This is a genomic window from Pelosinus baikalensis, from assembly GCF_020819555.1.
Classification (GTDB): Bacteria; Bacillota; Negativicutes; order DSM-13327; family DSM-13327; genus Pelosinus; species Pelosinus baikalensis.
This window is the reverse complement of record NZ_JAJHJB010000027.1, coordinates 1-57671: the sequence shown is the minus strand read 5'-3', so window position 1 is coordinate 57671 and position 57671 is coordinate 1. Positions and strand designations below refer to the sequence as shown.

General features: G+C 39.1%; 65 protein-coding genes and 1 pseudogene (1 of these 66 running past the window's edge). 63 read left to right on the top strand and 3 right to left on the bottom strand.

The features are described from left to right. From rpoB to rpsI, 46 genes are all read left to right on the top strand, one after another. Positions 1–2920: the 3' portion of a DNA-directed RNA polymerase subunit beta gene (rpoB, locus tag LMF89_RS17255; RefSeq protein ID WP_229536155.1), read on the top strand. 878 nt of this gene lie to the left of the window's left edge; 2920 of the gene's 3798 nt are visible here — the last part of the coding sequence; the start codon falls outside the window, past its left edge; it ends in the stop codon at positions 2918–2920. A 23-nt stretch (positions 2921–2943) separates the two neighbouring features. Then, positions 2944–6894: a DNA-directed RNA polymerase subunit beta' gene (gene rpoC / locus LMF89_RS17250; protein ID WP_304622613.1), complete on the top strand. Its 3951-nt coding sequence runs from the start codon at positions 2944–2946 to the stop codon at positions 6892–6894. A gap of 422 nt (positions 6895–7316) precedes the next feature. Next, positions 7317–7595 carry a L7Ae/L30e/S12e/Gadd45 family ribosomal protein gene (locus LMF89_RS17245; protein ID WP_007955618.1) on the top strand — a complete coding sequence of 93 codons (279 nt, stop codon included), beginning with the start codon at positions 7317–7319 and terminating at the stop codon, positions 7593–7595. Between the two features lie 95 nt (positions 7596–7690). Further along, positions 7691–8065, top strand: a complete 375-nt coding sequence (gene rpsL, locus LMF89_RS17240; RefSeq protein ID WP_007937796.1) for a 30S ribosomal protein S12 — start codon at positions 7691–7693, stop codon at positions 8063–8065. A 37-nt stretch (positions 8066–8102) separates the two neighbouring features. Continuing rightward, positions 8103–8573 (top strand): 30S ribosomal protein S7, encoded by a 471-nt coding sequence (gene rpsG / locus LMF89_RS17235; RefSeq protein WP_007937795.1) that lies wholly within the window; start codon positions 8103–8105, stop codon positions 8571–8573. Positions 8574–8611: 38 nt separating this feature from the next. Further along, positions 8612–10696 carry an elongation factor G gene (gene fusA, locus LMF89_RS17230; protein ID WP_229536154.1) on the top strand — a complete coding sequence of 695 codons (2085 nt, stop codon included), beginning with the start codon at positions 8612–8614 and terminating at the stop codon, positions 10694–10696. Between the two features lie 15 nt (positions 10697–10711). After that, positions 10712–11914, top strand: a complete 1203-nt coding sequence (tuf, locus tag LMF89_RS17225; RefSeq protein ID WP_045820633.1) for an elongation factor Tu — start codon at positions 10712–10714, stop codon at positions 11912–11914. A 156-nt stretch (positions 11915–12070) separates the two neighbouring features. Further along, a complete protein-coding gene (rpsJ, locus tag LMF89_RS17220; RefSeq protein ID WP_007937730.1) occupies positions 12071–12382 on the top strand; it encodes a 30S ribosomal protein S10 in 312 nt (103 codons plus the stop codon). Between the two features lie 14 nt (positions 12383–12396). After that, complete coding sequence (gene rplC, locus LMF89_RS17215; protein ID WP_007961544.1) at positions 12397–13038, top strand: 50S ribosomal protein L3; 642 nt, start codon at positions 12397–12399, stop codon at positions 13036–13038. 78 nt (positions 13039–13116) lie between these two features. Beyond that, a complete protein-coding gene (rplD, locus tag LMF89_RS17210) occupies positions 13117–13746 on the top strand; it encodes a 50S ribosomal protein L4 (RefSeq protein WP_229536153.1) in 630 nt (209 codons plus the stop codon). After that, positions 13746–14033 carry a 50S ribosomal protein L23 gene (rplW, locus tag LMF89_RS17205; RefSeq protein WP_007937727.1) on the top strand — a complete coding sequence of 96 codons (288 nt, stop codon included), beginning with the start codon at positions 13746–13748 and terminating at the stop codon, positions 14031–14033. The genes rplD and rplW overlap by 1 nt, the downstream gene beginning before the upstream one ends. 30 nt (positions 14034–14063) lie before the next feature. After that, entirely contained in the window at positions 14064–14891 is an 828-nt protein-coding gene (gene rplB, locus LMF89_RS17200; protein ID WP_007961548.1) for a 50S ribosomal protein L2, read from the top strand. Between the two features lie 44 nt (positions 14892–14935). After that, positions 14936–15217: a 30S ribosomal protein S19 gene (rpsS, locus tag LMF89_RS17195; protein WP_007937725.1), complete on the top strand. Its 282-nt coding sequence runs from the start codon at positions 14936–14938 to the stop codon at positions 15215–15217. A gap of 32 nt (positions 15218–15249) precedes the next feature. Further along, positions 15250–15582, top strand: coding sequence for a 50S ribosomal protein L22 (rplV, locus tag LMF89_RS17190; protein ID WP_229536152.1), 333 nt, complete (start codon positions 15250–15252; stop codon positions 15580–15582). A gap of 22 nt (positions 15583–15604) precedes the next feature. Beyond that, positions 15605–16273, top strand: a complete 669-nt coding sequence (gene rpsC, locus LMF89_RS17185; protein ID WP_229536151.1) for a 30S ribosomal protein S3 — start codon at positions 15605–15607, stop codon at positions 16271–16273. Further along, positions 16273–16728: a 50S ribosomal protein L16 gene (gene rplP, locus LMF89_RS17180; protein ID WP_007937719.1), complete on the top strand. Its 456-nt coding sequence runs from the start codon at positions 16273–16275 to the stop codon at positions 16726–16728. Before rpsC ends, rplP begins: the two co-directional genes overlap by 1 nt. Continuing rightward, positions 16718–16915 (top strand): 50S ribosomal protein L29, encoded by a 198-nt coding sequence (gene rpmC / locus LMF89_RS17175; protein WP_007937717.1) that lies wholly within the window; start codon positions 16718–16720, stop codon positions 16913–16915. Before rplP ends, rpmC begins: the two co-directional genes overlap by 11 nt. Positions 16916–16986: 71 nt before the next feature. Continuing rightward, the gene (rpsQ, locus tag LMF89_RS17170; RefSeq protein WP_007937715.1) at positions 16987–17244 is read left to right on the top strand and encodes a 30S ribosomal protein S17; all 258 of its coding nucleotides are present in this window, start codon (positions 16987–16989) and stop codon (positions 17242–17244) included. Positions 17245–17312: 68 nt separating this feature from the next. Then, positions 17313–17681, top strand: a complete 369-nt coding sequence (gene rplN, locus LMF89_RS17165) for a 50S ribosomal protein L14 (protein WP_007937713.1) — start codon at positions 17313–17315, stop codon at positions 17679–17681. Positions 17682–17698: 17 nt separating this feature from the next. Further along, positions 17699–18031 (top strand): 50S ribosomal protein L24, encoded by a 333-nt coding sequence (gene rplX / locus LMF89_RS17160; protein WP_007937707.1) that lies wholly within the window; start codon positions 17699–17701, stop codon positions 18029–18031. A 25-nt stretch (positions 18032–18056) separates the two neighbouring features. Continuing rightward, a complete protein-coding gene (gene rplE, locus LMF89_RS17155) occupies positions 18057–18596 on the top strand; it encodes a 50S ribosomal protein L5 (RefSeq protein ID WP_007937705.1) in 540 nt (179 codons plus the stop codon). Positions 18597–18610: 14 nt separating this feature from the next. After that, complete coding sequence (locus LMF89_RS17150) at positions 18611–18796, top strand: type Z 30S ribosomal protein S14 (RefSeq protein ID WP_007937703.1); 186 nt, start codon at positions 18611–18613, stop codon at positions 18794–18796. 24 nt (positions 18797–18820) lie between these two features. Beyond that, positions 18821–19219, top strand: a complete 399-nt coding sequence (gene rpsH / locus LMF89_RS17145; RefSeq protein WP_007937701.1) for a 30S ribosomal protein S8 — start codon at positions 18821–18823, stop codon at positions 19217–19219. 25 nt (positions 19220–19244) lie between these two features. Further along, on the top strand, positions 19245–19796 hold the full coding sequence (gene rplF / locus LMF89_RS17140) for a 50S ribosomal protein L6 (protein WP_229536150.1): 552 nt from the start codon (positions 19245–19247) through the stop codon (positions 19794–19796). 26 nt (positions 19797–19822) lie between these two features. Beyond that, positions 19823–20185, top strand: a complete 363-nt coding sequence (rplR, locus tag LMF89_RS17135) for a 50S ribosomal protein L18 (RefSeq protein ID WP_007961556.1) — start codon at positions 19823–19825, stop codon at positions 20183–20185. Positions 20186–20203: 18 nt separating this feature from the next. Next, on the top strand, positions 20204–20704 hold the full coding sequence (rpsE, locus tag LMF89_RS17130) for a 30S ribosomal protein S5 (RefSeq protein ID WP_007937696.1): 501 nt from the start codon (positions 20204–20206) through the stop codon (positions 20702–20704). 13 nt (positions 20705–20717) lie between these two features. After that, positions 20718–20903: a 50S ribosomal protein L30 gene (gene rpmD, locus LMF89_RS17125; RefSeq protein ID WP_007937694.1), complete on the top strand. Its 186-nt coding sequence runs from the start codon at positions 20718–20720 to the stop codon at positions 20901–20903. A 19-nt stretch (positions 20904–20922) separates the two neighbouring features. After that, the gene (gene rplO, locus LMF89_RS17120) at positions 20923–21363 is read left to right on the top strand and encodes a 50S ribosomal protein L15 (protein ID WP_007961558.1); all 441 of its coding nucleotides are present in this window, start codon (positions 20923–20925) and stop codon (positions 21361–21363) included. After that, positions 21364–22620 carry a preprotein translocase subunit SecY gene (gene secY, locus LMF89_RS17115; RefSeq protein ID WP_007961559.1) on the top strand — a complete coding sequence of 419 codons (1257 nt, stop codon included), beginning with the start codon at positions 21364–21366 and terminating at the stop codon, positions 22618–22620. It begins immediately after the preceding gene. Between the two features lie 15 nt (positions 22621–22635). Then, a complete protein-coding gene (locus tag LMF89_RS17110; RefSeq protein ID WP_007961560.1) occupies positions 22636–23283 on the top strand; it encodes an adenylate kinase in 648 nt (215 codons plus the stop codon). Positions 23284–23285: 2 nt separating this feature from the next. After that, positions 23286–24032, top strand: coding sequence for a type I methionyl aminopeptidase (gene map / locus LMF89_RS17105; RefSeq protein ID WP_007961561.1), 747 nt, complete (start codon positions 23286–23288; stop codon positions 24030–24032). A gap of 12 nt (positions 24033–24044) precedes the next feature. Continuing rightward, positions 24045–24329: a KOW domain-containing RNA-binding protein gene (locus LMF89_RS17100; RefSeq protein ID WP_007961562.1), complete on the top strand. Its 285-nt coding sequence runs from the start codon at positions 24045–24047 to the stop codon at positions 24327–24329. 24 nt (positions 24330–24353) lie between these two features. Beyond that, positions 24354–24572 carry a translation initiation factor IF-1 gene (infA, locus tag LMF89_RS17095; RefSeq protein WP_007937682.1) on the top strand — a complete coding sequence of 73 codons (219 nt, stop codon included), beginning with the start codon at positions 24354–24356 and terminating at the stop codon, positions 24570–24572. Between the two features lie 78 nt (positions 24573–24650). Beyond that, positions 24651–24764 (top strand): 50S ribosomal protein L36, encoded by a 114-nt coding sequence (gene rpmJ / locus LMF89_RS17090; protein WP_007937679.1) that lies wholly within the window; start codon positions 24651–24653, stop codon positions 24762–24764. Positions 24765–24778: 14 nt separating this feature from the next. After that, complete coding sequence (rpsM, locus tag LMF89_RS17085) at positions 24779–25150, top strand: 30S ribosomal protein S13 (RefSeq protein ID WP_007937673.1); 372 nt, start codon at positions 24779–24781, stop codon at positions 25148–25150. 17 nt (positions 25151–25167) lie between these two features. Next, positions 25168–25560, top strand: coding sequence for a 30S ribosomal protein S11 (rpsK, locus tag LMF89_RS17080; RefSeq protein WP_007937671.1), 393 nt, complete (start codon positions 25168–25170; stop codon positions 25558–25560). Positions 25561–25586: 26 nt separating this feature from the next. Beyond that, on the top strand, positions 25587–26222 hold the full coding sequence (gene rpsD / locus LMF89_RS17075; RefSeq protein ID WP_007937669.1) for a 30S ribosomal protein S4: 636 nt from the start codon (positions 25587–25589) through the stop codon (positions 26220–26222). Positions 26223–26311: 89 nt separating this feature from the next. After that, complete coding sequence (locus tag LMF89_RS17070) at positions 26312–27271, top strand: DNA-directed RNA polymerase subunit alpha (RefSeq protein ID WP_007961563.1); 960 nt, start codon at positions 26312–26314, stop codon at positions 27269–27271. 14 nt (positions 27272–27285) lie between these two features. Beyond that, complete coding sequence (rplQ, locus tag LMF89_RS17065; protein WP_007937665.1) at positions 27286–27624, top strand: 50S ribosomal protein L17; 339 nt, start codon at positions 27286–27288, stop codon at positions 27622–27624. A gap of 275 nt (positions 27625–27899) precedes the next feature. Continuing rightward, a complete protein-coding gene (locus LMF89_RS17060) occupies positions 27900–28733 on the top strand; it encodes an energy-coupling factor transporter ATPase (protein ID WP_229536149.1) in 834 nt (277 codons plus the stop codon). Next, positions 28724–29581, top strand: coding sequence for an energy-coupling factor transporter ATPase (locus LMF89_RS17055; protein WP_229536148.1), 858 nt, complete (start codon positions 28724–28726; stop codon positions 29579–29581). The genes LMF89_RS17060 and LMF89_RS17055 overlap by 10 nt, the downstream gene beginning before the upstream one ends. 2 nt (positions 29582–29583) lie before the next feature. Further along, a complete protein-coding gene (locus tag LMF89_RS17050; protein WP_229536147.1) occupies positions 29584–30387 on the top strand; it encodes an energy-coupling factor transporter transmembrane component T family protein in 804 nt (267 codons plus the stop codon). A gap of 144 nt (positions 30388–30531) precedes the next feature. Continuing rightward, a complete protein-coding gene (locus tag LMF89_RS17045) occupies positions 30532–32748 on the top strand; it encodes a HelD family protein (protein WP_229536146.1) in 2217 nt (738 codons plus the stop codon). Between the two features lie 137 nt (positions 32749–32885). Then, a complete protein-coding gene (truA, locus tag LMF89_RS17040; protein WP_229536145.1) occupies positions 32886–33620 on the top strand; it encodes a tRNA pseudouridine(38-40) synthase TruA in 735 nt (244 codons plus the stop codon). Between the two features lie 180 nt (positions 33621–33800). Next, on the top strand, positions 33801–34238 hold the full coding sequence (gene rplM / locus LMF89_RS17035; protein ID WP_007961573.1) for a 50S ribosomal protein L13: 438 nt from the start codon (positions 33801–33803) through the stop codon (positions 34236–34238). Positions 34239–34259: 21 nt separating this feature from the next. Further along, positions 34260–34652, top strand: coding sequence for a 30S ribosomal protein S9 (rpsI, locus tag LMF89_RS17030; RefSeq protein WP_007937653.1), 393 nt, complete (start codon positions 34260–34262; stop codon positions 34650–34652). A 207-nt stretch (positions 34653–34859) separates the two neighbouring features. Here rpsI and LMF89_RS17025 read toward each other — a convergent pair whose 3' ends face one another. Together LMF89_RS17025 and LMF89_RS17020 are read right to left on the bottom strand one after the other, a co-directional pair. Continuing rightward, positions 34860–35003 carry a hypothetical protein gene (locus tag LMF89_RS17025; protein ID WP_229536144.1) on the bottom strand — a complete coding sequence of 48 codons (144 nt, stop codon included), beginning with the start codon at positions 35001–35003 and terminating at the stop codon, positions 34860–34862. A 753-nt stretch (positions 35004–35756) separates the two neighbouring features. Then, positions 35757–36002, bottom strand: a complete 246-nt coding sequence (locus LMF89_RS17020) for a hypothetical protein (protein ID WP_229536143.1) — start codon at positions 36000–36002, stop codon at positions 35757–35759. Positions 36003–37075: 1073 nt separating this feature from the next. Between LMF89_RS17020 and LMF89_RS17015 the strand changes: the two genes are divergently transcribed. Further along, positions 37076–37732, top strand: a complete 657-nt coding sequence (locus tag LMF89_RS17015; RefSeq protein ID WP_229536142.1) for a hypothetical protein — start codon at positions 37076–37078, stop codon at positions 37730–37732. Between the two features lie 96 nt (positions 37733–37828). Here the strand turns inward: LMF89_RS17015 and LMF89_RS17010 are convergent. Further along, positions 37829–37936: pseudogene (locus LMF89_RS17010) on the bottom strand (transglycosylase domain-containing protein); the annotation flags it as partial. Here LMF89_RS17010 and LMF89_RS17005 point away from each other — a divergent pair. From LMF89_RS17005 to LMF89_RS16930, 16 genes are all read left to right on the top strand, one after another. Further along, positions 37929–38237: a class III extradiol ring-cleavage dioxygenase family protein gene (locus LMF89_RS17005; RefSeq protein WP_229536141.1), complete on the top strand. Its 309-nt coding sequence runs from the start codon at positions 37929–37931 to the stop codon at positions 38235–38237. The pseudogene LMF89_RS17010 and the gene LMF89_RS17005 sit on opposite strands and share 8 nt — an antisense overlap. Before the next feature lie 131 nt (positions 38238–38368). Then, positions 38369–39043 (top strand): MBL fold metallo-hydrolase, encoded by a 675-nt coding sequence (locus LMF89_RS17000; RefSeq protein WP_229536140.1) that lies wholly within the window; start codon positions 38369–38371, stop codon positions 39041–39043. 84 nt (positions 39044–39127) lie between these two features. Continuing rightward, the gene (gene loaP / locus LMF89_RS16995; RefSeq protein WP_229536139.1) at positions 39128–39625 is read left to right on the top strand and encodes an antiterminator LoaP; all 498 of its coding nucleotides are present in this window, start codon (positions 39128–39130) and stop codon (positions 39623–39625) included. A 384-nt stretch (positions 39626–40009) separates the two neighbouring features. Next, entirely contained in the window at positions 40010–40963 is a 954-nt protein-coding gene (locus LMF89_RS16990; protein ID WP_229536138.1) for an acyltransferase domain-containing protein, read from the top strand. A gap of 34 nt (positions 40964–40997) precedes the next feature. Beyond that, positions 40998–41258: an acyltransferase domain-containing protein gene (locus tag LMF89_RS16985; protein ID WP_229536137.1), complete on the top strand. Its 261-nt coding sequence runs from the start codon at positions 40998–41000 to the stop codon at positions 41256–41258. A gap of 208 nt (positions 41259–41466) precedes the next feature. Continuing rightward, entirely contained in the window at positions 41467–41715 is a 249-nt protein-coding gene (locus tag LMF89_RS16980) for an acyl carrier protein (protein WP_229536136.1), read from the top strand. Then, on the top strand, positions 41684–42922 hold the full coding sequence (locus LMF89_RS16975) for a beta-ketoacyl synthase N-terminal-like domain-containing protein (protein WP_304622612.1): 1239 nt from the start codon (positions 41684–41686) through the stop codon (positions 42920–42922). Before LMF89_RS16980 ends, LMF89_RS16975 begins: the two co-directional genes overlap by 32 nt. A gap of 19 nt (positions 42923–42941) precedes the next feature. Beyond that, entirely contained in the window at positions 42942–44204 is a 1263-nt protein-coding gene (locus tag LMF89_RS16970; protein WP_229536135.1) for a hydroxymethylglutaryl-CoA synthase family protein, read from the top strand. Then, a complete protein-coding gene (locus LMF89_RS16965; RefSeq protein ID WP_229536134.1) occupies positions 44201–44965 on the top strand; it encodes an enoyl-CoA hydratase/isomerase in 765 nt (254 codons plus the stop codon). The genes LMF89_RS16970 and LMF89_RS16965 overlap by 4 nt, the downstream gene beginning before the upstream one ends. A gap of 73 nt (positions 44966–45038) precedes the next feature. Next, positions 45039–47363 carry an ACP S-malonyltransferase gene (fabD, locus tag LMF89_RS16960; protein ID WP_229536133.1) on the top strand — a complete coding sequence of 775 codons (2325 nt, stop codon included), beginning with the start codon at positions 45039–45041 and terminating at the stop codon, positions 47361–47363. A 123-nt stretch (positions 47364–47486) separates the two neighbouring features. Then, the gene (locus tag LMF89_RS16955) at positions 47487–48467 is read left to right on the top strand and encodes an LnmK family bifunctional acyltransferase/decarboxylase (RefSeq protein ID WP_229536132.1); all 981 of its coding nucleotides are present in this window, start codon (positions 47487–47489) and stop codon (positions 48465–48467) included. A gap of 41 nt (positions 48468–48508) precedes the next feature. After that, the gene (locus LMF89_RS16950) at positions 48509–48769 is read left to right on the top strand and encodes an acyl carrier protein (RefSeq protein ID WP_229536131.1); all 261 of its coding nucleotides are present in this window, start codon (positions 48509–48511) and stop codon (positions 48767–48769) included. A gap of 150 nt (positions 48770–48919) precedes the next feature. Beyond that, positions 48920–49150: an acyl carrier protein gene (locus LMF89_RS16945; protein ID WP_229536130.1), complete on the top strand. Its 231-nt coding sequence runs from the start codon at positions 48920–48922 to the stop codon at positions 49148–49150. Then, a complete protein-coding gene (locus LMF89_RS16940; RefSeq protein WP_229536129.1) occupies positions 49147–50505 on the top strand; it encodes an ANL family adenylate-forming protein in 1359 nt (452 codons plus the stop codon). The genes LMF89_RS16945 and LMF89_RS16940 overlap by 4 nt, the downstream gene beginning before the upstream one ends. Then, positions 50502–51239 (top strand): SDR family NAD(P)-dependent oxidoreductase, encoded by a 738-nt coding sequence (locus LMF89_RS16935; RefSeq protein WP_229536128.1) that lies wholly within the window; start codon positions 50502–50504, stop codon positions 51237–51239. The genes LMF89_RS16940 and LMF89_RS16935 overlap by 4 nt, the downstream gene beginning before the upstream one ends. Positions 51240–51295: 56 nt before the next feature. After that, positions 51296–57671, top strand: a 6376-nt coding sequence (locus LMF89_RS16930; RefSeq protein ID WP_229536127.1) for an SDR family NAD(P)-dependent oxidoreductase, incomplete at its 3' end; no start/stop codon positions are given.

Genomic DNA, 57671 nt, shown 5'->3' with positions numbered 1-57671 from the left:
AAATGCAGAAACAGGAGAAATTATTGTTCCTGCAGATACAATCGTGGACGAAAAAGTTCTTGATCAGATTGATCAAAGTGGTGTCTTTGCAAATGCAGCTTTGATTGAAGTAAAAGTCAAACTAAAAGATGGATCACCAGTTAAAATGCTATGCAATCCTGAATTACCTTACAATCATCGGACAATTACCAGAGAAGATATTTTAGCTTCTGTTAACTATCTTCTCAATTTGATGGATGGATTTGGTAATGTGGATGATATCGATCATTTAGGTAACCGCCGCCTGCGTTCAGTCGGTGAATTGCTACAAAATCAGTTCCGTATCGGTTTGTCTCGTATGGAACGGGTAGTGAAAGAACGTATGACCATTCAAGATGTTGATGTCATTACTCCCCAAGCATTGATTAACATCCGCCCTGTTGTGGCTGCTATCAAAGAATTCTTTGGCTCCAGTCAGTTGTCGCAGTTTATGGATCAGACAAATCCTTTGGCAGAACTTACTCATAAACGTCGTTTAAGTGCCTTGGGACCTGGTGGGCTAAGTCGTGAACGCGCCGGTTTTGAAGTGCGTGACGTACATCACTCTCACTATGGTCGTATGTGTCCAATTGAGACACCAGAAGGTCCGAATATTGGTCTTATTGGTTCATTGTCAACCTTTGGACGTATTAACGAGTTTGGTTTTATTGAAACCCCTTACCGTAAAATTGATAAGGAAAATCGTATCGTAACAGAAGATGTACGATATTTGACAGCTGATGAAGAGGATGAAGTAGTTTGTGCGCAAGCGAATGAACCGTTAAATGAAAATAGCTGGTTTGTTGAGCCGCGAGTTACCGTACGTCATAGACATGAAATTTTAGTTATTCCTGCTGAAAAAGTTGACTATATGGATGTATCGCCAAAGCAGGTTGTATCAATTGCTACGGCTATGATTCCATTCTTGGAAAACGATGATGCAAATCGTGCCTTGATGGGCGCGAATATGCAACGTCAGGCAGTACCTTTACTTAGAACACAGGCTCCGCTCATTGGAACTGGAATGGAATATAAAGCTGCCAGAGATTCTGGTGTTCTTATTCTAGCTAGAAATGCCGGTGTAGTTGAAAAAGTTACAGCTACTGAAATTAAAGTACGCACGGAACGTGGTACGTTAGATAACTATAAGCTGCTGAAATATTTGCGTTCTAATCAAGGAACTTGCATTAATCAGAAGCCGATTGTTTATAAAGGCGAGCAAGTAGAAAAAGGGCAGGTATTAGTTGATGGACCTGCTACCGATCAAGGTGAATTAGCACTAGGCTTTAATGTACTTGTAGCTTTCATGCCATGGGAAGGTTACAATTATGAAGATGCTATTTTACTAAGTGAAAAAATTGTAAAAGATGACATCTACACTTCCATACATATTGAAGAATATGAATGTGATGCCAGAGATACGAAGTTAGGACCGGAAGAAATTACTCGTGATATTCCGAATGTGGCTGAAGAGGTACTAAAAGATCTTGATGATCGCGGTATCATACGCATTGGCGCTGAAGTGCGACCAGGGGATATTCTAGTGGGTAAAGTGACTCCAAAAGGCGAAACAGAATTAACGGCAGAAGAACGTTTGCTTCGTGCTATCTTTGGTGAGAAAGCTCGTGAAGTTCGAGATACATCATTGAGAGTGCCACATGGCGAAGCTGGTAAAATTGTTGACGTAAAGGTATTCAGCCGGGAAAATGGTGATGAATTACCACCAGGTGTGAATTTCTTAGTACGTGTATATATTGCCCAAAAACGGAAGATTTCCGAAGGGGATAAGATGGCAGGGCGTCATGGTAATAAGGGTGTTGTTTCTCGCATTATGCGTGAGGAAGATATGCCGTTCTTGCCTGATGGCACGCCAGTACAGATTGTGTTAAATCCATTGGGTGTACCATCACGTATGAATATCGGACAGGTACTGGAGACCCATTTAGGAATGGCTGCTGCTGCTTTTGGTATGCAAATCAGAACAAATGCTCCTGGTGTTGCAGAACGACTGAAGGAAGTTGGCTATGACTCTGATAAAAATGGTCTTCCTAAACCGGGGATTGCTGGGATTAACTTAGCAACTCCAGTATTTGATGGGGCTCATGAAGAAGAGGTCTTTAAAACATTAAAAGCAGCTGGATTGCCGGAAGATGGTAAAACTGTCTTATATGATGGACGTACAGGGGAAGCTTTTGATAACCGCGTTACTGTAGGTTGGGTATACATGCTGAAATTGGCCCATTTGGTTGATGACAAAATTCATGCACGATCTACTGGTCCTTACTCTTTGGTTACACAACAGCCATTGGGTGGTAAAGCACAATTCGGTGGTCAGCGTTTTGGGGAAATGGAAGTTTGGGCATTAGAGGCATATGGCGCCGCTTATACCTTACAGGAACTCTTAACGGTAAAATCCGATGATGTAGTAGGGCGTGTAAAAACCTATGAAGCGATTGTGAAAGGTGAAAACATACCTGAACCTGGAGTGCCTGAATCCTTTAAGGTTTTAATTAAAGAGCTTCAAAGTATTGGGCTTGATGTTAAAATCTTAAATGAAGATGCACAAGAAATTATGATTGATGACACTGATGAAGATATTAATCAAGTGGCTAAAGAACTTGAACTTAATATTGGTGTTCCAGTGAATACTGCACCTGAAACTCATACTCGCACTGCTAGTGAGATTGAGCCAGACCTGGTGGATGATTTTGATAATCCTGATGAAATGGAACCATTAGAAGAAGAATTAGATATTATAGCGGAAATCGGTGAGATGGATGAAGATGTAGCAGAGGAAATCGAAATACCTGGACGAAAATCCGTCAAGAAAGTAAAAAGTAAAGATAAGAAACCAACACAACGTGATTTCTTGGAAGAGTTAGACGACGAGGAAATTGAGTAATGGGGTAAGGGAGTGATAACCCTTTGTTAGATGTAAACAATTTTGATTCTATGAGGATTGGATTGGCTTCTCCGGAGCAAATCCGCAAATGGTCATTTGGTGAGGTAAAAAAACCGGAGACAATCAATTACCGTACTCTAAAACCTGAGCGTGATGGTTTATTTTGTGAAAAAATATTTGGACCAACTCGTGACTGGGAGTGCCACTGCGGTAAATACAAACGTATTCGCTATAAAGGGATTGTTTGTGATCGTTGTGGCGTGGAAGTAACTCGCTCCAAAGTACGTCGAGATCGAATGGGGCATATACAATTAGCCGCACCTGTATCTCATATTTGGTATTTCAAAGGTATTCCAAGCCGTATGGGGCTGATATTAGATATATCGCCTCGCTCCTTGGAAAAAGTATTATACTTTGCTTCCTATATCGTACTGGATCCTGGTGAAACACCGCTGATGAAACGTCAATTGTTGACGGAAAATGAGTATCGGGATTATCGCGATAAATATGGCAGTTCCTTTAAAGTCGGCATGGGTGCAGAAGCTGTCAAAAAACTTTTGGAAGAGCTTGATTTAGAAAAAATATCTAAAGAACTAAAACAAGAGCTGAAGGAAGTTAGCGGTCAGCGTAAAATTAGAGCGATTCGCCGCTTAGAAGTAACAGAAGCTTTTCGTAAATCAGGTAATCGTCCTGACTGGATGATTATGGATGTTGTACCAGTTATTCCGCCTGAACTCAGGCCAATGGTACAACTTGATGGTGGTCGTTTTGCTACTTCTGATTTAAATGATTTGTATCGTAGAGTCATTAACCGTAATAATCGTTTGAAGCGATTGTTAGATCTTGGTGCTCCCGATATTATTGTGCGTAATGAAAAACGTATGCTACAAGAAGCTGTAGATGCTCTGATTGACAATGGTCGTCGTGGACGCCCGGTAACTGGTCCTGGTAACCGTCCTCTTAAATCATTAAGTGATATGCTCAAAGGTAAACAAGGTCGTTTCCGTCAGAATCTCTTAGGTAAGCGTGTCGATTACTCTGGACGTTCAGTTATCGTTGTTGGACCTGAACTGAAATTGCATCAATGCGGTTTGCCAAAAGAAATGGCATTAGAATTGTTTAAACCTTTTGTTATGAAAAAACTAGTGAATGCTGGTCATGCCCATAACATTAAGAGTGCTAAACGTATGGTCGAACGAGTGCGCCCGGAAGTTTGGGATGTATTGGAAGAAGTTATTAAAGAGCATCCAGTGCTTTTAAATCGTGCTCCTACCTTACATAGATTAGGTATTCAGGCTTTTGAACCAGTGCTGTCTGAAGGTCGCGCTATAAAACTTCATCCTCTAGTATGTACAGCATATAACGCGGATTTTGATGGTGACCAAATGGCTGTCCATGTGCCTTTATCGGCAGAAGCCCAGTCAGAAGCTCGTATGTTGATGTTAGCTGCTCATAATATCTTATCAACTAAAGACGGTAAACCGGTAGTAACACCGACCCAAGATATGGTTCTAGGAGCATATTATCTTACCATGGAAAAAGAGGGCGATATCGGTGAAGGTAAGATGATGTGTGACATTAACGAAGCATTACTTGCTTATCATCAAAAAGAGTTGTCCCTTCATGCCATAATTAAAGTACGTTTTCCAAAGTATGGTTTGGTAACTACTACCATGGGGCGTTTGATTTTCAACGAAAGCTTACCTGAAGAAATCCGCTATTTCTTCCAAAAAGATGGCGAATGGCATTTAGGTATTATGATGGATAAAAAAGAGCTTGGCAAATTGGTAGCTGAGACGTATCGCCAATTTGGTAACTCTAAAACGGCTGTAGTAATTGATAATGTTAAAAGATTAGGTTATGCTTTTGCTTGTCGTGCAGGTATGACTGTAGCCATTGCTGATATCAATATACCGCCTGAAAAGAAGGAAATCTTAGCGACTACTGAGGGCCGAGTTGATACTGTTGATAAACAATATCGCCGTGGTTTGATTACGGAAGATGAACGATATAAGAAAACCATTGAATTATGGACAAAAGCAACAGATGATGTTACTTTAGCCATGATGAATAATCTGGATCGCTTTAACCCGATTTATATGATGGCTAACTCTGGTGCTCGTGGTAACATCCAACAGATTCGTCAGTTGGCAGGTATGCGTGGGCTCATGGCTGATCCATCAGGCCGGATTATTGACCGTCCGATTAAGGCAAACTTCCGTGAAGGTTTGACGGTTCTTGAGTATTTTATTTCTACTCATGGTGCTCGTAAAGGTTTGGCCGATACTGCACTTAGAACTGCCGATTCTGGATATTTGACACGTCGTTTGGTTGACGTATCTCAAGATGTTATTGTTCGTGAAGAGGACTGTGATGTTGTAGGAATTAACCTGATCCGTGAACGGGCGCGATTGGCGAAATCCAGTACAGGTGCAATTGAGGTGCTTAGAGATACACTGTTAGGAAGAGTCTTAGCCGAAGATGTTCTTGATCCGAAAACAACAGACATCTTGATTCCTCGTTCTACAGTTCTTGCTGATGATAACTTGCGTATTATTGGTGAACATGGAGTACCGGAAATTATGGTGCGCGGTGTATCAACAACTACGGAAGAAGATATTAATGCTTCTGCATCCAATGAGACTATTGTATTAGGTGCACCGGAAGAAAAAATGCGCGAACTTCTGAAAAATGCTATGGTACGTGAAATGTTGGGTAAAAACACTACCAATGCTATTAAAGACAGCCAAGGCGTAGAAATTGTTGCTGCCGAGACACCTCTTACCGAAGAAGCGATTGAAGCTGTTTTAGTAAGTGATGTGCGGGAAGTAAAAGTACGCAACAACAGTATTAAGGGCATTGAGGTTGAGGCGATTACAGAAGGAACTGGCGTGATTGAATCGCTGAAAGATCGTATTGTAGGTCGTTTTGTTGCCGAAGATATTGTTGATCCTAAGACTGGCGAAGTCATTGTAAAAATCAATGATACGATTAGTGAACTACTGGCAGATCGCATTGTAGCCATCCGTGAGAAAGTATCGATTCGTTCTGTACTTACATGTAAATCACAATATGGTGTATGTATTAAATGTTACGGCCGGAATCTAGCATCTGGTCATGCTGTAGATGTAGGGGAAGCTGTAGGTATCATTGCAGCTCAATCCATCGGAGAACCTGGGACACAGCTTACTATGCGTACTTTCCATACGGGCGGTGTTGCCGGCGATGATATTACACAAGGTTTGCCAAGGGTTGAAGAGCTGTTTGAAGCTCGTAAGCCAAAACGTCAAGCCATTATTACAGAAATCGATGGTGTAGCTACTGTTGACACAAAAGAAGTAAAAGGTATGCGTAAGATTACAGTAGTACCTGCCGCAGGTGAGGAGCGTATATATCCTATTCCTTATGGTGCACGTATTATTGTTCGTGATGGACAGCAAATTATTGCAGGTGACCGTCTAACAGAAGGTTCTGTAAATCCACATGATATTTTACGTGTATGCGGTATTCAAGCTACGCAACGATATTTAGTATATGAAGTGCAAAAAGTATACAAATCTCAGGGTGTTGAAATTAATGATAAACACATCGAAGTAATTGTAAGGCAGATGCTCCATAAAGTGAAAACGGAGGAATCTGGTGATACTGAACTTTTACCGGGTGAATATATTGATACTAATACCTTTGAAGAAGAAAATGCCAAGGCAATTGAAGCAGGCGGTGAGCCATCTGTGGCACGTCCTATCCTACTTGGTATTACAAAAGCATCATTGGCGACAGACTCCTTCTTATCAGCAGCATCCTTCCAGGAAACAACTCGTGTACTTACCGAGGCTGCGATTAAAGGTAAAATTGATCCGTTGCTGGGTCTTAAAGAAAATGTTATTATCGGTAAGCTAATACCAGCAGGTACTGGTATGAGTCGTTATCGAAACATTAAGCTGACTTATACAAAAAGTGTAAAAGTAGAGTAATGAAAAGAGGAACTTGGTACTTAATCAAGTTCCTCTTTTTTACGTAGGTCATAAAAAGAATCCTTGAACCACAAAAGCACAATGCCGCTGCAGCGGCACACAATATAAATAAAACCCCTTTGTGTCCTTTGCGCCTTTGTGGTTCAATTTTTTTTGTATGTTTTAAAGAATACGTAAGAATTTTCATAAATTTAGGTTATGAAAATTCTTTGACAAAAGTTTGGAAAGTGATATAATTACCTTCGGCTAGCAGTAAATTTAATATTTTTATCTAAAAAAATTACAGAATACGGAAAAAATGATACACCTGGTAGCGTGGTCATAAAAAAAGCCTGCAAATATAGAGAAAATATGAATTTATTGAGATATGTTTGTTGACATTGCCTTTGGGTAATGATAATATATTAGAGGGCCAGTGAGAAATGACTGGTTTGCTAAGTAAGGGAGTGAACAGTATGTCGCTCGAGAAGCTGAAGATTGCTAAAAAAATAGTTGGTGTCAAGCAAGTCACCAAAGCGGTTGAAAAAGAGCTGGTGCAAGTTGTATATATTGCTCAAGATGCTGAACAACGATTTGTAGAAACTCTGCGAACGTTGTGTGAACGCAAAAATGTGGCAGTAGAAGTGACGCTTACTATGGCGGAATTAGGAAGTGCTTGTGGCATTGAAGTTGGTGCAGCAGCAGTAGCGGTTTTGAAATAAACGCAACCATGTTAAATGTTTTGCCTTAAACTCATAAATTTGAGGTGAAATTTTTATATAATCATTCTAAGATAATTTGGAAGGGGGTGTATTGAATGCCAACAATTAATCAATTAGTACGTAAAGGTAGAGAGTCGCTTATAGAAAAATCTACTGCGCCTGCTTTGAAGGAATCTCCGCAAAAGCGTGGTGTGTGTACGAGAGTATATACAACTACTCCTAAAAAACCAAACTCTGCACTTCGTAAAGTAGCGAGGGTACGTTTAACAAATGGTATTGAAGTTACTGCCTATATCCCTGGTATCGGTCATAACTTGCAAGAACATAGTGTTGTGCTTATCAGAGGTGGTAGAATCAAGGATTTACCGGGCGTACGTTATCACATTGTTCGTGGTGCATTAGACACTGCTGGTGTGCAAAAACGTAGTCAAGGTAGATCGAAATATGGTACTAAACGTGCGAAAAAGTAAAAATTAATTAGATAACCCTGGAAAAGGAGGGGACAATATGCCAAGAAAAGGACCTGTTACAAAACGCGACGTATTGCAAGATCCGGTATACAATTCTAAAATTGTTACTCGATTTGTAAATAAAGTAATGCTAGATGGCAAGAAAAGTGTTGCTGAAAATATTGTATATGATGCATTTGATATTATCCGGGCTAAAACCGGCAAAGATCCGTTAGAGGTTTTTGAAACAGCAATGAAGAATGTTATGCCAGTTTTGGAAGTACGTGCTCGCCGTGTTGGTGGTGCAAACTATCAAGTGCCGATTGAAGTACGTGCGGATCGTCGTTTGTCACTTGGAATTCGCTGGTTGGTGAATTACTCAAGACTACGCGGTGAAAAAACCATGCGTGAGAGATTGGCAGCTGAATTAATTGATGCATCCAATAATACTGGCGCAACAATTAAGAAAAAAGAAGATACACATAAAATGGCTGAAGCTAATAAAGCTTTTGCACATTATCGTTGGTAAGATTTTAAGGTTTTCTTAAACAGTAAGGAGTGATGATAGTGGCCAGAAAATTCTCGCTTAATAATACTAGAAATATCGGTATTATGGCACATATTGACGCTGGCAAAACCACTACGACTGAACGTATACTGTTTTATACTGGCAAGGTACACAAGATTGGGGAAGTGCATGAAGGCGCTGCGACAATGGACTGGATGGTACAAGAACAAGAGCGGGGTATTACAATTACTTCTGCAGCTACAACTTGTGAATGGTCTGGACATCGTATTAATATCATTGACACACCAGGACACGTGGACTTTACCGTAGAGGTAGAACGCTCGCTCAGAGTGTTAGACGGAGCTGTAGCTGTATTTTGCGCTAAAGGTGGCGTAGAACCGCAATCAGAAACTGTTTGGCGTCAAGCTGATAAATATGGTGTGCCTCGTATGGCATACGTTAATAAAATGGATATTCTTGGTGCTGACTTTTACCGAGTTGTCGATATGATAAAAAGTCGTTTAGGTGCAAATGCAGTGCCTGTTCAACTGCCAATTGGATTGGAAAGTGGATTCAAAGGGTATGTAGACTTGGTGCAAATGAAAGCCGTCGTTTACACCGATGACCTTGGTAAATTTAGTGAAGCTGCTGAGATTCCAGAAGATATGCAAGAACATGTTGCTGAATACCGTCAAGGTCTTTTAGATGCTGTGGCAGAAAGCGACGATGAACTCATGATGAAATATCTTGAGGGTGAAGAATTTACGTTAGAAGAAATTGTAGCTGGGATTCGTAAAGCAACGATTGCTTGCAAAATGACTCCAGTATTGTGTGGTTCTTCTTACAAAAACAAAGGTGTGCAGCCTTTATTGGATGCAGTTGTTGCATATATGCCGGCACCTATTGATGTTCCAGCGATTAAAGGTATCAACCCTGATACAGAGGTAGAAGACGAACGTGCAGCAGATGATAGCTTGCCGTTTTCAGCTTTAGCTTTCAAGATTATGGCTGATCCTTATGTTGGTAAACTAGCATTCTTCCGGGTATACTCTGGGGAACTTTCTTCCGGGTCTTATGTATATAATTCGACCAAAGGTAAGAAAGAACGTATTGGACGTATCCTGCAAATGCATGCTAATCACCGTGAGGAAATTGAAAGAGTATACTCAGGTGATATTGCTGCTGCTGTTGGATTGAAAGATACAACAACTGGTGATACTCTCTGTGATGATAAAAATCAAATTATTCTTGAATCCATGGTTTTCCCTGAACCTGTTATTCACGTAGCGGTAGAACCGAAAACCAAAGCTGACCAAGAAAAAATGGGTATTGCACTGCAGCGCTTGGCGGAAGAAGATCCTACGTTCAGTGTGAGCACGAATCAGGAATCAGGTCAAACTATTATTGGTGGCGTTGGTGAATTACATTTAGAGATTATCGTTGACCGGATGCTCAGAGAATTCAAAGTGGATTGCAGCGTAGGTAAGCCGCAAGTTGCATATCGTGAAACCATCCGCAAAAAAGTAAAATCTGAAGGTAAATTTGTTCGTCAGTCAGGTGGTCGTGGTCAATACGGTCATTGCTGGCTGGAAATCGAACCTCTTGAACCTGGTCAAGGCTTTATTTTCGAAAGTAAAGTTGTTGGTGGTTCCATTCCGAGAGAATACATTGCGCCAATCGGTGCAGGTTGTAAAGAAGCTATGGATAACGGCGTTTTAGCTGGTTACCCTATGGTAGATGTAAAAGTAACCGTTATTGAAGGTTCCTACCATGATGTTGACTCTTCTGAAATGGCGTTTAAAATAGCTGGCTCAATGGGCTTTAAAGCTGGTTGTGCGAAAGCGGGTGCTGTAATCTTGGAACCTTACATGAAGGTAGAAGTTACTGTACCAGAAGAATATATGGGTGACGTAATTGGTGATTTGAACTCACGTCGTGGACGTATTGAAGGTATGGAAGCCAATAATGGTTCCCAATCCATTAAATCCTTTGTACCACTGGCTGAAATGTTCGGTTATGTAACTGATTTACGTTCAAAAACCCAAGGACGCGGTAACTACACAATGAGTTTTGCTCATTATGATGAAGTACCAAAAAGTATTGCGGATGCGATTATCGCCAAAGTAAAAGGCGTAGAGAAATAAGGAGGCAAAAATACAATGGCAAAGAAAAAGTTTGAAAGAAATAAACCACATATTAACATTGGGACAATTGGTCACGTGGATCATGGTAAGACTTCCTTAACAGCTGCAATTACCATGACTCTTTCGAAACATGGTGGCGGAGAATTCATGGCATATGACATGATCGATAAAGCTCCAGAAGAAAGAGAACGTGGTATTACGATTAATACAGCTCACGTAGAGTATGAGACTGAAAAACGTCACTATGCTCACGTTGACTGCCCAGGCCATGCTGACTATGTAAAAAACATGATCACTGGTGCTGCACAAATGGATGGGGCGATTCTAGTAGTAAGTGCTGCAGATGGTCCTATGCCACAAACTCGTGAACACATTCTATTGTCTCGTCAAGTAGGCGTACCTTCCATGGTAGTGTTCTTGAACAAAGCTGACTTGGTTGATGATGATGAATTAATCGAATTGGTTGAAATGGAAGTTCGTGAACTTCTTTCCAGCTATGAATTCCCTGGTGATGATATTCCTGTAGTGTGTGGTTCCGCTGTACAAGCGCTTAACTGCGGTTGCGCAAGTCGCGAATGCAAATGGTGCGGAAAAATATTTGATCTGATGGATAAAGTAGATGAGTACATTCCAACTCCAGTACGTGCAACAGACAAACCTTTCTTAATGCCTGTTGAAGACGTATTCACCATTACTGGTCGTGGGACAGTTGCTACTGGCCGTGTAGAACGTGGTGAAATCAAAGTTGGCGACAACATTGAAATCGTTGGTATGACTGAAAAACCTAGAACTGTAGTAGTAACCGGGGTAGAAATGTTCCGTAAACTTTTGGATTCTGCAGTAGCAGGAGATAACATTGGTGCACTTCTTCGTGGTGTTGAACGTAAAGATATCGAGCGCGGTCAAGTATTGGCTAAACCTGGTTCTATCATCCAACACACGAAGTACAAAGCAGAAGTATATGTACTGTCTAAAGAAGAAGGCGGTCGTCATACTCCGTTCTTTACCAACTATCGTCCACAATTCTACTTCCGTACAACAGACGTTACTGGTGTAGTAAATCTGCCAGAAGGTGTAGAAATGGTTATGCCTGGTGACAACATTCAAATGTCGATTGAGCTTATCACTCCAATTGCACTTGAAGAAGGTTTACGTTTCGCGATTCGCGAAGGTGGCCGTACTGTTGGCGCTGGCGTAGTTACTGCGATTGAAGCGTAAGAAAATGATTGGGGCGGCTGACAGTAGTCGCCCCAATCAAAATGGTTTAGATTTTTTTACAAACATGCGATGACGTGAAAGGTTGCCTGCAAGGTGCGGGGGGAATTTTCACGGAGAATGTCCGTTCTAGAAACTGGGCGATAAGGAGGAAATACAATGGCTAAACAACAAAAAATCAGAATTCGTCTTAAAGCATATGATCATAAAGCACTGGATCAAAGTGCGGTTAAAATAGTGGACACTGCAAAAAGAACAGGTGCAATGGTTTCCGGGCCAATTCCACTTCCTACGGAGAAAAATATTTTCACTGTCCTGCGTTCACCACATGTCAATAAAGATTCCCGGGAACAATTTGAAATGCGTACCCACAAACGTCTGATTGACATTCTTGAGCCGACTTCCAAGACCGTTGATGCGTTAATGCGTCTGGATCTTCCGGCTGGTGTCGACATTGAAATCAAGCTGTAGGAGGAGGTGTAATAATGGCTAAAGGAATTTTAGGTAAAAAACTTGGTATGACACAAATTTTTACGCAAGATGGTAAATTGGTTCCTGTTACTGTAATTGAAGCAGGCAATAGTGTTGTACTACAAAATAAAACAGTTGAAAATGATGGCTACAATGCGGTGCAATTGGGTTTTGGCACTGTTAAAGATAAAAGAGTTACTAGCCCAATGAAAGGTCATTTTGCCAAAGCGGGTGTAAAACCTGTTAAACTGATCAAAGAAATTCGATTGACTGAAGCATCTGAATATACGATTGGTCAAGAAATTGGCGTGGATATATTCACTGAAGGTGAAATCGTTGATGTTACTGGTACTGCAAAAGGTAAAGGTTTTGCTGGTGTTATCAAACGCTGGAACTTTAGACGTGGACCGATGGCCCATGGTTCTAAATCCCATCGTGAGCCAGGTTCCATGGGACCTCGGATGAGCGGCGGCGGCGGTAAAGTATTTAAAGGTAAAAAACTACCTGGCCGTATGGGTAATCAAAAAGTTACTGTGCAGCGCTTGACTGTTGTAAGAGTCGATGCTGAACGGAATTTAATTTTAATAAAAGGCGGTATTCCTGGTCCTAAAGGAAGCTTTATGATGATTAAGAATACAGTAAAGCCTAAGAAATAATCTCGTTGGTTCTAGGTTTGGTGTTAGTGTAACTTACTTCAAATCTTGAACCTCGACCACGAAAGGAGGATGTGCTATATGCCGAAAGTAGCAGTATATGATATCACTGGAGCAAAAACCGGTGAATTAGAATTAAATGATAGCGTTTTTGGTGTGGAAGTAAATGAAGCGGTACTGCATCAAGCTGTAGTAATGCAACTTGCTAGTCAACGCTTAGGAACAGCTTCAACTAAAACAAGAGGTCTAGTACGTGGTGGCGGTAGAAAGCCTTGGAAACAAAAGGGCACAGGTCGTGCGCGCGCTGGTAGTACCCGTTCCCCAATTTGGGTAGGTGGTGGTACTACATTTGGTCCGCAACCACGTTCTTATGCATTCAGAATGCCACGGAAACAACGTCGTTTGGCAATTAAATCTGCTTTAACTGCAAAACTTCAAGATGGAGAATTGGTAGTAGTAGATAGCATTGCTTTTGATGCACCAAAAACTAAAAATGTAATCAATATGTTGAGTGGTTTTGATGCAGCAAACAAAAAGAGTTTAATTATTACTGGTGAAGTTGTAGAAAATGTTGAAAAGTCAGCTCGTAACATTCCTGGCGTTAAAGCAATTCCGGCTTCCAGCAGTTTAAATGTATACGATCTTTTGTATCATGACAAAGTGTTTGTTACAAAAGAAGCAATCACCCGTATTGAGGAGGTGCTGGCCTAATGCAAAATTTGCGCGATGTACTGATTCGTCCGCTTGTTACGGAGAAAACTGCTGCTATGATGGAAGAAAATAAGTATACATTTGTTGTACCTTTGAAAGTTAACAAAGTAGAAATTCGTCAAGCTGTAGAGCAAATTTTCAAAGTAAAAGTACTAGCTGTGCACACCATCCGCGTTATGGGTAAAACCAAACGTATGGGTAAAACAGAAGGTAAGCGTCCGGATTACAAAAAAGCAATTGTAAAACTGGCTCCTGGTCAGAATATAGAATTCTTTGAAGGCGTATAGCCTGAAATTTATTGAAAAGGAGGGGCAATAATGGCAGTAAAAAGCTTTAAACCTTATACACCAAGTCGAAGATTTATGACTGGGTCTAATTTTGAAGAAATTACTACGGATCGACCAGAACGTTCACTAGTTGAAACTCTTCAACAACGTGCTGGCCGTAACAACCAAGGTCGCATGACTGTTAGACATCAAGGCGGCGGTCATAAACGTCAGTATAGAATCATTGACTTCAAACGTAATAAAGACGGAATCATAGCAAAAGTAGCTACAATTGAGTATGATCCTAATCGTTCAGCTCGTATTGCACTATTACACTATGCAGACGGAGAAAAACGTTATATTTTAGCTCCTAATGGTCTAAAAGTTGATGATAAAATTATGAGTGGTCCTGAGGCAGATATTAAAGTAGGTAATGCGTTACCAATTAAAAATATCCCTGTAGGTACTCAACTTCATAACATTGAACTTAAAATCGGCAAAGGCGGACAAATGGTTCGTTCCGCTGGTGCATCTGCACAACTTATGGCAAAAGAAGGCGAGCATGCGCTTTTAAGATTGCCTTCTGGCGAACAACGTAAAGTGCATATTAATTGTAAAGCTACCATTGGTCAAGTGGGTAACTTGGAACATGAAAACATTACAATTGGTAAAGCTGGCCGTTCTCGTTGGCTTGGTATTCGTCCTGCTAACCGTGGTGTTGCGATGAATCCTATCGATCATCCACATGGTGGTGGTGAAGGTCATTCACCTGTAGGTCGTAAACATCCTGTTACACCTTGGGGCAAACATGCTTATGGTGTTAAGACTCGTCGTAATAAAACATCTAACAAGATGATTGTAAAAAGACGTACGAAGTAGTTAAAGCCTAAGGGCTAACTGGATAGAGAAGGGAGGCTAATCAAGTGTCCAGATCAATTAAAAAGGGACCTTATGTTCATCCAAGCGTGATGAAAAAAATTGACGCAATGAACGCAGCTGGCGACAAAAAGGTTATTAAGACCTGGTCGCGTAGTTCTACCATTCTTCCTAATTTCGTTGGACATACTGTTGCGGTACATGATGGACGTAAACACGTACCTGTCTACATTACTGAAGATATGGTAGGTCACAAACTAGGTGAGTTTGCACCTACTCGGACATATAAAGGTCATTCTGGTTCAGAAAGATCTACATCATTACGGTAATTTCGTGATAGTTACTGGAAGGGGGTTAGTGTATGGAAGCTAAAGCAATTGCTAGACACATTCGCATTGCGCCACGTAAAATTCGTGTTGTTATCGACTTGATTCGTGGTAAAAACGTTGGTGAAGCATATGCAATTTTGAAAAATACGCCGAAAATTGGATCTGAAGTGCTGTTAAAAGTACTCCAATCGGCGATTGCAAACGCAGAACACAATAACGATTTAAATTCAGATAAACTCTATGTTTCCGCAGCTTATGTTGACCAAGGACCTACCTTGAAACGTATTCATCCGCGGTCACGTGGGCAAGCTTTTAAAATTTTAAAACGCAGCAGTCATGTGACAGTTGTTGTAAACGAAAGATAACGAGTGAAGGAGGGAAAACAAAGTGGGTCAGAAAATTCATCCTCATGGTTTACGCCTTGGAATTATTAAAACTTGGGATGCTAAGTGGTATGCTGGTAAAGACTTTGCAAATAATTTACACGAAGATTTAAAAATTCGTAAATTTATCAAAACAAAGGCTTTCACTGCGGGTGTATCCAAAGTTGTGATCGAAAGAGCGGCTAACCGTGTTAAAGTTGTAATTCATACAGCAAAACCTGGTATGATCATTGGTCGTGGTGGCGCTGGTATTGAAGAATTGAAAAAGAATTTAAAAACGCTTACTGGTAAGCAAGTTGATATAAACATTGCTGAAATTAGACAGCCTGACGTTGATGCTCAATTGGTTGCGGAAAATATTGCGGCTCAATTAGAAAGACGTATCGCTTTCCGTCGTGCTATGAAGCAATCCATCCAACGCACTATGCGTATGGGCGCAAAAGGTATTAAAGTAATGTGTGGCGGTCGTTTAGGCGGCGCTGAGATTGCTCGAAGTGAAGCTGCCCGTGAAGGTAGTATTCCTCTTCACACTCTTAGAGCTGATATTGACTATGGTACAGCTGAAGCACATACTACTTACGGCTTAATTGGCGTAAAAGTATGGATCTATAAAGGTGAAATTTTGCCAGAAGCTAAAAAAGCCGCTGCCGCTGTTGAAGGGAGCGAAAAATAATGCTACTGCCAAAAAGAGTGAAACATCGTAAACAATTCCGTGGTCGTATGAAAGGTAAAGCAACTAGAGGCAATACCGTAAGTCATGGCGAGTTCGGATTGGCAGCGTTAGAACCAGCATGGATTACTAACCGTCAAATCGAAGCAGCTCGTATTGCGATGACTCGTTACATTAAACGTGGTGGTAAAGTCTGGATTAAAATATTCCCAGATAAACCAATTACTGCGAAACCTGCTGAAACTCGTATGGGTAGCGGTAAAGGTTCAACCGAATACTGGGTAGCAGTAGTAAAGCCAGGTCGTGTAATGTTTGAAATGGATGGCGTTAGCGAAGAAGTGGCTAAAGAAGCTATGCGCTTGGCTGCTCATAAACTTCCTATCAAAACAAAGTTTGTGAAACGGGAAGCTGTTGCTGAACCGCAAGAAGAAGTGGGTGGTGAAGTACATGAAGGTTAAAGACTTCCGTGAAATGAACGCAACTGAACTTAACCAAAAAATAGCTGTACTCAAAGAAGAATTATTTAACCTCAGATTCCAACTTGCTACTGGTCAATTGGAAAATCCTATGCGGATTAAAGAAGTTAAAAAGAGTATTGCCAGAGTTAAGACCATTCAACGTGAGCAAGAAATTAAGCAAGCGTAGCGTTCTGATAAACGTTCTTAAAGTAATAGTGCCGTTAAGTGTAAGTTAGAACGGAAGGAGGCTAATTGGACGTGAGTGAAAGAAATGATCGTAAAGTTAAATTTGGTAAAGTAATAAGTGATAAAATGGATAAAACCATTGTTGTAGCAATAGAGCGTTTAGTGCAACATCCTCTTTACAAGAAATCCATTAAAAAGACTGTGAAATTTAAAGCCCATGATGAAAACAATGAAAGCCATATTGGCGATATTGTCGAAGTTATGGAAACTCGTCCGCTGTCTAAGGATAAGCGCTGGAGAGTTACAAAAATTATTGAAAGAGCTAAATAAGTGAGGTTTGGAGTTCGCAGTTCGTAAAATTGAACCTCGACCTCTAACCTTCAAAAGGAGGGAACAGGATGATTCAACAACAAACGATTCTTAATGTTGGCGATAACAGCGGTGCGAAACAAATCATGTGCATCAGAGCATTAGGCGGTTCTTATCGTAGATATGCAAACATTGGTGATGTTATTGTTGCGGCAGTAAAATCTGCTTCTCCTGGCGGGATGGTTAAAAAAGGTGACGTAGTGAAAGCCGTAGTAGTACGTTCGAAAAAAGGCTTACGTCGCCCTGATGGATCTTATATCCGCTTCGATGAGAATGCCGCAGTTATAATTAAGGAAGATAAAAGCCCTAGAGGAACTCGTATATTTGGGCCAGTAGCGAGAGAACTGCGTGAGAAAGACTTTATGAAGATTATCTCGCTGGCGCCGGAAGTAATCTAAGTTAGGAGGTATCCGGGATGTCAGAAGCGAAAAAACTACACGTCAAAAAAGGCGATAAGATCGTAGTTTTGTCTGGTAAAGATAAAGGTAAAACCGGCAAAATCATTCAAGCACTACCTAAGAAGAGCAAAGTTGTAGTTGAAGGACTAAATACAGTAAAACGTCATACTAAACCTTCGCAAAACTTACCTCAAGGTGGTATTATTGTAAAAGAAGCTCCGCTACATTCAGCAAAAGTAATGCTGGTGTGCCCAGCTTGCGATCAAGCAACACGTATTAAGAAAACATCTCTTGCAAGCGGAGCATCAGTTCGTACTTGTAAAAAATGTGGCGAAATAATCGATAAATAATCACGCAGAAAGGAGGTAACGACACTTGTCCAGAATGAAAGAAAAATATAGTGATGAAGTAGCTAAAGGTCTGATGGAGAAATTTGGCTATAAAAACATTATGGAAATCCCTAAAATTGAAAAAGTGGTTCTAAATATGGGCGTAGGTGAAGCAGTAAGCAATCCTAAAGTCCTAGATGTTGCCATTAATGATATGACGATTATTGCCGGTCAAAAACCAGTAGTAACCCGTGCGAAAAAATCAATTGCAGCATTTAAAATCCGTGAAGGTATGCCGATTGGCGCTAAAGTTACCCTGCGTGGACAACGTATGTATGAGTTTTTAGATAAATTACTAAACATTGCATTACCACGTGTTCGCGATTTCCGCGGTGTTAGCCCAAAATCCTTTGATGGTCGCGGCAACTATACCATGGGTATTAAAGAACAATTGATTTTCCCTGAAATTGAGTATGAAAAGGTTGATAAAGTTCGTGGTATGGATATTATTATCGTAACCACAGCGAAAACGGATGAAGAGGCACGCGAACTGTTAAAGCTTATGGGCATGCCGTTCAGTGCGTAAAAGGAGGGACACTCGTGGCCAAGAAAGCATTAATTGAAAAATGGAAACTTGAACCTAAATTTAGCGTACGTAAGTACAATAGATGTAAAGTTTGCGGTCGTCCACATGGTTATTTACGTAAATTTGAAATGTGCCGTATTTGTTTTAGGGAATTGAGCTATAAAGGTGTCATTCCTGGGATAACTAAGGCTAGCTGGTAGATTACAGGAAGGAGGTAATGTTAAATGGTAATGACCGATCCAATTGCAGATATGCTTACTCGTATTCGTAATGCAAACTCGGTTTATCATGACAAAGTAGAAATTCCTGCCTCAAAAATTAAGCAAGCAATTGCGCAGCTTTTGAAAGCAGAAGGATTTATTAAGGATTTCGAAATTGTTAAAGATGATAAACAAGGTGTATTAAGAGCAAGTTTAAAATATGGACCTAATCGTGAAAAAGTAATTACTGGCATTAAGCGTATTTCTAAACCAGGATTACGTGTTTATGCAAGAAAAGATCAAATGCCCCGCGTGTTGGGTGGCCTTGGTGTTGCAATTATTTCAACTTCCAAGGGGATTATGACTGATAAGCAAGCTCGTCGCGAAGGACTTGGCGGCGAAGTATTAGCTTTCGTCTGGTAATTTTTGTAGTTAAGGAGGTGCACATATGTCAAGAATCGGTAGAATGCCGATTGCTATCCCTGCCGGCGTAACAATTACGATTGGCGATGGTAATCAGGTATCGGTAAAAGGCCCTAAAGGCGAATTGACTCGTGCCATTCATAAAGATATGATATTGGAACTTGAAGACAATACCCTTGTTGTAAAACGGCCTTCAGATGAAAAACAGCATAGATCATTACATGGTTTGACTCGTACATTGCTGTCAAATATGGTAATTGGTGTTACCCAAGGTTTCACCAAAACTCTTGAAATTGTCGGTGTTGGTTACAGAGCAGCTAAAGCTGGTAAAAATGTAGCTTTAACATTAGGTTTTTCTCATCCCTTAGAAGTTGCGGCTCCTGAAGGAATGACCCTTGATGTTCCGGCTCCCAATAAAATTATTGTTTCTGGCATCAACAAAGAAGACGTTGGCGCATTAGCAGCTAAAATCCGTAAATATAGAGAACCTGAACCTTACAAAGGTAAAGGCGTTCGTTATGAAGGTGAAGTTGTTCGCCGTAAAGTAGGTAAAGCAGGCGGTAAAGGTAAGAAGTAAGATTTTAAGTGAAAGGAGTGACCACTTTGCTTCGTAAAGGGATTAAAAATAAAGCTAGGCAAAAACGTCATTTACGTGTACGTAAGCTTGTTTCAGGTACTGCAGCAAGACCACGTTTAAACGTATTTCGTAGCCTAAGTCATATGTATGCTCAAGTTATTGATGATGTTACTGGTACTACATTAGTTGCCGCTAGCACTATGGATAAAGATCTTGGCGTAACCTATGGCGGTAATATAGAAGCAGCTAAGGCTGTAGGTGCAGCAGTTGCATCACGTGCTTTGGCAAAAGGAATTAACAAAGTGGTATTTGACCGTGGTGGTTACATTTATCATGGTAGAGTAGCAGCTTTGGCCCAGGCAGCGCGTGAAGCAGGGCTGGAATTTTAAGCAAAAGGAGGTAAATGAATGTCCAGAATTGATTACACAACTCTCGATCTGAAAGAGAAAGTTGTATTCATAAACAGGGTTGCTAAAGTAGTAAAAGGCGGTCGCCGTTTTTCCTTTAGTGCACTAGTTGTTGTTGGTGACGAAAATGGTCACGTTGGTGCTGGTTTGGGTAAAGCTGGCGAAGTACCGGAAGCAATCAGAAAAGGTGTGGAAGATGCTAAAAAGAACTTAATTAATGTTCCTTTGGTAGGCACTACCATTCCTCATCAAATTCTCGGCGTATTTGGCGCTGGTAAAGTATTTATGAAGCCTGCATCAGAAGGTACCGGTGTTATTGCTGGTGGTCCAGCACGTGCCGTACTTGAACTTGCCGGGATTCATGATATCTTAACGAAATCCCTTGGTTCTTCTAATGCTAATAACATGGTACGTGCTACTTTAACAGGTTTGAAGCAATTGAAACGTGCTGAAGAAGTAGCCGCACTTCGCGGTAAAACCGTTCAGGAACTTTTGGGTTAAGGAGGAATTTACAATGTCAAAACTCAAAATCACTCTTACCAGAAGCCTGATCGGCAGACCAGAAGATCAACGAGCTACTGTAAAGGCTCTGGGGCTTAAGAAAACAAATACTTTTGTAACGCAAGATGATACTCCAGTTATTCGCGGCATGGTTCGTAAAGTGGAGCACCTTGTAACAGTTGAAGAAATACAAGACTAATTGAGAGGAGGCGCTAATAATGAAATTACATGAATTAGCTCCTGCGCCTGGTTCAAAGAAAGTCCGCACTCGTGTAGGTCGTGGCTTAGGTTCAGGTCTTGGTAAAACAGCAGGTAAAGGTCATAAAGGTCAAAATTCTCGTGCTGGCGGCGGTGTTCGTCCTGGTTTCGAGGGTGGTCAAATGCCTCTTTACCGTAGATTGCCAAAACGTGGTTTTTACAATAAATTTGGAAAAGACTATGCAGAAGTAAATATTTCTGACTTGAATCGTTTTGAAGACGGTGCAGTGGTTGACCCTGTAGCTTTAATCGAAAGTGGTATTTTAAAAAATGTTCGTGACGGCGTACGTATTTTGGGCAATGGCGAACTGACTAAATCACTTACTGTAATTGCTAATGGCTTTACCAAGTCAGCTGAAGAAAAAATTCAAGCAGCTGGCGGAAAAGTTGAGGTGGTCTAAGTGCTTTCTGCTCTGTCCAACATACTAAAGATCACTGAGCTTAGACAAAAGGTAGTTTTTACCCTAGCCATGTTTTTAGTATTCAGAGCTGGTACGCATATTCCAGTTCCTGGAGTCGATGTTTCTGTTATTGAACAAATGTTTACCAGCGGTAACTTATTTGGCTTGTTAGATTTGTTTTCTGGTGGAGCATTGAGTAAGTTTTCCATCTTTGCAATGAGTATCACACCCTACATTAATGCTTCGATTATTATGCAGCTGATTACTATTGTTGTTCCAACTTTTGAACAATGGTCTAAAGAAGGCGAAGAAGGTCGTAAGAAGCTAACGCAAATTACTCGCTACGGCACTGTTCTTCTCGGATTTATTCAAGCAATTGGTATGGCGATTGGACTAAAAGCAGCAATTATTAATCCAGGCATTGCTTCTACGTTATTGATTGCATTGACACTTACGGCAGGAACTACTTTCCTAATGTGGCTTGGAGAGCAAATTACTGAGAAAGGTATTGGTAACGGCATTTCGCTGATTATCTTTGCCGGGATTGTATCCAGATTGCCTGATGGTTTGTATATGTTGTATGAATATCTTACCGCAGGTACCATTAATATCTTCAATGTATTGTTATTCGCAATTATTGCCTTGGCCATGATTGTTTTGGTAATTGCCATTACACAAGGTCAAAGAAGAATTCCGGTGCAATATGCAAAACGAGTAGTTGGCCGTAAAACCTACGGTGGTCACTCTACTCATATCCCACTGAAAGTAAATCAGGCGGGAGTTATACCAATAATCTTTGCGTCATCCGTGCTGATGTTTCCAGTAACTATTGCCCAGTTTGTTGATATTGCCTGGGTAAAAACTGTGGCAGGATATTTTGCGTGGGGTACGCCGCTGCAGACAGCATTGTATGCGTTGCTTATTATTTTCTTCACGTATTTCTATACTGCGGTTACTTTGAACATATCGGATATGGCAGAGAACATGAAAAAATACGGTGGTTTTATTCCAGGACTGCGCCCGGGTAAACCGACTGCTGATTATTTGGATCGAGTTATGACCAGAATCACCCTTGCAGGTTCCATTTTTCTTGCAGGTATTGCCATACTGCCGAACTTTATTGCAGCTGTGACAAATATTCCAGGGTTAAATTTTGGCGGTACCGCCCTTTTAATTGTGGTAGGCGTGGCACTTGACACTATGAAGCAAATAGAGGCGATTGTTTTAATGCGTCACTATCAAGGCTTTATGAAGTAGGGAGGTCGCTTCGCAATGTATATCCTGTTAATGGGACCGCCTGGAGCTGGTAAAGGTACACAGGCGGCAGAATTAGTTGCAGAATTTCAAATTCCCCACATTTCTACTGGCGACATGTTTCGTGCAGCAGTAAAAGAAGGAACTGAACTTGGCAAGCAAGCGAAAGCTTGCATGGATGCTGGGCAACTAGTACCTGATAGTGTAACTATTGGGATAGTGAAAGAAAGATTGGCTAAACCTGATTGTCATAAAGGTTTTATTCTCGATGGTTTCCCCAGGACGATTGAACAAGCAGATGCTTTAGATAGTACCTTGGTGGAACTGGGAATAAAATTAAATCGCGTTATTAATATTAATGTTCCTGTAGAAGATTTAATTAGTCGCATGACGGGGCGTCGTATCTGCAAAGGTTGTGGCGCTACCTTCCATGTACTATTTAACCCTTCCACAAAGGACGGTAAATGTGATAAATGCGATGGTGAAATCTATCAGCGTGCTGATGATACGGAAGAAACGGTTACGAAACGCTTATCAGTGTATAGCAGCCAGACGAAGCCTTTAATTGAATTCTATCAAGACAAAGGTCTTTATAGTGAAATTGATGGCCGTCAGCCGATTGATAAAGTATTTGCTGATATAGTTCACAGTCTGAGGGGCGAGTAGGTATGATCATCCTTAAATCAGAGCGAGAAATTAATTACTTGCGTGATGCAGGTAAAATAGTGGCAGAAACGTTGGTTGAGGTTAAAAAAGCCGCTAAACCCGGGGTCACTACGCTAGATCTGGACAGAATAGCCGAAGAATATATTAAAGGTCGTGGTGCGATTCCTGCTTTTAAGGGATACCATGGCTTTACAGGAAATATTTGTTCTTCAATAAATGAAGAAGTCGTACATGGCATTCCAGGATTAAGAAAGTTAAAATCTGGAGATAATGTTAGTATTGATATTGGAGCGGTAATAAATGGATACAATGGCGATGCCGCGATTACAGTAGCTGTTGGTGAAGTTGATGCCGAAGTACAAAAACTTTTGGATGTTACCGAAGAGTCTTTGTATAAAGGCATTGAGCAAGCAATTCTAGGTAATCGTCTAAGTGATATTTCTCATGCCGTCCAGGTTCACGCAGAACAACATGGTTTTGGTGTGGTGCGTGATTATGTTGGGCATGGGATTGGCCGGAGTATGCATGAAGATCCACAGGTCCCCAATTATGGCGATCCTGGCCGTGGGCCACGATTAAAAGCTGGTATGACGTTGGCCATTGAGCCAATGGTCAATCTGGGCACTTATGAAGTAAAGACACTTGACGATGGTTGGACGGTTGTAACTCTTGACGGCAAGCGCTCAGCGCATTTTGAACATTCGATTGCCATCACTGACGGTAAGCCGGAGATTCTAACTAAGTTATAGGAGGCAGCTCTGGTGTCAGTCGTGAATATATCAATGGGTCAACTTGTTACTAGTATTGCCGGAAGAGATGAGATGCAGATGTATCTTGTGGTTGGGATGCAAAATAATAAAAATCTCCTGCTTGTCAACGGCAGAGATCGAAAAATAGTGAATCCTAAACGCAAAAATATCCGGCATGTTAATGTTCTTAATTCTATTGCCAAAAGTGTGGCGGAAAAGATTCAATCTGGTATAAAAGTTACGGATGAGGAAGTTCGCCACGCCATTCAGGTTTTATACAAGCCAGAGAATCTGTGATAAGCGGACTAGGAGGGATATCTCGTGTCCAAGCAAGATGTAATTGAGGTTGAAGGTACGGTTGTCGAAGCCTTGCCTAATGCTATGTTCCAGGTTAAACTGGAGAATGAGCATGTCGTATTGGCGCATGTCTCAGGTAAAATCCGCATGAACTTTATCCGGATTTTACCTGGGGATAGAGTAACTGTAGAGCTTACGCCTTATGACTTAAAGCGTGGCCGTATTACCTACCGTTTCAAATAGCGGATTCGTAAGGTAAGATGCTTTCGGTAGCAATCGAAGAGCGCGAGTTCGTGAATATATGAAAAGGAGGACTGGCAAATGAAAGTGAGACCGTCGGTCAAACCCATTTGTGAAAAATGCAAGGTAATTAAACGTAATGGACATGTAATGGTGATTTGTGAAAATCCTAAACATAAACAAAAGCAAGGATAGGAGGTGTACTATAGATGGCACGTATTGCCGGAATAGATTTACCGCGTGATAAAAGAATTGAGATCTCTTTAACATACATTTTTGGTATTGGTCTTACAACTTCCAAGGAAATCTTGGCAGCTACTGGGATTAATCCTGATACACGTACACGCGATTTAACAGAAGAAGAAGTTGTGAAATTGCGTGAAGCGATTGATAAGAATCATAGAGTAGAAGGCGACTTACGCCGTGAACAAGCACTCAATATTAAACGTCTGATTGAAATTGGATGTTATCGTGGTAAACGTCACCGTATGGGTCTTCCTGTACGTGGTCAACGTACTAAGACGAATGCCCGCACCCGCAAAGGTCCAAAACGGACTGTTGGAGCGAAAAAGAAAAAGTAGTAGAGGAGGGATAAAGATTGGTTGCTAAGAAAGCTATTAGACCAAAAAGAAAAGAACGTAAGAATATTGAGCATGGTCAAGCACATATTCGTTCTACTTTTAATAATACGATTGTGACTATTTCCGATACAAAGGGTAATGTTTTGTCTTGGGCTAGTGCGGGTGGACTTGGATTTAGAGGTTCTCGTAAGAGCACTCCATTTGCTGCGCAAATGGCAGCAGAAACAGCTGCTAAAGCGGCAATGGAACATGGATTAAAACAGGTTGAAGTTTTTGTAAAAGGACCTGGCTCAGGTCGGGAAGCAGCCATTAGATCACTACAGGCATCTGGATTAGAAGTAAGTTCTATTAAAGATTGCACGCCTGTACCTCATAATGGATGCCGTCCACCTAAGCGTAGAAGAGTATAAGAAGTTTCGGGAGGTGTTAAATATACATGGCTAGATATACAGGACCTGTTTGTAGACAATGCCGTCGTGAAGGCACAAAATTATATCTTAAAGGCGAAAGATGCTATACGGACAAATGTTCAGTAGGTAAACGTGCGTATGCACCTGGTCAACATGGCCAAGGCCAAACTCGTAAGAAAGTTTCCGAGTATGGTGTTCAACTACGAGAAAAACAAAAAGCACGTCGCGTTTATGGAATTTTGGAAACTCAATTCCGTTCCTATTTTGACAAAGCAGATCGTCAAAAAGGCATTACTGGTGAAAACTTGCTGGTATTGCTGGAAAGACGTCTGGATAATGTAGTATACCGTCTTGGTTTTGCGGCAAGCCGTACGCAAGCTAGACAATTGGTTACTCACAGACATTTCACTGTTAATGGAAAAAGAGTAGACATTCCATCTTATTTAATTAAACCTGGTGATGTTATTGCGGTTCATGAATCCAGTAAAGAATCACCATTAATTAAAGAAATTACAGAATCTCTTGCTCACAAAACAGTGGCACCTTGGTTGGAAAGACCAACTCAAGAGGTAATGAATGGTACAGTATTGCGTTACCCCACTCGTGAGGAAATTGACACACCAGTTCAAGAGCATCTGATTGTCGAATTATACTCCAGATAATCAAAATGTTTTTGAAGATAATCCGCATTTTGCCCTCAACCGTGGGTATGGCGTAACTTAATCGTACGCAAAGAGGAGGGTTTTTCCAGATGATCGAAATCGAAAAACCGAAGATTGAAATTGTAGAACTGAGTGAAGACAATCGTTATGGCAAGTTTGTATGTGAACCACTAGAACGTGGTTATGGTACTACCCTTGGCAACAGTTTACGCCGTATATTGCTGTCCTCCCTGCAGGGGGCCGCAATTACAGCGGTTAAAATTGAAGGCGTTCTTCATGAGTTTTCTACCATTCCAGGTGTTCGGGAAGACGTTACCGACATTATCCTGAATTTAAAAACATTGCGTCTAAAAATGCACAATGATGAACCAAAGACTTTGAGAATTGAACGATTGACTGAAGGGGAAGTTACAGCAGGAGATATTCTTGTTGACCCGGATATTGAGGTTCTAAATCCCGAATTACATTTGGCGACAGTTGATGCTAGTGGATCGCTAAAAATGGAAATCACCGTAGAACGTGGTCGGGGTTATGTTCCTGGCGACAAGAACAAAAAACCTGAACATGTGATCGGTATTATTCCGATTGACTCCATTTTTTCACCCATTCAGAGAGTTAACTATCAGATCACTGATACTCGTGTCGGGAACGTTACTGATTACGATAAATTAACTCTGGAAGTATGGACGGATGGAAGTATCAGACCAGAAGAAGCTGTAAGCAAATCTGCTAGTATTATGGTCGCTCATTTGAAGCTATTCCAGAATTTAGCAGGCATAATTCCTGAAGAAGATAGTATCGATGGTACTTTTACCGAAGTGGTAGAAGAAGGAAATTCAAAAATCATGGATATGACGATTGAAGATTTGGATCTGTCTGTACGTTCTTATAACTGCTTGAAGCGGGCAGGAATTAATACAGTGGCGGACTTGGTACAAAAATCCGAAGATGATATGATGAAGGTGCGTAACCTTGGTCGTAAATCAATGGAAGAAGTGAAGAAAAAATTAATCGAACTAGGTCTTGGACTTAGTGAAGAGGAAGAATAAAGGGAGGGAAGAAAATGGGCTATAGAAAGTTAGGACGAGACTCTAGCGCACGTAAAGCGCTGTTTCGCAGCATCTTGACTTCCTTCTTTGCATACGAGCGTATTGAAACAACAGAAGCTAAAGCGAAAGAAATTAATGGTCTTGCTGAAAAGATGATTACTTTGGCTAAGCGCGGTGACTTACATGCTCGCCGTCAAGTGTTATCAAGCCTCATGGATGAAGAAGTAGTTACAAAATTGTTTGACGTGATTGCCCCTAAATATGCTACTCGTCAAGGCGGTTATACTCGTATTATGAAATTGGGACCGCGTCGTGGCGATGCTGCACCAATGGTAATATTGGAATTGGTCTAACGTTTGCAATTGGGCCAGGTGACAAAGGCATATACTTGGCCTCGTCGCCTGGTTATTGTGGTTTATAGGGAAGGCGGCCTTTTAGGCCGTCTTTATTTCTATATGATTGAAATAATTTAATAAAAAAATTGAACCACAAAGGCACAATACCGCTATCACGGTACACAAAGGGTACACGAAAAAATGAAAGATAACCCCTGGTGTAAAAACTTTGTGCTCTTTGCGCTTCTGTGGTTCAAAAATGATATTTTTTACATATAAAGGGGTAACGCGATATGGGAGAGTTTATAACAGTGAAAGATATGTGCCATACGTATCTTGCCCATGAGGGCGAAGAGGTACAGGCACTTGATCATATAAATATAGCCATAGGAAAAGGCGAGTTTGTCGCTATTATTGGCACCAATGGATCAGGCAAATCTACATTGGCAAAGCATCTGAATGCACTACTGATCCCTTCAAGCGGTCAGTGTCTCATCGATGGGATGGATACGAAAGATCAAGAAAATCTTTGGGAAATTAGACAGTCTGTTGGTATGGTATTTCAAAACCCAGACAATCAAATTGTTGCCACCTTAGTAGAAGAAGATGTTGCTTTTGGTCCGGAAAACTTAGGGGTGCCGCCAAAAGAAATTAGAAATCGAGTAACGGAAGCATTGAAAGATGTAGGTATGGAAGACTATCGGCAGCATAGCCCTCACTTATTATCAGGTGGACAAAAACAGCGAGTGGCGATTGCTGGAGTATTAGCCATGCGTTCTAATTGCTTAGTGCTAGATGAACCGACAGCAATGCTTGATCCTCAGGGGAGACAAGAAGTCTTATCGACTGTACTCAGACTGCATCGTGAACAGAATATAACAGTCGTATATATTACGCATTTTATGGAAGAAGCGGTAGCTGCGGATCGTGTCATTGTTATGGAGCAAGGCAAGGTCGTTTTGGAAGGCGTGCCTAAGATGGTCTTTAGTCAAGTGAATCGTTTAAAAGAATTAGGCCTTGACGTTCCTGTAGCGGCAGAATTTGCATATCGTTTACGGCAGCTTAATATGAAAATACCAGAAGACATTATTACAGATACAGAATTGGTGGTGGCTGTATGTCCATAAGATTACAAGATGTTACTTACATTTACATGTCTAAAACCCCATATGAAAAGGCGGCAATAAAAAAGATTAATCTTGAAATAAAACAGGGTGAATTTGTTGGAATTATTGGACATACCGGCTCTGGCAAATCAACATTGGTGCAGCATCTAAATGGTCTATTAAAACCTTCATCAGGTATGGTTCACATAGATGGACAGAATATACATGAAAAGGGAGAAACTGCAAGGAATGCCAAACGAAGTGTAGGTATGGTGTTTCAATATCCAGAACATCAACTATTTGAAGAAAGTGTATATGAAGATATTGCCTTTGGTCCACGCAATCTGGGCGTAAAGGAAGAGGAAATTGAGACCAGAGTAAAAAAGGCACTTGACTTCGTTGGTCTTGATTTTGAAAAATTTGCAAAACGTACGCCATTTCAGCTGAGTGGAGGGCAAATGAGGCGAGTTGCCATTGCAGGTGTGGTAGCCTTAGATCCGAAATATTTAGTTCTAGATGAGCCTTCTGCTGGACTTGATCCGCGAGGCCGGGATGAAATTTTTGGGCAAATCATGAATTTACATCAGGCTACAGGGATTACCGTCGTCTTGGTTTCGCACAATATGGAAGATGTTGCGCGTATGGCGAATCGATTGATTGTTATGAATAAAGGTGAAATTCTCTTAGATGGAAAACCAAAGGATATTTTCTGTAATCATCAGGCCCAGTTAAAAGAAGCAGGTGTGGATGTACCTCCCCTTACTTTATTGATGAATCAATTTAAACAACGGGGTTTAGAAATTGATAGCGCAGTAATCGATATTGCAACTGCTGCTCAAAACGTATATAAAGCCGTAAGGAGGGGTTAACTTTGCTAACGGATATTATGCTGGGACAATATTTTCCCGGCAATTCCTTACTTCATTTACTAGATCCGCGTACGAAGATTATTAGTACGATATTATTTATCAGCAGCATTTTTTTAGCAGATACCTATCAGGCTTATATCATATTAGCCGCTTTTATTGTATTCATCATTGCCTTAGCGGCAATACCTCCTACTATGATTTTACGCTCCTTAAAGCCATTGTGGATCATTATTGTATTGACCTTACTTATTCATATTTTTACTACACCGGGGAGCATTATCTATAAGATTGGTCCATTGGCGGCGACCCAGGAAGGTGTCCGTCAAGGGCTTTTTATGACAATCAGACTTGTCTTTTTAATTGTTGTATCTTCTTTATTGACATTTACCACTTCCCCCATCGCTTTGACCGATGGGATTGAACGTTTACTTAACCCTTTTAAGAAAATAGGTCTGCCTGCACATGAGTTGGCTATGATGATGACAATTGCCCTTCGTTTTATTCCAACGTTGCTGGAAGAAACAGATAAAATCATGAAAGCGCAAATGGCAAGAGGAGCGGATTTTACATCAGGAAATATATTGCGCCGTGCACGTAATATGATTCCTTTACTCGTCCCGCTGTTTATTAGTGCATTTCGCCGTGCGGATGAATTGGCTACTGCTATGGAGGCCAGATGCTACCGAGGCGGGCATCAAAGAACCCGCATGAAAGAACTCCAAATTACAACGAGAGATTGGCTGGCATATGGAGTACTAGGCATTATCATTGGAGTGCTAGTTGCAGTGAGGATATATAGTAAGTAGCAGGTAGAAGAAAAAATAAGAAAAGCATGTTTGAAACGCGAAGGCGGGGCGCACAACCCTTTGTGTCCTTCGTGTCTTTGTGGTTCGATAGGTTTTTATAGTAAACTTATAAACTTTCGTATTAAAGGGAAGACAGGAGGTTATATGGTTAAGGATCATCCGGATTATGCTTTAGAAAAACAGCACTTGGATTATACGTTGGAAGAGATGAATCAAATCATTACATCTTTGGAAGACGATATTGATAAGCGTACTGCGCAAATGCGTGTGTCATTGGAGCATAAAGATCAAATTAGTACCTATGTTCATTCCATGATGAAACATGATCATGCTGAAAAGATTTATGATATGAAAGAGGCTCTAGGGAGTCCTTATTTTGGTCGTGTGGATTTTAAAGATGATGATGCGGTGGACTATGAGAGCTTTTATATAGGGCGAGTTAAAATCAGCCGCTTGGACATTCTTACCGTAAAAGATATTTTAGTATTTGACTGGCGCGACCCTGTAGCAACTATTTTCTATGAATGCCAAGATGGACGTGCTAGTTACGATGTTCTAGGAAAATACCATTATAGCGGTGACGTGAACTTAAAGAGACAATACAAAATAGTCGAAGGTAATTTGCAAAAAATATCCGACGATTATATTTTTGATCAATTGGCCGATCCTAAAAAGGAGGCCTTACTTGCTGACCCCTTTTTAACGGAAAGGCTGCTGCAAGGTACTAGTAATAAGCTAAAAGATATTGTAACTTCCATTCGAGCGGAACAAAACAAAATTATTCGTGAAACATTACATCAAGTTATTGTTATTCAAGGCGTAGCAGGGTCAGGGAAAAGTACCATTGGTCTGCATCGATTATCTTATTTGCTTTATAATGAAAAATTAGATCCACAGAAAATGATGGTCATTGCACCCAACAAATTATTCTTAGATTATATTTGTGAATTGCTGCCAGAGATCGATGCAGATGATGTGAGGCAGCAGACATTTATTGATGTAGTACATGAAATAACCCAGACGACATTCTCCTTGCACCAAGATGAGAAAGCCCAGCTGTTTTTAGAAAATAAGATAAAAGATAGCCGTCGCGATCAATTAGAGGCAGTTGCCCGATTAAAGGGATCTTTGGAATTTGTGAAAGTATTAGATGCTTGGATGGATAAGAAAATTGAGAAATTCTGCCTAAAGTTAAAAGATATCCTGCTGTTTGATCAGAAATTATTGATTACAAAAGAGCAGCAAATTGAAAACTTTATGCAAGGAAGTATGCTCAATACTCCCTATAATGAACGTGTAAAAACGTTAACTGGTTATATTAAATTTAGGGTCCGAAATTTCTTGGAAGTGTTAGAGATGGAGCAGAGGCGCAAAATTGGCAGTACAGATAAAACCTATGAGCAATATTCACAGCAAGGGACACAATTTCTGGCAAGTCATTTTTTAAAATGGTCTTGCGATGATATTAGGACTTGTTACAAGGAAGTCTTTAGCAATAAAAGTATATTTAAAATTTTAAAGAATAAAAAATTGGATATTGCTTTTATCATAGAATACTCTAGCAGCATATTACAAGAGGGAAAAGTAGAGAGAGAAGACTTGGCACCCATTTGCTATCTTTCTTACCTCATAAATGATTTGAATCATATTGTGAAATTTGAACATATTGTAGTGGATGAAGCCCAAGACTTAAATGCTTTGGAGTTTATGATTCTTAAAATGTTATCAAAAAATAGCTCCTTTACCATTATGGGAGATCTATCCCAAGGAATTACCGCTTATCGCAGTATCGATAGCTGGCAGGTAGTCATGAAAGAGGTATTTTCTGATGTAAAATCCATCTATCGTGAAGTTAATTACAGCTATCGTTCTGCACGGGAAATTATCGAATGTTTTAACAAGGTAATGCCTAGAGGACACTCTGCTGCCATTCCCGTATATGAGATTGGTCAAGATCCCGTATATCAGCAGGTCAGCACAGAAAACGAAGCGTTACTGGCGATTGGCGATGCTATTCAAAAGTTTAAAGAGCAAGATTGTAAATCCATTGGAATTATTACAAAAATGGAAAGAGACAGTGTTTTTTTATATCATGCTCTGCAGCAAGAAGACGATAATAAGGAGCTGCATGTGATTACCAGTGACACTCTCTCCTACCAAGGCGGTATTTCCATTCTTCCAGTGGGCTTGGCAAAAGGACTAGAATTTGATGGTGTGATTATGTGGAATGCTTCGGATAAAGAATTCAAAAACAATAGCTTCGATGCAAAATTGCTCTATGTGGCATTATCTCGGCCGTTGTATTATTTACATATTCTATATCGTGGTAATCTTACACCCTTGTTAGTGGGGAAAAATTAAGAGCAACGATTAAACACAGAGAACACAGAAATGCACAGAGGGCACAGAGAGAGGTAGCCCTTTATGTTCCCCTCTGTGTTTCAAATATTTTTTTCGCTATATATGTGTATGTATAGTGAGCGGCGGGGTGTATAAACATGCGTAATATTAAATTAACATTGGCTTATGACGGCACGGCGTATCATGGTTTTCAGCGCCAGATTAACGCGATCGGGATACAACAAGTACTAGAAGACAAATTGGCAAGGATTGTCGGTCATACATTCAGGATTCATATGGCTGGCAGAACTGATTCTGGGGTTCATGCTTATGGACAAGTCGTCAATTTTAAAACCACTAGCAGAATACCCGTAGATCGTATTGCAATAGCCTCTAGGAGTTTACTGCCGTACGATATTGTAGTCCTTGATGCCCAAGAGGTTCCAGATAGCTTTGATGCTCAATATAGTGCGCAAAGTAAAATATATGTGTATAAGATTTATCAGCATACCGTACCAAATCCCTTTCTTCGGAATCTGGTATGGACTATTCCACAAACATTAAATGTGCCAGCAATGAAAGAAGCAGCACAAACAATCATCGGAACCCATGATTTTTCAGCTTTTCGAGCCTCGGGAGGAGCAAGTGTTAGTCCTATTCGCACAATTATGGCAGTTGAATGTCAACTTCAGGATCGGATATTAGAGCTTTCTTTTTGGGGAAATGGTTTCTTATATCATATGGTGCGTAATTTAACTGGTACATTAGTGAATGTGGGGTTAGGAAAGACTTCTTTAGAGAAGTTTAAGACCATCTTTGAGGGACGAGATCGAAAGAAGGCAGGTGCTACAGCACCTGCTCATGGACTATACTTAAAAGAAGTTCGATATTAAACCTAACAAACTGTGGATAACTCAAAAAAAAGTGAATTTACATGCCGATATTCCTTGACATTGTCCAGGTAATTTAATACAATGTTTTTATGAGATTTATGCCATGACTTCCGTTAGCCCCGGAGCTCAAGGAAACAAAATCAATTTTTTTTGTAATGTTGTGACAAGGAGGTATATCGCATGAAAACATTTATGGCAAATGCTGCCACCATAGAACGTAAGTGGTATGTTGTAGATGCAGAAGGTAAAACTTTAGGTAGATTAGCTGCCGAAGTAGCAAAAGTTCTTCGCGGCAAACATAAACCAACATTTACTCCGCATGTTGATACCGGTGACCATGTTATCGTCATCAACGCTGATAAAGTAGCATTAACTGGTAAGAAGTTAGTACAAAAAACATATTTCCGTCATTCTGGTTATGTAGGTGGAACTACATTCGTGACTGCTGGTAAAATGCTTGCAGACAAACCAGAAAGAGTGCTTGAGCTGGCTATTAGGGGTATGTTACCTAAGAACCGCCTTGGCCGTCAGATGTATCGTAAATTGCAAGTATATCGTGGTGCTGAGCATCCGCATGCTGCGCAATTACCAGAAGTATTAGAAATTAACGTAAGATAATCCGGAAAGGAGGAACATATTATGGCATTGGTTACTTACTACGGCACAGGTCGCAGAAAAACCTCGGTTGCCAGAGTTCGTCTGGTTCCGGGTGAAGGCAATATTCTAGTTAACGACCGTACTATTGCAGAATATTTTGGTCGCAAAACGTTAGAACTTATTGTAAAACAACCCCTTAATTTGACAGAAACTCTTGGCAAATACAATGTGTTAATTAAAGTGGAGGGCGGCGGTCCTTCAGGACAAGCTGGCGCGGTTCGTCACGGTATTTCTCGTGCATTACTTAAAGTTGATGCTGAGTACCGTCCATCTTTGAAAAAAGCTGGATTCCTTACTCGTGATCCACGTGAAAAAGAGCGTCGTAAATATGGTTTGAAGAAAGCGCGTAAAGCGTCTCAGTTCTCCAAACGCTAAAACTAGCAAAAATAAAACCCCTGCAAATATTGAATTTGCAGGGGTTTTTTTCTTTTATAGAATCAGAATTTTAACCCTAATTATCTTTTCTCAGTGTTCTCTGTGCCTCCTTTTTACTTTATGAATTATTAAGGACCATTAGAGCAAGGTAAGCCTAATATAAAAAAACAGCAAGCAAAGATATTCTGCTCGCTGAAAGCAAACGTATTATTTCACAGGTTTGCTTGATTTCATTACAACTGACAAAGCCATCGTTGCTACCATTTCAGCATCGTTAGACTTTGCTCCATACTTTTTAGCTATACTTTTAATTTCATTTCTAAATTTTCGTTCGTCGAAGTCAATAATCATACAATCACCTCCCTTCGAGGTGAAATATTAATGAAGTGCAAATTACGTAGACTCCACATTATAGTGTATGTATTCTAAAAAAATATTGGTACTGTTTATTATGTAAAAAGCCGATTAGGTTCTTTTTTTGATGATGATGTGAATCAATTCCAGGGGAACGTTGACATCTATGCAGCTAACTGGCTGCTTATGTTGTGCAGGACTTAAGTTTTAAATATTTTTCAGGAGCTACCTCATTTTTGATGAGTTGCAAAAGTAAAACCCTAATCAATATTTGGTGTTTTTACAAATTACTTACTAATTTGTAAAAATTTTTATATATTTGAAGGATAATATTATTTTTTATTGAATAATATAAAGATATATTCGTAATTATCAGAAATTATAAAGGAGGTAATTGTCATAAGTCATGATAGTAATGGTCTTACTGCCCCAATATTTAGTAGAGACAAAACTGCAGCAATTATTGTATCTGATAGTGGATTCTTTTTCTTAAACTTAAAAACAAAGCAAGGTAAAATTATTGGAACAACACGAGCTGAAGCAATACAACATTTAAAAGATATGGATAAGATTGATGATTTTCCAGAATTATAATGTAAAACTAAGCGTCCTGTAGGGCGTTTTTGTTTTTTAGAGGATAAGAATGTCCCTCCGCAATAAGGAACGTATCCTTTGGATATGTTCCTTATTGCGGAGGGATATTCGCTGGGTCGATACTATAGAAATAGTGTATTAGTGTGCGTTGCTTTTCTATTGAATGATCTTTATACTGCTATTTAAACCAGCAATGCTATTGGAGAGTGCAATAATATTAGTCAAATTGTCGATTGGATTAGCAGACTGTTGTTTAAGGATTTCTTTTAACACGAGCATTGTAAACAATGCAATCGCATTACCAGTAGTTGTAGCTAATCTAGGAAATTCAATTGCTTTACAAGCCTTTTTTTCTAATTCCTCAAGATTTGGAATTCCATTAGGGATTATATTGCAATTCATTGGCTTTCCCTCCTAATCCTTCAGTGTTAATACTCCTAATATATTCAGGAGTATTCATTTTGTACCGATTCGTTATATTCCATAATTATCTATCATATAAAACAGGGTGAAATTATGTGAAACAAAAAAAACGCTTATGGGGCGGCCCTTTTTATAAGCATAGAAAGTATAAGTTTTTAGGTGCGAAAAAGGTCAGATATTATGAACCACAAAGGAATGCAAAAAAATAAATAAAACCCCTTTGTGTCCTTTGCGTCTTTGTGGTTCCAATTGCTTTATACGGCTCTTCGCTAGGAGATAATGTTATCTTTTTGCGAAGTTGTTGAGTATGCCTTTAAAGGATTATCTAATCTCCCTCTTATCTTTTGAGTGAGGCGTTGCTTTTTTATTTGAAGATTACGTTATAAAAAACGATAAATAAAGTATGTTATAAGAAGGGTATTCAAATAATGGAGGGGAGAGAATGTGGCTGGATGTGCCTGATGCGCTTGAAGTAGGACTTATTATCATTGTAGTAACTGCTTTGTGTATCTATTGGCTAACTCATTCGGATCGCGTTTAAAGACAGTATTCGCTCTTATTATTAAAATTCGCCTTGCTTTTAAATGAAGTAAGGCGGTTATTTTTTTATTTTATAGAAGGGGACACTGCATAATAAAAGAAAAAAGCCGTTGGAAAATCCAACCAGCTTTTGGTATAATACCTTTTGGGAGAGGTCATAACTCTCCCAAAACTGAATAGGGGGGTGAAATCTATGTGGGTTTCTCCACGAGTGATCGTCTGGCTGATTATTGTACTAGCAATAATCATGCTTAAGCCAGAACATATCACTATCTGGTTCAAGTAACCTCCGCTATCCATAGCAACCGTTCCTGTTGACGCAGGGGAGGTTGCTTATTTGTAGTATAGTCTTATTATACCCATATTTATGCTGATTGTAAAATTAAATATAGAAAAAGTTGAAGAGTTACATCATCGAGATGCAGGAGTGTTTTTCTTCTGTGTAGCAGGAAATATGGCAGGTAAGGTATAATAATAAAGAGTAATGATATAAGAATGGAAGGGGTTAGTTTATGAGAAAAATCATAGTAATGCTAGTTTTTTCAATGTTGTTGATGCTTTCTAGCGTAGCTTTTGCTAGCTTGGATGACAACAGGGTTTCGATTCAACAACAATATGGAGATTATCGCTTGGTGATTGATTCTGACAATCAGTTGTGGACAAGAGCCGATTGGGAAGAAAAAGGTTTTAAAAAAGCAAAAGCTGCATCTTATCGTTATTCTTTTAGCCGCCATGGAATAGGTATACAGATGGAAGTCATGTATGCAAATAATAAACCTGATGCAGTAGTGGCAGCGCAGCGGTTTACCCCAGATATGCCAATTACAATTAAAGAGTTTAAATTATACTTTCCAGAAGTATATGCTTTGACAAAAGCACCAAAAGCTAATTTTTTTGCAACTCACAACTCAATAAGCCGAAATTTCCAAGAAGGGGAGTCCCCTGTAGGTATGGGCATACTCATTAGAGAATTGTCAGGCGGTAAATATTATACATTGGTTGCCTTCAACATCCAAGATGAAGGTCGTCTGATTAAAGATATTGAGAATATTGATGAAGATACATATATTAGGGAATTTATCATTGAACGCGCTTCACGCACGACAGTACATGACAATATGGATACAAGCAACCCAGAATGGAAACCTATTAAAAATTATTTTAACTAAAAAAGAGGCCGTTGGCCTCTTTTTTTTTAGACCACTTTGTGTCCTTTGCGTCTTTGTGGTTCCTTTCGATTCGTTTAATATATTTTAGTTTTTTTATTTTGCTGCATTCCCTATGCCATAGGCACCAGATCCAAAGTAAATGGTATTCAAATACATTTCTAAGATTTCTTCCTTTGAATACCGCAGTTCCATATTCATGGCGAGCGTCCATCCAAGGCTTAAAGGAAACGTTGGTTCCTTTGGTGCTCCTCAGGCTTCTTTAGGATTTGAGACAGATGGCTTACTAGTGAGACATATTTTAAAGAATGCCGGCCGTTTGGGAGTGAATGTAGTAGAGCTGACAGATGATAAGGCCAAAAACAATTACCTGCATTTAGAGCTGGACCATGGAGCACTGGTTCCGCTTTACTATCTGAAATGGGAACTGCAACACATTTTCCGACATGTAAAAAACGTATTTGGCAAAATATGGACTATTCTGGTAATATACAAAAAAACCCATTGAAAATAATGGGAAAAGATGGTATGATAAAAATACAAAAATTGTAAAGTCATAAAATTCGTGTTGAGTCATCTAATTCATTTGAAGCTTGATATTGATTATGTTTACTCGGCATGATTTTACAAAGGTGAATTATGAATAACTTTCAAATATATCAATTACACCTTAAATCAACTTTCTTTAAAAATTATTGTTATATTATTTTTGATAAAACAACAAATCTAACAGCTATTATTGATCCTGCTTGGGAATTAGAAACTATCGAAATATTTTTAAAGAAGATAAATGCAAACTTGGCTACGATTTTGTTAACCCATTCACACGTCGATCACGTCAATTTAGTCAATCCGCTATTGAAAAAATATAATCCTCAAGTAGTAATGTCAGTTAAAGAGATAAATTATTACAATTTTACATGTAATAATTTAAATCCAATAGAAAATGGTGATTCTATTAAACTCGGTAATACTGATATTAAATGCCTTTTAACTCCTGGTCATACAGTGGGAAGTACATGTTTTCTTTTGCCGGATAGTATATTTACAGGGGATACCATATTTACTGAGGGTTGTGGGGGTTGTAGTGCAGATGGTGGAAATCCGGAAGAAATGTATTATAGCATTCAAATGATTAAAAATACTATCTCTCCTAAAGTATCCGTATACCCTGCCCATTCATTTGGTAAGAAACCAGGATATCCTCTAAAATATCTTTTCGAGGAAAATATATATTTTCAAATTAACAAACTAGAACATTTTATAGCCTTTAGAATGCGCAAGGAACAAAAAAATATATTTACCTTTTATTGATATTTTTTCAGAATTTGCAAAACATGTTTTTTCTCAGTTGGAAAATTGGCAATGACTCAAACAAAATGTAGAAAGGGTAATTTTATGGATTGGTATGTGCTATTTGTAAATACAGGAAAGGAAGATTTGGTACAAGAATGGCTTCGTATTCATTTCAATGAATCAGTTTTAGTTTCCGTTATTCCCCGAAGAAAGATTATGGAGAGAAACGGCGGAAGCATAAAACATGTTCTAAAAAAGATGTTTCCTGGTTATATTTTTATTTGCACCAATATGAATATAGAAACTTACTATAAACTAAAAAGTATTCCAGGCATTATCCGAATATTAAAAACTGGAGATTACTATACAAGAATAGTTGATGATGAAATGTTTTATATTCTGAAACTTTTAGATAATGATGGGGTCGTAGATTATTCTAAGATTTATATACATAATTCAAAAATTATTGTTAAAAGTGGTCCCCTTAAAGGGATGGAAGGGCTAATGGTAGAGGTAGATAAACGTAAAAATAGAGTTAAAATAATTCTGAATTTTATGGGTGTGCCAAAAAAAATAGATTTAGGAATTGAAGTAATTTGATCATAAGGACTGAAAAAAATCAGAGGGATACCTGTTTGGTGTTTCGGCCCATATAGGTGACTAATGAGGTTATAGATGTGGTATATAAAGGTAGTGTAGGCTTTTTTACATGAAAGGTAAAACTATGCTTTTAACATGGAGTATTTGTTTACTTAAGTATTAACCATAAATTTCATCAAACCGATGTTTTTGATGTCAATATAAATGATTGAAGAATAAATTAAATTGATAGCATTCAGCAAGTCAAACTTGATTTGCTGAATTTTTTCATCCTAGAAGAAAGTGTAATCCTTCCTTTTAGGATAATAACAGATCGAATTTGGATGTCACATAAGACTCAGTACGAGTCGGGTTGCTAATTATAAACTAAAGGATGAAGAGTAAATGAAAAAAAATATTGTATTTATGTTTTCGGGCCAAGGATCTCAATATTACCATATGGGGAAAGAACTATACTGTAAAAATGCGGTATTCAGGCGATGGATGTCAACATTAGATGACATAGTATATAAAAATGTTGGTCTTTCAATTACTGATGAAATATACAATAAAACAAAAAGTAAGGCTGATAACTTTGATCATCTTTTATATACTCATCCAGCTATTTTCATGGTGGAATATTCATTAGCACGCGTATTAATAGAAAGTGGAATTGAGCCTGATTATGTTTTAGGAGCAAGTTTAGGAGAATTTACTTCAGCAGCAGTTGCCGGTATTATTTCGGTGGAAGAAACGATAGAATGCCTTCTGAAGCAGGCAAAGTTAATTGAGAGCTGTTGTGAATTAGGGAGTATGATAGCAATAATTCACAATCCAGAACTATATTATCAAGTTCAGGAAATTTCACTTAATTCAGATTTAGCAGCAATTAATTACTTTTCTCATTTTGTTATTTCTGGCAATAGTAAAAAGTTATTAAAAATTGAAGAATATTTAATAAATAGAAATATTACTTTTCAAACAATTCCCGTGAGATATGGTTTTCATTCTTCGAACATTGACTCAATAGAAAATGAGTATATAAAAAAAATACACAAAATTTTTTTTAAAAAACCAGGAATACCGATTATATCTTCTTTACTAAGTGGTAATGCTATCGAGTTTTCTCCAAAGTATTTTTGGGATATTGCAAGGCAACCGATTTATTTTGAAAAAACAATATTAAAATTTGAAAAAATTGGTCAGTTTAACTATATTGATTTGGGACCATCTGGAACATTGGCTAATTTTGTGAAGAAAATTTTGAATAAAGATTCTTTATCACAAATTTATGATGTGTTAACTCCTTTTGGTCAGGACATTAAGAAATTCGAAAAAATAAAAGAAAGGATGTTTTAATTAGAAATTTATTATAAAAGGAGATAAGAAAGAAATGATTACATTTATTTTTCCTGGACAAGGTTCTCAGACTAAGGGAATGGGTGGAACACTTTTTGATAAATTTAAGGAATTAACGGCAGAGGCGGACGAGATCTTAGGATATTCAATTAAGGAACTTTGTGTGGAAGATCCAAACTTAAAATTAAGCCAAACTCAATATACTCAACCTGCTTTATATGTTGTCAATGCATTGTGTTATCTCACGGACAGGGAGTATTCAATATTTAATAGGGCGTGGCGAAATGCAATTTGAAGAAATCGGAGTAGGTAAAGTTTTAAACGGATTAGTTAGAATCAAACAAGAGGCGGAGCCATTGGTTGGCTAAATTGATGCAATGTTTTGCATGGGGCCTTGTCTCCTTTTTGCGATGTGTTTTGTGAAAAGCATTGTTACCAGGAAGGATGGCAGGTTCCCATTTATATTTAACTTTACAAAACAATTTATTTAAAAGGAGAAGAAAATGAATAAAACAGATATTTTTGAGATTATTGTACGCCATACTTACGAGGTAATTCCAGAATTAGAAAGTGAGCTAATTAAGCCTAGCGATCAACTGGCACAACTGGGGGCAAACTCGGTGGATCGCGCTGAAATTGTAGCGATGACAATGGAATCTTTATCCTTGGAAATTCCTCGAGTGGAGTTGTTTGGGGCAAAAAACATAGGAGAATTAGTCGATGTGTTATATGAAAAATCAAAATCAGTCTGATATTTTTATTACAGGCATAGGAATTACCTCGGCTATTGGGAAGGGAAAAACTGCTTTTACCTCAGCGTTAATGCAAGGGCAACATGCATTTGATGTGATGCAGCGTCCAGGACGACAAAAAAAGACCTCATTTATAGGTGCTGAGATACCTTTGTTTCCTTTTCCAGAGCATTTTTCAAAACGAGTGCTGCGGACAGCATCCTTTTCAGGGCAAGTAGCCATGATTACCCTTCAGGAAGCTTGGGACGAGGCGAAACTAGATGCCATAGATCCTAGTCGTGTTGGCTTGGTAATTGGCGGATCTAATCTACAACAACGGGAACTGGTGCAAATGTATGAAACGTATCAAGATCGCGCCCGTCTTGTGCGTCCAACCTATGGAATATCCTTTATGGATAGTGATTTGTGTGGACTTTGTACAGAACAATTTGGGATTAAAGGATTTGCTTATACGGTGGGAGGGGCTTCCGCAAGTGGTCAACTGGCAATTATTCAGGCAATTCATGCGGTTCAAACGGGGCAGGTTGACATATGTATTGCTATGGGAGCGTTAATGGATATTACGTACTGGGAGTGCCAAGCATTGCGATCTTTAGGTGCTATGGGAACTGATCGGTATGCAAAGGAACCTGCAATGGCTTGTCGTCCTTTTGATAAAAATCGGGATGGGTTTATTTATGGAGAATCCTGTGGTGTAGTTGTGATAGAGCGCGCTGATTTTGCCATGAGGCGTCAGGCAAAACCTTATGCTAGAATTTCAGGCTGGGCTATAGGAATGGATGCTAATCGCAATCCGAATCCCTCCTGCGAGGGAGAGGTTGGGGTGATAAAAAAGGCCTTAGAGTATGCGAAGATATCTGCTCAAGAAATTGATTATATTAATCCTCATGGAACTGGTTCCATAATTGGAGATGAAATAGAAATAAAAGCAATTCGGGACTGTCAATTATCTCATGCCTATATCAATGCGACTAAATCCATTACTGGTCATGGGTTGAGTGCAGCTGGCACTGTAGAAGTTATTGCAACTCTTTTGCAAATGAAAGAGTCTAGACTCCATCCTACGAGAAATTTGGAAGATCCTATAGAATCATCCTTTAATTGGGTTGGTGCTGAATCTGTAGAGCATGATATTGGACATGCTCTAAGTTTAAGTATGGGGTTCGGTGGAATTAATACTGCAATTTGTTTAGAAAATACAAAGTAGTTATGTGAGGAGAGAGAATATGGTTTCTGTTGGAATTGAAGCGATAAATGTTTTTGGAGGGACAGCGTATTTAGATGTGGGGCAATTAGCACAGCATCGTCAATTGGATACCACAAGATTTGAAAATTTATTGATGAAAGAAAAGGCCGTAGCCCTGCCGTATGAAGATCCGGTCACATATGGGGTTAATGCGGCCAAGCCAATAGTGGACTCCCTTTCTGAAAAAGAAAAAGATCGGATTGAGCTACTCATTACATGCACGGAATCTGGCATTGATTTTGGAAAGTCTATGAGTACCTATATACATCACTATTTGGGGCTGAATCGGAATTGTCGTTTGTTTGAACTCAAACAAGCCTGCTATTCTGGTACTGCTGGATTTCAAATGGCAATCAACTTTATTTTGTCCCAGTCCTCGCCTGGTGCTAAAGCTCTGGTGATTGCAACGGATATTTCTCGATTTATGGTAGCTGATGCGGGAGAGGCCTTGAGCGTGGATTGGTCTTTTGCTGAACCAAGTGGAGGCGCAGGAGCTGTGGCCATTTTAGTCAGTGAAAGTCCTTATGTATTTCAAGTAGATGTGGGAGCCAATGGATACTATGGTTATGAGGTAATGGATACGTGTCGTCCCATTCCGGATAGCGAAGCTGGGGATTCGGATTTATCCTTATCATCTTATTTAGATTGTTGCGAGCAGGCCTTTTTAGAATATCAAAAACGAGTAACTGGTGTAGATTATGAAAAAACATTTCAGTATCTTGCCTTTCATACCCCGTTTGGCGGAATGGTAAAAGGGGCGCATCGGAGCATGATGCGCAAGATGCTCAAAGCCAAACCACCTCAGATAGAAGAGGATTTTGAGCAGCGTGTTATGCCAGGAATGAAATATTGTCAACGTGTCGGAAATATTATGGGAGCCACCATATTCCTGTCTTTGGCGAGTACGATTGATCAAGGGCGGTTTGATTCTCCTAAACGAATTGGCTGTTTTTCTTATGGATCGGGTTGTTGTTCTGAGTTTTATAGTGGGGTTGTCACAGCACAAGGGCAAGAATATCAGCGCCGTTTTAGGCTGGAGGATCAATTAAATGAGCGCTTTCAATTATCTATGGATGAATATGAAGCCTTATTGAGAGGCAGTGGTGCAGTGAAATTCGGGACCCGTAACGTTAAGTTAGATTTTCAATTTATTCCGGGAGCGTTGGTCTCGTGTAAAGGAAAAGAACGATTATATTTAAGAGAGATCCGAGAATTTCATCGTGAATATGAGTGGATTTCATGAATTATCAAACGATTCAAGTTCGTTTTCAAGATCCGGTTTGTTTCATACAGTTTTATCGTCCAGAATTCAATAACACCATTAATGAACGTTTGATTGAAGAATGTAATCAAGTGTTAGAATTGTGTCGAGAAACGGTTACTATCGTGGTGTTGGAAGGTTTGCCTGAAGTTTTTTGCTTTGGGGCTGATTTTAAAGGTATGTACGAAAAAATAGCAAGTGGAAAACAATGTGAACAAAATCCTGAACCTCTATACGATTTATGGTTCAAATTAGCAACCGGACCATTTATAACAATTTCTCATGTTCAAGGAAAGGTGAATGCAGGAGGGGTAGGATTCGTTGCAGCCAGTGATATTGTGCTTGCTGGTCAGACCGCACAATTTAGTTTATCTGAACTGTTATTTGGGCTTTTGCCAGCTTGTGTTCTGCCGTTTTTAATTCGTCGAGTCGGATTTCAAAAAGCCCACTATTTAACCTTGACAACTCAAGGGATATCTGCACAACAAGCATATACATGGGGCTTGGTAGATGCCTGTGATGTTCAGAGCGAAGTTCTGCTTCGTAAGCATTTACTTCGTCTTAGACATTTGTCTAAAACAGGGATTTCACGTTATAAACGCTATATGACCGGGTTATATGACTCGCTCCTTCAATCCAAATCATTGGCGTTAGCGGCAAATCAGGAGGTATTTTCTGATCCGCGCAATATGGAGGGAATTTTTCGGTATGTAGAAAAGGGGCAGTTGCCGTGGGAAGATTGAAGATGTTAGTGATGAAGATGTAAGAGATAAAGGTGCTCTATATTAGAAATTCTTTTGAAAGGGGATAGCAAAATTGATTACATATATTTTTCCCGGTCAAGGTTCACAAAGTATAGGTATGGGTGGAACACTGTTTGATGAATATAAGGAGTTAACTGACGAGGCAGATGATATTTTAGGATATTCAATTAAGGAATTGTGTATGGAAGATCCACACTCAAACTTAGGCCAAACTCAGTTTACTCAACCTGCGCTGTATATAGTTAATGGATTAAGCTATCTTAGAAAAATAAGAGAAACAGGAAAAAAGCCAGATTACGTTGCTGGTCATAGTTTGGGGGAATATAATGCATTATTTGCGGCTGGAGCCTTCAGTTTCGGAGAAGGGTTAAAATTAGTGAAAAAGAGAGGAGAGCTAATGAGTCATGCTACTCGCGGTGGCATGGCTGCAGTAATTGGACTAAATGAAGAACAAATAACAGACGCTTTAGAGCAGAATAATTTGCAGAGTATTGATATTGCTAACTACAATTCGCCAACACAAATTGTGATTTCTGGTTTGAAAACTGATATTGATTGTGTAAAACCAATTTTTGAGGGAATCAAAGATGTACAGATGTTTATCGTCTTAAAAACAAGTGGAGCTTTTCATTCGCGCTACATGAAGGAGGCTAAAGAAGAATTTGCATCGTTTTTAAATAGCTTTATATTTTCAGAGTTAACAATTCCCGTAATATCAAATGTTCACTCCAGACCATATAAACAATCTGATATTAAGCAGAATTTGATTGATCAGATTACTCATCCGGTAAAATGGACGGAGAGTATTCGATATTTAATGGGTCTTGGAAAAATGGAATTTTTCGAGATCGGAATAGGTAATGTTTTAACTGGATTGGTCCGGCGGATTAAAAAAGAGACCGAGCCGTTAGTGATTAAAAGTATTGAGATAGACAATGATCATTCTGTGCCAACGGCAGCAGAAATTGCAAGCGGCTCTAATGTAGTGAAATTGGATGAGGCTAGTCAGGGACGCTTAACAGCGGAATTTGATCCTTCATCATTAGGAAGTCTCGAGTTTAAAACAGATTATAATCTCAAATATGCATATGTAACTGGTGGTATGTACAGAGGGATTGCTTCGCAGGAGATGGTCGTAAAAATGGGAAAAGCGCAAATGATGGGTTTTTTTGGATCAGGTGGTTTGGCTTTATCCGAAGTAGAAGCTTCAATTCAGTATATTCAAAAAGAACTATCCGCAGGAGAAGCTTATGGATTGAATTTATTACATAATCCAAGTAATCCCGACATGGAAGAAAAAACGATTGATCTCTTTTTAGCATATGGAGTAAAAACTGTAGAAGCAACTGCTTTTTTTAGTGTTACGCCAGCGTTAGTAAAATATCGTGTGAAAGGATTAACACGGGATCAGCACGGGAAAATCATTGCTAGAAATATGATTATTGCTAAAGTATCTCGACCGGAGGTGGCAACAGCGTTCTTAAGTCCGGCACCGGAACGGATTATCGATAAACTACTAGCCGAACAAAAGATCACAAAGGTAGAAGCTGATTTAGCAAAAGAAATTGCCATGGCAGATGATATTTGTGTTGAGGCAGATTCTGGCGGTCATACGGATGGCGGAGTTGCCTATGCTTTAATGCCGGCGATGATAAAATTGCGAAATGAAATGATGGAAAAGTATCAGTATCATAGGAAAATTCGTGTTGGAGCCGCTGGTGGGATTGGAACCCCTGAAGCCGCTGCTGCAGCGTTTATATTGGGAGCTGACTTCATTTTGACGGGTTCAATTAACCAATGCACAGTAGAAGCGGCTACTAGTGCTGCAGTAAAAGATTTATTGCAGCAAATGAATGTCCAGGATACTGACTATGCACCGGCGGGAGATATGTTTGAGTTAGGCTCCAAGGTTCAAGTGTTAAAAAAGGGGGTATTTTTTCCGGCTAGAGCCAACAAATTATATGAATTATATCGTCAATATAGTTCTTTAGACGAAATCGATGAGAAGACTAAGCTGCAAATTCAGGAAAAGTACTTTAAACGAAGTTTTGAAGAAGTTTATAAAGAGGTCAAATCTTTTTATCCCGCTCAAGAAATCGAAAAGGCGGAACGTAATCCTAAACATAAAATGGCTTTAATTTTTAGATGGTATTTTGGGTATAGTAGTCGTCTTGCTTTAAATGGTAGTGAAGAATCTAAGGTAGACTATCAAATTCACTGTGGTCCAGCCTTAGGAGCTTTCAATCAATTTGTTAAAGGGACAGATTTAGCAAACTGGAAAAATCGACATGTTGATGAGATAGCAGAGAAAATAATGACTGAAGTGGCGGAACTATTAAATCAACGTTATCACAATTTGCGATTGGCTAATAGTTAGTAGCCAAAAATAGATTTTATACCGTACGGTCATTTAGTTGAACGTTAATATATATGTTATCCACTTAAATAATTACTTATGTGGGACGTAGCACATTGCTGATTAGAGAAGGAGTAAGAATAAATGTTAATTGAAAATATTGAATTAACAATGAGCCATGTTGGTTTAGGGGTTTTAAACGAATATGCTTTACTTTTGCTATTTGGAAACGCTCATAGCCATCAACTTACACTTAACACTGGAATACTACCAAATCAAATTAAGGATAACCAAGGTTTAACCCTTTATCCGGCTTATTTTATGACCCATTTAAAAGTTCCTCCGTGTTCCAATTTTTCTTCCTACAAACTTTGGGATAAAGTTTCAGTAGGTGTTGATGTGGCTCGCTTTGGGGAAACAATCTTAGAGTCTTCCTATGTACTTGGGAGAGACGGAGAAATAGCACCAAATGCCAGCCAGTGGGATTTAAATAAACAGCCTTCTATGAGAGCTAATAGTTTAATAGTAGTAGATGTCGGAGAAAGTGCAGTTGAATCCCGAAAAGTCTCTGTTCCTAGGTCGGAGTGCTTTGCCGTTTTGCCTAAGCTATCGAAAACCCCGGAAGCGATATTAAGATCGAAAAATATACGTAGTAACGGTTTTGGTAATAAAGCAGAAAAAATTAAGATAAAGGAGCCAATAACGTATTATGTAGCTAATGATCAAGATGCGGCTCCAGGACATGCTATGGTTTTTGCAAAATTTAGTAAAATTATGGATTGGGCCGAATTTGTAGTGTTATCACAAAAGCTTAAACCAGGTTTCCCATCGAACGTTCTGCAGTATTTATCGTTACTTGAGAGGGAAACTTTCTATTACGGAAATTGTTTTGCCGGTGAGACATTAGAAGTTTACTTGCATGGGGACATTAAAGAGTGTGATTCTAACTACCACGGTGATTCACTGCAAACTATTTCAGTTGCGATTTTAACATATCAGATAGAAATATACATACAAAGAAATAATACTCTTCTGGCTATAGCAAATGTAAAAAAACTTCTTGCTATTCCAACAGCTTTTCAGGACTTAATTCCAGATATTAAACGTATTATCAATAATATGTAAAATTATGCGATGATTATAATTCAATTAAGGGAGTGATTTGATTGGAACGAACAAAAGAAAGTATTGAAAGTGCTATTAAACAAATTCTGGACCAAAAATCTTACAAAGTACCCGATATAAAAGATGAGTTAAGAATTATCGAAGATTTGGGATTTTCATCACTTGATATTGCCCAGTTAATTGCACATTTGGAAATGGAATTAGGTATAGATCCTTTTTCGGAAGGGGCACTAATTTCAAGTATAAATACAGTAGGAAGCTTGTGTAATGTTTATCAAAGCTGTGTGCATGGAAAGAAATAGGGACTATGAAAATGAGTAATAAGATTAGATTTTAAAGACAACCGTTTTGTAAATAGTAGGTCGGTTTATTCTATAAAATAAAAAAAGAGTAACTTCAGTAGGTTATGTAATCAACTGAAGTTACTTTTATTAAACGAGGGAGTGATTTAATTGGTAGAAGTAAAAAAAGGTATTGAAAATGCTATTAAACAAATTTTGGATCAAAAATCCTACAAAGTACCTGAAATAAAAGATGAATTAAGAATTATTGAGGATTTGGGATTTTCATCACTTGATATTGCTCAGCTAATTGCACATTTGGAAATGGAATTAGGTGCAGATCCTTTTTCCGAAGGGGCATTAATTTCAAGTATAAATACAGTAGGGAGGATGCGAAAATGAGTAATTTGAGCTGGATTATAGATAAAATGCAAGAGGTTCAAAATGATGATTTTTTTATACTTAAAGATAAATCTTACCGTTATCTTGATCTTATTAAAAATGTAAATACATGGAAAAGTGAGTTGGGAAAATTAGGGGTTGCTGAAGGGGAATGCGTTGCCATAATAGGAGATTACTCTCCCAATGTTATTTTTTTGCTATTAGCCCTAATTTTAAACAAAAACATAATTGTTCCAATTGGAATAGAGTCAAAAGAGAAGCAAGAAGAAATGTTTTTAGTTGCTAAGGTTAATAAGTATTTTGAATTTAATGAAGATGATACATGGAGTTATTATCCAGTATCAGGAGATTCAACGCACCAACTATTAGATAGGTTAAGGATGGATAATGAATCGGGCATAATTATTTTTACTTCAGGTACATCAGGAAAAAGCAAAGCAGCAGTATTATGCACTTCCAGGCTTATAGAAAGATATAAAACTGCTAAGCGAAAACCATTCCGAACAATGGTATTTTTAAAATTAGATCATATTGGTGGAATAAACACGCTCTTTGCGATTATGTTCAATGGCGGTACAATAGTAACTTCTCAAGAAAGGACACCGCAATCAGTCTGTGAAGCGATTCAAAAGCATAAAGTCCAGTTGTTGCCTACAACTCCTACTTTTTTAAATATGCTAATCATGTCAAAGTTTTATGAGAACTATGATTTGTCTTCATTAGAAATTATAACTTATGGTACGGAGCCAATGCCCCAGTCAACATTAGCGTCGATGAATAGTATATTTCCATCAGTAACATTAAAGCAAACATATGGCTTAACAGAGTTGGGTATTTTCTCAACGAAATCAAAGGACTCTCATTCTAAATGGATGAAGGTGGGGGGCAGAGGTGTTGAGATGAAAATTGTCGATAACATTCTTTGGATACGGACTAGTGCAGCAATGTTAGGATATCTTAATGCCCCGTCACCTTTTGATAATGATGGCTGGTACAATACTGGTGATCAGGTTGAAGTTGACGGCGAGTATATAAAAATATTAGGAAGGAAAAGTGAGATTATAAATGTTGGAGGAGAAAAAGTTTATCCAACGGAAGTGGAAAGTGTTTTGTTAGAAATACTGAATATCAAGGATGTTTTGGTATCAGGAAAAAATAGTCCTATAACCGGTCAAATTGTGGTTGCCACAGTTGTCCTTAATGAACCGGAAGAAATAAAAGATGTAAGAAAGCGAATTATTGATTATTGTAAAGAGCGTCTTTTGCCATATAAGATACCTACATTAATAATGGTATCGGATAAAGAGCTGGTAAGCGAAAGATTTAAGAAAATGAGAAGCGGGGTAGCGATATGAATAATGGAAAAGTTGTTTTAGTTAGCGGTGGAAGTCGTGGGTTGGGTAAAGAAATTATTCAGTACCTTCTAGAAAATGAGTTTATTGTTGCTACATTTAGTAGAAGTGAAACTGATTTTATAAAAGTGCTTAGAGAAGGAAATGATTACAAAGACAATTTCTATTGGGAGTCTTTGGATGCAAAAGATTATAATTCTTTAAAGGCATTTGTATTTAATGTTTATAAAAAATATGGGAAAATTGATGGCTTGGTTAATAATGCTGGTGCTACCCTTGAACAATTGCTCCCGGTTACCAGGGAAAATGATATTAACGACATTATCAATTTAAATTTGGGTTCTGTTATTCATTTAAGCCGGCATGTTTCACGTGTAATGCTCAACCAAAATGATGGTGTAATAATTAATATAAGTTCCATTGTAGGTGTAAGAGGGTTCAAGGGCACATCAGTTTATGGTGCTTCTAAAGCCGCTTTAGATGGGTTTACCAGATCTCTTGCACGAGAGTTAGGTAGTAAAGGTATACGCGTTAATGCCATATCTCCAGGCTTTATGGATACCGATATGACAAAGAATATGTCAGCAGGTAAGAAGGCACAAATTATTAGAAGAACACCTCTTGGCCGATTAGGCAAGGTAGAAGACGTGGTTGGATTAGTAAGATTTTTATTCTCATGTGAGGCTGGTTTTATAACAGGACAGTCCTTTATCGTAGATGGTGGCCTGACCTGTTAGAAAATGCTATTTCTTAAGTGGATAGATAGGATTATTATTTGGGAGGAGGTTTTCTAATGGAATGTATAAAGGAATTTTTAAAAAAAATTATAGCAGAAAAACTCGGTATTGAAAAAACGGAAGTTGATTCAGATGCAGCATTTTTTAACCTTGGAGTCACATCCATAATCAGTGAAGAAATATTGGCGTCATTAAATCAAGTGTATCAAAATCTTTCTTCAACTTTGTTGTTTGAATATCCGAATATCAATAAACTTAGCTATTTCCTGGATTTACAAGAACGGAAGCCGGGATTTGCTCAGGATTTAAATGAAAAAAATAAACATACTGAAATTTCGAATAATAATGAATTACTAACAACTGAATATTCATTGAGTACGGACATTCAGGAAACGATTGTGCCAGTTGCTACTATATCTGGTGATGTTGAGAAAGTAGAACAAAGAAGAGGATATGATATTGCAATTATAGGACTAAGCGGAAAGTTTCCTAAGGCCGATGATCAGTTTGAGTATTGGAGAAACCTAGTTGCGAACAAGGATTGTGTTGAAGAAATACCAGAAGATAGATGGAATTATTTATCCTTCCATTCGGAAAACAAGGGCAGTGAGAATACAACTTATAGCAAATGGGGCGGGTTTATTGACGATGTTGATAAATTTGATCCTTTGTTCTTTGGCATTTCTCCTCGGGAAGCTGAATTAATGGATCCCCAACAAAAATTGTTTTTGACTTGCTGCTGGGAAGCTATGGAGGATGCTGGCTACGGCAGAAGGGAGTATCAACAAACAAGAAAGATAGGTGTGTTTGCGGGGGTTACATGGAATGAGTTTTCTTTATGTTCCCATGAAGAAGGGTTTTTGCAAGGACAGTACAAAGGTCCCGGTTCCTTATATTGGGGCATTCCTAATCGTGTCTCATATTTTTTGGATTTGACTGGGCCAAGCATTGCTATTGACACTGCCTGCTCCTCTTCATTAGTTGCCATTCATCAAGCTTGTCAGGCGATTTTAGCTGGTGACTGTGAGATGGCTCTTGCAGGAGGGGTTAATCTTAGCTTACATCCCAGTAAGTATATTTTTTTAAGCGACTCCAATTTTCTTTCCACTGAAGGTAAATGCCGTAGTTTTGGAGAAGGCGGAGATGGTTATGTCCCGGGGGAAGGTATAGGAACTATTCTTCTTAAGCCCCTTGATAAAGCAATTAAAGACAAGGATTATATTTATGGAGTAATCCGTGGTTCAGCCACAAATCATGGTGGTAAAACTACAGGATATACCGTGCCAAATCCTGAATCACATAGTGATTTGATAAGTACTGCTATTGAAAGAGCACAGATTCATCCAGAGGATTTGAGCTATATTGAGTGTCATGGAACCGGAACTGCTTTGGGGGATCCTATCGAGGTTAAGGGACTTAGTCTGGCCTTTAAAACCTATACTCAAAAAAAACGTTTTTGCGGCATTGGTTCGGTAAAATCTAATATTGGGCATCTTGAAGCAGCATCAGGTGTAGTTGGTTTAATAAAAATTTTGTTGAGCATGAAATATAAAATTCTTCCTGCCAGTATTCATTCTGATGTTTTAAACCGTAAAATTAATTTTAATGATTCACCCTTTTTTGTAATCCGCGATAATCAGGAATGGGGCATTCAAAGTGGCAAGAGCCTTCTCGCAGGAATCAGTTCTTTTGGCGCCGGTGGTTCAAACTCCCATCTTATAGTGGAATCCTTTGATAATATCCATCAATCTAATAGCGGTGATGGTAAAATAAATCAAGAGATGTTTATGTTATCGGCTCAAACCGAAGTGCAACTGATTGCATATGCCAATAAAATGGCTTCTTTTATTTCCGAATTGACCGATAATCCATCAGTATTACAGCAGTATAATTTACGAAATATCGCTAAAACGCTTCAGACTGGTAGGGAAACCTATCGTTACCGTTTGGCGGTTCTTGCTGCGTCGATAACAGAACTTCAACAAAATTTACAGAGTTTTGTTTGTGGTAATACTGATAATAAAAATATTATCTTTGGAGAGGCTTTAGAATCGAATAAATCGATTAGTAAGTCATCATCAGACCTAGAATCAGTAGATGTAGAAGTATTGGCTTCGTTGTGGGTAAAAGGAGATATAGATAATATTCAGATTGAATCAGGAGAGGAGTTTCTAAAAGTTCCTCTTCCTACCTATCCATTTCTAAAGGAAAAATCTTGGCTTACCGAAAGCGAAATACTTTACGAGGGGAAAATACCCTATAGCAGTGATACTCGTTTACATCCTCTACTTGATGTCAATACCTCCACCTATAAAAAAGGGCGATTTAAAAAAGTATTTTCAAAACGAGAATATTTTTTAAAAGATCATCTAATTAATAATCGTTATGTGCTTCCAGGAGTTTGCCATTTAGAGATAGCAAGTGTTGGGGGCTCTCTTTTTAGAGAACAAAAGGTGATAAGCCTTAAGAACGTATTGTTTATACATCCGATTGCAGTCGGTGATCATCCTGAAGAGGTTGAGATTGAGTTTACTCGTGAAGAGAATGATGATTTACATTATACTATTCAGAGTGCTTATGAGACAGGAGGCTTACAATTTTCTCAAGGAAGTATTAGTTATAGCCAAAGTGAATCTTTCTTACAAAATTTGTCTCCGGTAGATTTGGCAAAGCTGAGATTGAATTTTGATAAAAATACGACAGTTGATGAATTTTATAAGTTATTCGCTAGGATAGGAATCGTCCAGAAAAAAAGCTTTCAGGTTATTCGCGAGTTCTTTTTTAAGGAAACCGAAGCTTTCTCAAAAATAGCACTTCCATTGGAATTGGAATCTGATTTTTCCCAATACCGCTTACATCCTGCTTTAATGGATGGAGCAGTTCAGACAGCAATGGCTCACGTATTGCTGTCGCAAAAAAAACCATTGCTAATTGTACCATTTCATTTTAGTGAAGTTAACATACTAAAACCGCTTACGACTACTATTTATGTTCACGCCGTCTTAGAAAAGACCAATCAATATAAAATTATGATTTTTGATGATCAAGGGGTACTGACGGTAAATGTTAAAGGGTTTATTATAAAGCAAGTAAAAGAGAGTCAGAATTTTGCTTTTTCTACTGAGGCACTAGGAACTCTGATGTTAAAGCCTTGCTGGAAAGAGCAAGCTATTTCTTATGTAGGAGAAGAAGCTATTTTACCTGCCTATGATCAGCATCTGGTAATACTCTATACTCCTGGTGCAGTTTCTCAGGATAGTATAGAAACGAAAATGAGAGGAGTGGCGCGCGCGCAGCGTTATCTCATTTTTAACACTCAGCAGGAAGGCAGCAAGGAATTCCAAACTTATGCTGTACAAGCATTCGAGGAAATACAAAACATACTCAAAAATAAGCCTACGGGCAAAGTGCTAATTCAGATTGTCGTTTCTATCCAAGGGGAACAGCAACTCTTCGCTGGAATCTCCGGACTGTTGAAAACGGTTCAACTAGAGAATCCAAAAATCATTGGGCAGCTGATAGAAATAGAACCAGGAGAAAATGTTGAAGAAATTGTAAAAAAACTGATAGAGAACAGTCGAATTTCTACTGGTGGACAGATACGTTATCAGGAAGGTAAAAGGTTTGTTGCTGATTGGAGCGAAGTTGAATCATTATCTCAGGAAGGAGTAAGCCTTCCTTGGAAAGATCGGGGTGTCTACCTTATTACTGGAGGCGCGGGAGGTTTGGGCCTTATATTTGCAAATGAAATTGCCAATAAGGTCAAAGATGCGACGCTGATTCTCACAGGACGATCTCCTTTTAACGCAGCCATGCAAACTCAATTTAAGGAATTGAAGGCAAAGGTAGAATATAAGCAAGTTGATGTGACGCAAGAACTTGCAGTTGCAGACTTAATCCAAAGTATCAAGATAGACTTTGGAACCCTTAATGGTATCATCCATAGTGCGGGAGTGATCCGAGACAACTTTATCATCAAAAAGACCAAAGAAGAGTTCTTAGAAGTCCTTGCACCTAAGGTTACAGGATTAATGAATCTAGATCAGGCAACAAAGGATTTATCTTTGGACTTTTTTGTTCTCTTTTCTTCCATATCGGGAAGCTTAGGCAATGCAGGGCAGGCTGATTATTCTACTGCCAACACCTTTATGGATGCCTATGCTAAATATCGTAACCGTTTGGTGATTTCAAAACACCGTCAAGGTCAAACACTATCAATTAATTGGCCGCTATGGAAAGAGGGCGGGATGTATGTTAATGAAGAAACCGAAAAAACGATGAGAGAAAGTATGGGGATAATCCCCATGGCAACCAAGAACGGCATTCAGGCATTGTATCAAGGCTTGGCTTCTGGTCAGTCCCAAGTGATGGTGATGGAAGGTAAGATCGTAGGAATGAAGCATAAATTGCTTTCGATTATAAATCCGACCATTTTAACACCTGAATTTATGGAAAACCCAGACGTACTTGAAAAACAGTCCCAAACTGAAGTTGCAAAATCACTATATAGCATAGAAGAAAAACAGGTAGGCGCAACCATTGGACAAGATATACTCCAGGCAAAGGCAATAAATTATCTCAAAAAACAACTTGCGGCTGTTATTAAGCTTCCCGTACATCGCATCGAGGCAGATGCTCAGTTAGAAAAGTACGGAATTGATTCGATTATGGCAATGAAGTTGACTAACCAATTAGAAAAAACATTCGGATTATTGCCGAAAACATTGTTTTTCGAATATCAAAATATTAAAGAATTAGCCGAATATTTTCTTCGAGCTTATCGAGATCGACTTTTAGAGATGCTGGGAGTTGAGGCGGAAACAGAAGTAACTACCAATAATGTAAAAGATTCAATAGCAATGACAAAAACTGATATGCCTATTCTAACAGAAAGACAGCCAGCTGCAACAATTGGATCAGATATACTACAGGGAAAAGTATCAAAGTATCTCAAAAAGCAGCTTTCAGATGTTATTAAGCTTCCCGTACATCGCATTGAGGCAGATGCCCAATTGGAAAAGTACGGGATCGATTCGATTATGGCTATGAAATTAACTAATCAATTAGAGAAGACATTTGGTTTATTGCCGAAAACATTGTTTTTTGAATACCAAAACATTACAGAACTGACTGGATATTTTATGGAAGCCTATCGAGAACGCCTTATCGAATTATTGGGAATTGAAGAAATAGCAGCAACCACCATTAATTTTGAAGATCCAATAGCTGTGGCAGAATCGGTAGATTCCGATAAACGAAATTGGAAAGAATTGAGGTTGGCTGAATTGCGGGAGGAAAAAGCAACAGAGGCCTTAGATATTGCTATTATTGGTATTTCTGGACGCTATCCGGGGGCTAGGAATATAAAAGAGTATTGGAATAATCTAAGGGATGGTAAAGATTGTATTACGGAAATTCCTAAAGATCGTTGGGATCACAACTTGTACTTTGATGAAGATAAGAACAAACCTGGAAAAACTTATAGTAAGTGGGGAGGATTTTTGGATGGTGTAGATCAGTTTGATCCGCTATTCTTCAATATCTCACCCCGTGAGGCGGAAATAATGGATCCGCAGGAGCGTATATTCTTAGAGTCTGTCTATGAAGCAATAGAGGATGCGGGATATACTGGAGAAAACATTAGTAATCAGGAATATTTTGGATTAAAAGGCAATGTAGGAGTTTTTGCTGGGGTCATGTTCGACGAGTACCAGCTCTATGGAGTCCAGGAAACCCTACAAGGCAGACCAACTTCGCTATGGGGGGTTCCGGCATCTATTGCTAATCGGGTGTCCTATTTGTGTAATTTCCATGGTCCTAGCATGACAGTAGATACGATGTGTTCTTCCTCATTGACCGCAATCCATTTAGCATGTCAAAGCTTGCAGCGAGGAGGCTGTGACCTAGCGATTGCAGGCGGCGTCAATGTTTCGATACATCCTAACAAATATCTATTTTTGGCGCAGGGCAAATTTCTATCAAGTAATGGTCAGTGCCAAAGCTTCGGGGAAGGAGGCGACGGCTATGTGCCGGGAGAAGGCGTAGGGGCGTTGCTTTTAAAACCGTTGTCAAAGGCTATTGCTGACGGGGATCACATATATGGAATAATCAAAGGAACCGCAATTAATCATGGCGGAAAAACCAATGGATATACAGTTCCTAATCCCAATGCTCAAGCTAGTGTTATTAGTAGAGCCCTTGAAGAAGCAGGAATAGATCCAAGGACGATTAGTTATATTGAAGCTCATGGTACCGGGACTTCCTTAGGAGACCCAATTGAAATCGCTGGTCTAACAAAAACTTTCCAAAAATATACCAAAGAGAAGCAGTTCTGCGCTATCGGCTCGGTCAAGTCGAACATTGGGCATTGCGAGAGTGCGGCAGGTATTGCTGGGGTGACGAAAGTACTGTTGCAGCTCAAGCATCGGCAAT

Bases quoted from the DNA above. Each gene is read 5' to 3' on its own strand.
- LMF89_RS17245 (WP_007955618.1), top strand. From the start codon at position 7,317: ATGACTGGTTTGCTAAGTAAGGGAGTGAACAGTATGTCGCTCGAGAAG.
- rpsL (WP_007937796.1), top strand. From the start codon at position 7,691: ATGCCAACAATTAATCAATTAGTACGTAAAGGTAGAGAGTCGCTTATA.
- rpsG (WP_007937795.1), top strand. From the start codon at position 8,103: ATGCCAAGAAAAGGACCTGTTACAAAACGCGACGTATTGCAAGATCCG.
- tuf (WP_045820633.1), top strand. From the start codon at position 10,712: ATGGCAAAGAAAAAGTTTGAAAGAAATAAACCACATATTAACATTGGG.
- rpsJ (WP_007937730.1), top strand. From the start codon at position 12,071: ATGGCTAAACAACAAAAAATCAGAATTCGTCTTAAAGCATATGATCAT.
- rplC (WP_007961544.1), top strand. From the start codon at position 12,397: ATGGCTAAAGGAATTTTAGGTAAAAAACTTGGTATGACACAAATTTTT.
- rplD (WP_229536153.1), top strand. From the start codon at position 13,117: ATGCCGAAAGTAGCAGTATATGATATCACTGGAGCAAAAACCGGTGAA.
- rplW (WP_007937727.1), top strand. From the start codon at position 13,746: ATGCAAAATTTGCGCGATGTACTGATTCGTCCGCTTGTTACGGAGAAA.
- rplB (WP_007961548.1), top strand. From the start codon at position 14,064: ATGGCAGTAAAAAGCTTTAAACCTTATACACCAAGTCGAAGATTTATG.
- rplV (WP_229536152.1), top strand. From the start codon at position 15,250: ATGGAAGCTAAAGCAATTGCTAGACACATTCGCATTGCGCCACGTAAA.
- rplP (WP_007937719.1), top strand. From the start codon at position 16,273: ATGCTACTGCCAAAAAGAGTGAAACATCGTAAACAATTCCGTGGTCGT.
- rpmC (WP_007937717.1), top strand. From the start codon at position 16,718: ATGAAGGTTAAAGACTTCCGTGAAATGAACGCAACTGAACTTAACCAA.
- rplN (WP_007937713.1), top strand. From the start codon at position 17,313: ATGATTCAACAACAAACGATTCTTAATGTTGGCGATAACAGCGGTGCG.
- rplX (WP_007937707.1), top strand. From the start codon at position 17,699: ATGTCAGAAGCGAAAAAACTACACGTCAAAAAAGGCGATAAGATCGTA.
- rpsH (WP_007937701.1), top strand. From the start codon at position 18,821: ATGGTAATGACCGATCCAATTGCAGATATGCTTACTCGTATTCGTAAT.
- rplF (WP_229536150.1), top strand. From the start codon at position 19,245: ATGTCAAGAATCGGTAGAATGCCGATTGCTATCCCTGCCGGCGTAACA.
- rpsE (WP_007937696.1), top strand. From the start codon at position 20,204: ATGTCCAGAATTGATTACACAACTCTCGATCTGAAAGAGAAAGTTGTA.
- rpmD (WP_007937694.1), top strand. From the start codon at position 20,718: ATGTCAAAACTCAAAATCACTCTTACCAGAAGCCTGATCGGCAGACCA.
- rplO (WP_007961558.1), top strand. From the start codon at position 20,923: ATGAAATTACATGAATTAGCTCCTGCGCCTGGTTCAAAGAAAGTCCGC.
- LMF89_RS17110 (WP_007961560.1), top strand. From the start codon at position 22,636: ATGTATATCCTGTTAATGGGACCGCCTGGAGCTGGTAAAGGTACACAG.
- map (WP_007961561.1), top strand. From the start codon at position 23,286: ATGATCATCCTTAAATCAGAGCGAGAAATTAATTACTTGCGTGATGCA.
- rpmJ (WP_007937679.1), top strand. From the start codon at position 24,651: ATGAAAGTGAGACCGTCGGTCAAACCCATTTGTGAAAAATGCAAGGTA.
- rpsM (WP_007937673.1), top strand. From the start codon at position 24,779: ATGGCACGTATTGCCGGAATAGATTTACCGCGTGATAAAAGAATTGAG.
- rpsD (WP_007937669.1), top strand. From the start codon at position 25,587: ATGGCTAGATATACAGGACCTGTTTGTAGACAATGCCGTCGTGAAGGC.
- LMF89_RS17070 (WP_007961563.1), top strand. From the start codon at position 26,312: ATGATCGAAATCGAAAAACCGAAGATTGAAATTGTAGAACTGAGTGAA.
- rplQ (WP_007937665.1), top strand. From the start codon at position 27,286: ATGGGCTATAGAAAGTTAGGACGAGACTCTAGCGCACGTAAAGCGCTG.
- LMF89_RS17060 (WP_229536149.1), top strand. From the start codon at position 27,900: ATGGGAGAGTTTATAACAGTGAAAGATATGTGCCATACGTATCTTGCC.
- LMF89_RS17055 (WP_229536148.1), top strand. From the start codon at position 28,724: ATGTCCATAAGATTACAAGATGTTACTTACATTTACATGTCTAAAACC.
- LMF89_RS17045 (WP_229536146.1), top strand. From the start codon at position 30,532: ATGGTTAAGGATCATCCGGATTATGCTTTAGAAAAACAGCACTTGGAT.
- truA (WP_229536145.1), top strand. From the start codon at position 32,886: ATGCGTAATATTAAATTAACATTGGCTTATGACGGCACGGCGTATCAT.
- rplM (WP_007961573.1), top strand. From the start codon at position 33,801: ATGAAAACATTTATGGCAAATGCTGCCACCATAGAACGTAAGTGGTAT.
- rpsI (WP_007937653.1), top strand. From the start codon at position 34,260: ATGGCATTGGTTACTTACTACGGCACAGGTCGCAGAAAAACCTCGGTT.
- LMF89_RS17025 (WP_229536144.1), bottom strand. From the start codon at position 35,003: ATGATTATTGACTTCGACGAACGAAAATTTAGAAATGAAATTAAAAGT.
- LMF89_RS17020 (WP_229536143.1), bottom strand. From the start codon at position 36,002: ATGAATTGCAATATAATCCCTAATGGAATTCCAAATCTTGAGGAATTA.
- LMF89_RS17015 (WP_229536142.1), top strand. From the start codon at position 37,076: ATGAGAAAAATCATAGTAATGCTAGTTTTTTCAATGTTGTTGATGCTT.
- LMF89_RS17005 (WP_229536141.1), top strand. From the start codon at position 37,929: ATGGCGAGCGTCCATCCAAGGCTTAAAGGAAACGTTGGTTCCTTTGGT.
- LMF89_RS17000 (WP_229536140.1), top strand. From the start codon at position 38,369: ATGAATAACTTTCAAATATATCAATTACACCTTAAATCAACTTTCTTT.
- loaP (WP_229536139.1), top strand. From the start codon at position 39,128: ATGGATTGGTATGTGCTATTTGTAAATACAGGAAAGGAAGATTTGGTA.
- LMF89_RS16990 (WP_229536138.1), top strand. From the start codon at position 40,010: ATGAAAAAAAATATTGTATTTATGTTTTCGGGCCAAGGATCTCAATAT.
- LMF89_RS16985 (WP_229536137.1), top strand. From the start codon at position 40,998: ATGATTACATTTATTTTTCCTGGACAAGGTTCTCAGACTAAGGGAATG.
- LMF89_RS16980 (WP_229536136.1), top strand. From the start codon at position 41,467: ATGAATAAAACAGATATTTTTGAGATTATTGTACGCCATACTTACGAG.
- LMF89_RS16975 (WP_304622612.1), top strand. From the start codon at position 41,684: ATGTGTTATATGAAAAATCAAAATCAGTCTGATATTTTTATTACAGGC.
- LMF89_RS16970 (WP_229536135.1), top strand. From the start codon at position 42,942: ATGGTTTCTGTTGGAATTGAAGCGATAAATGTTTTTGGAGGGACAGCG.
- LMF89_RS16965 (WP_229536134.1), top strand. From the start codon at position 44,201: ATGAATTATCAAACGATTCAAGTTCGTTTTCAAGATCCGGTTTGTTTC.
- LMF89_RS16955 (WP_229536132.1), top strand. From the start codon at position 47,487: ATGTTAATTGAAAATATTGAATTAACAATGAGCCATGTTGGTTTAGGG.
- LMF89_RS16940 (WP_229536129.1), top strand. From the start codon at position 49,147: ATGAGTAATTTGAGCTGGATTATAGATAAAATGCAAGAGGTTCAAAAT.
- LMF89_RS16935 (WP_229536128.1), top strand. From the start codon at position 50,502: ATGAATAATGGAAAAGTTGTTTTAGTTAGCGGTGGAAGTCGTGGGTTG.